Source organism: Akkermansia muciniphila (genome assembly GCF_040616545.1).
Lineage (GTDB): Bacteria > Verrucomicrobiota > Verrucomicrobiia > Verrucomicrobiales > Akkermansiaceae > Akkermansia > Akkermansia muciniphila_E.
Genome location: NZ_CP156688.1, coordinates 173,015 through 230,544, shown reverse-complemented (window position 1 = coordinate 230,544; position 57,530 = coordinate 173,015). Strand labels below are relative to the sequence as shown.

46 protein-coding genes, 1 tRNA gene and 1 CRISPR repeat array (2 of these 48 running past the window's edge) are annotated in these 57,530 nt (G+C 59.9%); of the genes, 21 read left to right on the top strand and 26 right to left on the bottom strand.

What is annotated here, in order from left to right:
• The 9 genes from ABGM91_RS00915 to ABGM91_RS00875 all read right to left on the bottom strand — a co-directional run.
• Positions 1-204 carry the beginning of a type IV pilus twitching motility protein PilT gene (locus tag ABGM91_RS00915; protein WP_215429014.1) on the bottom strand. It extends 891 nt beyond the left edge of the window, so only the first 204 of its 1,095 coding nucleotides appear in the window; the start codon lies at positions 202-204; its stop codon lies off the left edge, out of view.
• A 26-nt stretch (positions 205-230) separates the two neighbouring features.
• Entirely contained in the window at positions 231-1,313 is a 1,083-nt protein-coding gene (locus tag ABGM91_RS00910) for a type IV pilus twitching motility protein PilT (RefSeq protein WP_215429015.1), read from the bottom strand.
• A 349-nt stretch (positions 1,314-1,662) separates the two neighbouring features.
• The gene (locus ABGM91_RS00905) at positions 1,663-2,007 is read right to left on the bottom strand and encodes a hypothetical protein (protein ID WP_354832994.1); all 345 of its coding nucleotides are present in this window, start codon (positions 2,005-2,007) and stop codon (positions 1,663-1,665) included.
• A complete protein-coding gene (locus tag ABGM91_RS00900) occupies positions 2,007-2,453 on the bottom strand; it encodes a phage holin family protein (RefSeq protein WP_354832992.1) in 447 nt (148 codons plus the stop codon). The genes ABGM91_RS00905 and ABGM91_RS00900 overlap by 1 nt, the downstream gene beginning before the upstream one ends.
• Before the next feature lie 60 nt (positions 2,454-2,513).
• Positions 2,514-2,840, bottom strand: a complete 327-nt coding sequence (locus tag ABGM91_RS00895; RefSeq protein WP_290566111.1) for a hypothetical protein — start codon at positions 2,838-2,840, stop codon at positions 2,514-2,516.
• 144 nt (positions 2,841-2,984) lie between these two features.
• A complete protein-coding gene (locus tag ABGM91_RS00890; RefSeq protein WP_354832990.1) occupies positions 2,985-3,968 on the bottom strand; it encodes an MlaD family protein in 984 nt (327 codons plus the stop codon).
• An 18-nt stretch (positions 3,969-3,986) separates the two neighbouring features.
• Positions 3,987-4,805 (bottom strand): ATP-binding cassette domain-containing protein, encoded by an 819-nt coding sequence (locus ABGM91_RS00885; protein ID WP_215429020.1) that lies wholly within the window; start codon positions 4,803-4,805, stop codon positions 3,987-3,989.
• Between the two features lie 15 nt (positions 4,806-4,820).
• The gene (locus tag ABGM91_RS00880; RefSeq protein ID WP_290566108.1) at positions 4,821-5,621 is read right to left on the bottom strand and encodes an ABC transporter permease; all 801 of its coding nucleotides are present in this window, start codon (positions 5,619-5,621) and stop codon (positions 4,821-4,823) included.
• A 75-nt stretch (positions 5,622-5,696) separates the two neighbouring features.
• The gene (locus ABGM91_RS00875) at positions 5,697-7,097 is read right to left on the bottom strand and encodes a hypothetical protein (RefSeq protein ID WP_354832987.1); all 1,401 of its coding nucleotides are present in this window, start codon (positions 7,095-7,097) and stop codon (positions 5,697-5,699) included.
• 165 nt (positions 7,098-7,262) lie between these two features.
• Between ABGM91_RS00875 and ABGM91_RS00870 the strand changes: the two genes are divergently transcribed.
• The 7 genes from ABGM91_RS00870 to ABGM91_RS00840 all read left to right on the top strand — a co-directional run bounded on the left by ABGM91_RS00870 (position 7,263) and on the right by ABGM91_RS00840 (position 17,833).
• On the top strand, positions 7,263-9,113 hold the full coding sequence (locus ABGM91_RS00870; protein ID WP_215429023.1) for an ABC transporter ATP-binding protein: 1,851 nt from the start codon (positions 7,263-7,265) through the stop codon (positions 9,111-9,113).
• A complete protein-coding gene (locus tag ABGM91_RS00865) occupies positions 9,107-10,891 on the top strand; it encodes an ABC transporter ATP-binding protein (protein ID WP_354832985.1) in 1,785 nt (594 codons plus the stop codon). Before ABGM91_RS00870 ends, ABGM91_RS00865 begins: the two co-directional genes overlap by 7 nt.
• 108 nt (positions 10,892-10,999) lie before the next feature.
• Positions 11,000-12,961, top strand: coding sequence for a phospho-sugar mutase (locus ABGM91_RS00860; protein WP_354832983.1), 1,962 nt, complete (start codon positions 11,000-11,002; stop codon positions 12,959-12,961).
• 97 nt (positions 12,962-13,058) lie between these two features.
• Positions 13,059-13,604, top strand: coding sequence for a hypothetical protein (locus ABGM91_RS00855; RefSeq protein ID WP_102713949.1), 546 nt, complete (start codon positions 13,059-13,061; stop codon positions 13,602-13,604).
• 115 nt (positions 13,605-13,719) lie between these two features.
• On the top strand, positions 13,720-14,931 hold the full coding sequence (ftsA, locus tag ABGM91_RS00850) for a cell division protein FtsA (protein ID WP_102713795.1): 1,212 nt from the start codon (positions 13,720-13,722) through the stop codon (positions 14,929-14,931).
• A gap of 26 nt (positions 14,932-14,957) precedes the next feature.
• Entirely contained in the window at positions 14,958-16,418 is a 1,461-nt protein-coding gene (locus tag ABGM91_RS00845) for a hypothetical protein (RefSeq protein WP_354832981.1), read from the top strand.
• Positions 16,418-17,833, top strand: a complete 1,416-nt coding sequence (locus tag ABGM91_RS00840) for a DUF6056 family protein (RefSeq protein WP_354832979.1) — start codon at positions 16,418-16,420, stop codon at positions 17,831-17,833. The genes ABGM91_RS00845 and ABGM91_RS00840 overlap by 1 nt, the downstream gene beginning before the upstream one ends.
• Positions 17,834-17,849: 16 nt before the next feature.
• Positions 17,850-18,352: direct repeats of the CRISPR family, unit length 33 nt; unit sequence GTTTCAATCCACGCACCCCGTGTGGGATGCGAC.
• Positions 18,353-18,661: 309 nt separating this feature from the next.
• Here the strand turns inward: ABGM91_RS00840 and ABGM91_RS00835 are convergent.
• The gene (locus ABGM91_RS00835; protein WP_354832977.1) at positions 18,662-19,645 is read right to left on the bottom strand and encodes a metallophosphoesterase; all 984 of its coding nucleotides are present in this window, start codon (positions 19,643-19,645) and stop codon (positions 18,662-18,664) included.
• On the opposite strand from ABGM91_RS00835, the gene ABGM91_RS00830 reads away from it, so the two are divergent.
• On the top strand, positions 19,644-19,922 hold the full coding sequence (locus ABGM91_RS00830; protein ID WP_354832975.1) for a hypothetical protein: 279 nt from the start codon (positions 19,644-19,646) through the stop codon (positions 19,920-19,922). The genes ABGM91_RS00835 and ABGM91_RS00830 overlap by 2 nt on opposite strands.
• Positions 19,923-19,967: 45 nt before the next feature.
• Here ABGM91_RS00830 and ABGM91_RS00825 read toward each other — a convergent pair whose 3' ends face one another.
• Complete coding sequence (locus ABGM91_RS00825; RefSeq protein WP_354832973.1) at positions 19,968-21,191, bottom strand: saccharopine dehydrogenase family protein; 1,224 nt, start codon at positions 21,189-21,191, stop codon at positions 19,968-19,970.
• A 211-nt stretch (positions 21,192-21,402) separates the two neighbouring features.
• Here ABGM91_RS00825 and ABGM91_RS00820 point away from each other — a divergent pair, with 211 nt between their 5' ends.
• Positions 21,403-22,368: a thioredoxin fold domain-containing protein gene (locus tag ABGM91_RS00820; RefSeq protein ID WP_215429030.1), complete on the top strand. Its 966-nt coding sequence runs from the start codon at positions 21,403-21,405 to the stop codon at positions 22,366-22,368.
• A 423-nt stretch (positions 22,369-22,791) separates the two neighbouring features.
• On the opposite strand, the gene ABGM91_RS00815 is transcribed toward ABGM91_RS00820, so the two are convergent.
• Complete coding sequence (locus ABGM91_RS00815) at positions 22,792-24,930, bottom strand: alpha-L-fucosidase (protein ID WP_354832970.1); 2,139 nt, start codon at positions 24,928-24,930, stop codon at positions 22,792-22,794.
• 171 nt (positions 24,931-25,101) lie between these two features.
• Here ABGM91_RS00815 and ABGM91_RS00810 point away from each other — a divergent pair, with 171 nt between their 5' ends.
• The 6 genes from ABGM91_RS00810 to ABGM91_RS00785 all read left to right on the top strand — a co-directional run bounded on the left by ABGM91_RS00810 (position 25,102) and on the right by ABGM91_RS00785 (position 31,922).
• Positions 25,102-26,934, top strand: coding sequence for a peptide ABC transporter substrate-binding protein (locus ABGM91_RS00810; protein WP_354832968.1), 1,833 nt, complete (start codon positions 25,102-25,104; stop codon positions 26,932-26,934).
• Between the two features lie 5 nt (positions 26,935-26,939).
• A complete protein-coding gene (locus ABGM91_RS00805; protein WP_215429069.1) occupies positions 26,940-27,854 on the top strand; it encodes an ABC transporter permease in 915 nt (304 codons plus the stop codon).
• A complete protein-coding gene (locus ABGM91_RS00800; protein ID WP_354832966.1) occupies positions 27,851-28,807 on the top strand; it encodes an ABC transporter permease in 957 nt (318 codons plus the stop codon). Before ABGM91_RS00805 ends, ABGM91_RS00800 begins: the two co-directional genes overlap by 4 nt.
• A gap of 19 nt (positions 28,808-28,826) precedes the next feature.
• Positions 28,827-29,189, top strand: a complete 363-nt coding sequence (locus tag ABGM91_RS00795; protein ID WP_290566097.1) for a DMT family protein — start codon at positions 28,827-28,829, stop codon at positions 29,187-29,189.
• A 526-nt stretch (positions 29,190-29,715) separates the two neighbouring features.
• On the top strand, positions 29,716-30,897 hold the full coding sequence (gene tyrS / locus ABGM91_RS00790) for a tyrosine--tRNA ligase (RefSeq protein WP_354832963.1): 1,182 nt from the start codon (positions 29,716-29,718) through the stop codon (positions 30,895-30,897).
• Positions 30,898-30,935: 38 nt separating this feature from the next.
• The gene (locus ABGM91_RS00785) at positions 30,936-31,922 is read left to right on the top strand and encodes a bile acid:sodium symporter family protein (RefSeq protein WP_215429036.1); all 987 of its coding nucleotides are present in this window, start codon (positions 30,936-30,938) and stop codon (positions 31,920-31,922) included.
• Positions 31,923-32,115: 193 nt separating this feature from the next.
• On the opposite strand, the gene ABGM91_RS00780 is transcribed toward ABGM91_RS00785, so the two are convergent.
• Positions 32,116-32,472 (bottom strand): hypothetical protein, encoded by a 357-nt coding sequence (locus tag ABGM91_RS00780; protein ID WP_354832961.1) that lies wholly within the window; start codon positions 32,470-32,472, stop codon positions 32,116-32,118.
• Between the two features lie 188 nt (positions 32,473-32,660).
• On the opposite strand from ABGM91_RS00780, the gene ABGM91_RS00775 reads away from it, so the two are divergent.
• On the top strand, positions 32,661-33,869 hold the full coding sequence (locus ABGM91_RS00775; RefSeq protein WP_354832959.1) for a hypothetical protein: 1,209 nt from the start codon (positions 32,661-32,663) through the stop codon (positions 33,867-33,869).
• A 44-nt stretch (positions 33,870-33,913) separates the two neighbouring features.
• On the opposite strand, the gene ABGM91_RS00770 is transcribed toward ABGM91_RS00775, so the two are convergent.
• The 4 genes from ABGM91_RS00770 to ABGM91_RS00755 are packed head-to-tail and all read right to left on the bottom strand — an operon-like array spanning position 33,914 to position 39,983.
• Positions 33,914-36,112 carry a hypothetical protein gene (locus ABGM91_RS00770; protein WP_215429039.1) on the bottom strand — a complete coding sequence of 733 codons (2,199 nt, stop codon included), beginning with the start codon at positions 36,110-36,112 and terminating at the stop codon, positions 33,914-33,916.
• The gene (locus ABGM91_RS00765; protein ID WP_354832957.1) at positions 36,109-38,091 is read right to left on the bottom strand and encodes a BatA and WFA domain-containing protein; all 1,983 of its coding nucleotides are present in this window, start codon (positions 38,089-38,091) and stop codon (positions 36,109-36,111) included. The genes ABGM91_RS00770 and ABGM91_RS00765 overlap by 4 nt, the downstream gene beginning before the upstream one ends.
• Before the next feature lie 37 nt (positions 38,092-38,128).
• Positions 38,129-39,073, bottom strand: coding sequence for a M28 family peptidase (locus ABGM91_RS00760; protein ID WP_354832955.1), 945 nt, complete (start codon positions 39,071-39,073; stop codon positions 38,129-38,131).
• A 25-nt stretch (positions 39,074-39,098) separates the two neighbouring features.
• Positions 39,099-39,983, bottom strand: a complete 885-nt coding sequence (locus tag ABGM91_RS00755; RefSeq protein WP_215429042.1) for a ParB/RepB/Spo0J family partition protein — start codon at positions 39,981-39,983, stop codon at positions 39,099-39,101.
• Between the two features lie 380 nt (positions 39,984-40,363).
• Here ABGM91_RS00755 and ABGM91_RS00750 point away from each other — a divergent pair, with 380 nt between their 5' ends.
• Complete coding sequence (locus ABGM91_RS00750; protein ID WP_354832953.1) at positions 40,364-40,690, top strand: hypothetical protein; 327 nt, start codon at positions 40,364-40,366, stop codon at positions 40,688-40,690.
• Positions 40,691-40,718: 28 nt separating this feature from the next.
• Complete coding sequence (locus tag ABGM91_RS00745; protein ID WP_354832951.1) at positions 40,719-41,114, top strand: hypothetical protein; 396 nt, start codon at positions 40,719-40,721, stop codon at positions 41,112-41,114.
• 55 nt (positions 41,115-41,169) lie between these two features.
• On the opposite strand, the gene ABGM91_RS00740 is transcribed toward ABGM91_RS00745, so the two are convergent.
• Entirely contained in the window at positions 41,170-41,730 is a 561-nt protein-coding gene (locus tag ABGM91_RS00740) for a putative peptidoglycan-binding domain-containing protein (RefSeq protein WP_354832949.1), read from the bottom strand.
• Between the two features lie 704 nt (positions 41,731-42,434).
• Here ABGM91_RS00740 and ABGM91_RS00735 point away from each other — a divergent pair.
• On the top strand, positions 42,435-44,240 hold the full coding sequence (locus tag ABGM91_RS00735) for a hypothetical protein (RefSeq protein ID WP_354832947.1): 1,806 nt from the start codon (positions 42,435-42,437) through the stop codon (positions 44,238-44,240).
• A gap of 230 nt (positions 44,241-44,470) precedes the next feature.
• Here ABGM91_RS00735 and ABGM91_RS00730 read toward each other — a convergent pair.
• The 3 genes from ABGM91_RS00730 to ABGM91_RS00720 all read right to left on the bottom strand — a co-directional run bounded on the left by ABGM91_RS00730 (position 44,471) and on the right by ABGM91_RS00720 (position 47,271).
• Positions 44,471-44,545, bottom strand: a tRNA-Thr gene (locus tag ABGM91_RS00730).
• Between the two features lie 94 nt (positions 44,546-44,639).
• Positions 44,640-46,775 carry a DNA gyrase/topoisomerase IV subunit A gene (locus tag ABGM91_RS00725; protein ID WP_354832945.1) on the bottom strand — a complete coding sequence of 712 codons (2,136 nt, stop codon included), beginning with the start codon at positions 46,773-46,775 and terminating at the stop codon, positions 44,640-44,642.
• A 115-nt stretch (positions 46,776-46,890) separates the two neighbouring features.
• A complete protein-coding gene (locus tag ABGM91_RS00720) occupies positions 46,891-47,271 on the bottom strand; it encodes a hypothetical protein (protein ID WP_290566752.1) in 381 nt (126 codons plus the stop codon).
• Between the two features lie 372 nt (positions 47,272-47,643).
• Between ABGM91_RS00720 and ABGM91_RS00715 the strand changes: the two genes are divergently transcribed.
• Positions 47,644-49,965, top strand: a complete 2,322-nt coding sequence (locus tag ABGM91_RS00715; protein WP_354832943.1) for a hypothetical protein — start codon at positions 47,644-47,646, stop codon at positions 49,963-49,965.
• A gap of 576 nt (positions 49,966-50,541) precedes the next feature.
• On the opposite strand, the gene ABGM91_RS00710 is transcribed toward ABGM91_RS00715, so the two are convergent.
• From ABGM91_RS00710 to ABGM91_RS00690, 5 genes are all read right to left on the bottom strand, one after another.
• Positions 50,542-51,792: a ferrous iron transporter B gene (locus ABGM91_RS00710; protein WP_290566754.1), complete on the bottom strand. Its 1,251-nt coding sequence runs from the start codon at positions 51,790-51,792 to the stop codon at positions 50,542-50,544.
• Positions 51,793-51,952: 160 nt separating this feature from the next.
• Positions 51,953-52,441 carry a hypothetical protein gene (locus ABGM91_RS00705; protein WP_290566755.1) on the bottom strand — a complete coding sequence of 163 codons (489 nt, stop codon included), beginning with the start codon at positions 52,439-52,441 and terminating at the stop codon, positions 51,953-51,955.
• A 22-nt stretch (positions 52,442-52,463) separates the two neighbouring features.
• Complete coding sequence (locus ABGM91_RS00700; protein ID WP_354832940.1) at positions 52,464-54,044, bottom strand: arylsulfatase; 1,581 nt, start codon at positions 54,042-54,044, stop codon at positions 52,464-52,466.
• 58 nt (positions 54,045-54,102) lie between these two features.
• On the bottom strand, positions 54,103-55,416 hold the full coding sequence (locus tag ABGM91_RS00695; protein WP_354832938.1) for an AI-2E family transporter: 1,314 nt from the start codon (positions 55,414-55,416) through the stop codon (positions 54,103-54,105).
• A gap of 35 nt (positions 55,417-55,451) precedes the next feature.
• Positions 55,452-56,759, bottom strand: coding sequence for a PDZ domain-containing protein (locus ABGM91_RS00690; protein WP_354832936.1), 1,308 nt, complete (start codon positions 56,757-56,759; stop codon positions 55,452-55,454).
• A 123-nt stretch (positions 56,760-56,882) separates the two neighbouring features.
• On the opposite strand from ABGM91_RS00690, the gene ABGM91_RS00685 reads away from it, so the two are divergent.
• Positions 56,883-57,530, top strand: the 5' end (the start) of a protein-coding gene (locus ABGM91_RS00685; protein ID WP_354832934.1) for a serpin family protein. Its footprint extends 663 nt past the window's final position; only the first 648 of its 1,311 coding nucleotides appear in the window; the start codon lies at positions 56,883-56,885; the stop codon falls past the right edge of the window.

Below are 57,530 nucleotides of genomic sequence, written 5' to 3'. Positions count from 1 at the left end.
CCCTTCCTCCAGGTATTTCTGGAAGGCCTGGGGGTCACAGATTTCCGCGAGAAGGTTTTTGAACGACTGGCCTTCCAGATTCTCGTCGGAAATGGCGGAGATAGTCCCGTTGACGCGGATTTTCGGAGGCTGGCCTTCGCTGAGGTGAAGGTCGGAGCCGCCGGCTTCTACGAGATATTTAAAGTATTGGTCGATAACAGCCATAACAGGAGTGTGTCAAAGATTAAAGGTTACTTGATTCCCAGGAAGGATTTCATGATGGTCTTGTCTTCCGCGCGGAAGAGGCAGTCGTCCGTGGTGATGAGGCCTGCCTGGTGCAGGGCTCTCAGGGAGTCGTCCATCAGGATCATGCCCTGGGCCTTCCCGGTCTGGATGCAGCCGGGAATCATGAAGGTCTTGCCTTCGCGGATGCAGTTGGCAATGGCGGGCGTATTGACCAGCATTTCAATGGCCAGGGCGCGGCCGTTGCCGTCCGCCCTGGGAACCAGCTGCTGGGAGATGATGCCGCGCAGGGATTCACTGACCATGATGCGGATCTGGTCGCGCTGCTCCACCGGGAAGACGTCCAGCACGCGGTCCACCGTGCGGGCTGCGGAACCCGTATGCAGGGTGCCGAGCACCAGGTGGCCCGTTTCTGCCGCCGTAAGCGCCAGGGAGATGGTTTCCAGGTCGCGCATTTCACCCACCATGATGACGTCAGGGTCTTCACGGAGCGCGCCGCGGAGCGCGCGGGCGAAGGATTCCGTGTGCTTGTGCACTTCACGCTGGTTGACGTGGCAGTTTTTGGACGGGATCAGGTATTCAATGGGGTCTTCAAGCGTGATGATGTGGTCGTGGCGGTCCTGGTTGATGAAGTCCACGATGGAGGCCAGCGTAGTGGATTTACCGGAACCCACGGACCCCGTCACCAGAATGAGGCCGTTGGTGTAGCGGGTAAGGGGTATCACGTATTCCGTCGGCAGGCCGATTTCCTCCATGGTGCGCACCCGCGTGTTGATGATACGGAAGCAGATGTCATAACCCAGGCGCTGCTTGACTACGGAAGCCCGGTAGCGGCCGAAGTCGTTGGCGTAGGCAAAGTCCACGTCCCCCCTCTGCTGGAGGCGGTTCCATTCCGGGTCTTCCAGAAAGCCCCGCGCCAGAACTTCCGTGTCCTGGGGCGTGAGATTTGGCGCTTCCTCCCAGATGGGGAGAAGCTGGCCGAACCGGCGCCAGGTGGGGCGGCTGTTGACGGCAAGGTGGATATCGGAACAGTCAAAGTCCTGTCCAAGCTTAAGATATCCGTCGACGTGGGGCAAAATGTATTCGCTCATGTTGTGAATGCAGCAAACTGATAAAGCTACATACTAACGAAAACGGGGCTTTTATGACCAGCAAAAAATGATAGGGAAACGATTTCTGTGCGCCCGTTCTTCCAGGATCGCGGCAGGAAGCGCGGTTTTAAGGAAAAGGGAGGGGCGGAAGACTGTGGAGACCGGAAGAAAACGCGTTCCCGATCGCGCCTTTTCAGCCTGCTGTACTCTTCGGTTCCTGGGAGCTCCTCCCTTCACGGCCAAGGCAGTCCGGGCGGGAAAAATGCCCCGGTATGGCGGGGCGCCAGCAGAATGCTTTCTGAAATGGTCCAGCGGGAATTCCGGTATTTACGCAAGGAAGGGGAGCCTGTTATTTAAACAGGCTGAAAATTTTTTTACCGGCCATGTCAAAGCCCATTTTTTTCAGGGAAGGGAAAGCCAGGGTAATCAGGATTTCAATGATGAAGCGGAAGATGGGGGAGTTGATCCAGCTTCCGGAAGAATGCGCACGCGGCTGGGGAGCCGGACGGCTTTTTTTACCCGTGAACATCCGGATCAGGAGAATGCCGCCCACGGTGCCCACAATGGAACCGATCACGGGCAGGGACATGGCCCTTTTTTTCAGCCGCCGGAAGTGGTCCGCCTGCTGCTGCGTCTTTTCCGCCAGAAAATCCGCCTCATTGACGATATCCAGCCGGGAGGAAGCCACCCGCATCAGGAGTGCGAGCTTTTCTTGAGAGCCATTTGCAGACATGATAAATCCGTTTTAAGTTCTTCCGCCGTCGCCGGGGCGATGGGCGTAACATGGGTGCGGCTGAAGAGGATGAGCGCCACGGCAGCCGCCAGCAGGTGGAATCCGGTGGTTACGGCCAGTCCGGCGATGATTCCCCAGAAGTAAGCCATGACCATGGTCAGCAGGCACCACAGGAAAAGATAGCCGAAGACGGCCATGAAGGCGCCCAGCAGGAGCAGGGCCATTTTTTTGCCCAGCCTTTTGGACGCTTCCTCCAGTTCCAGCTTGAGCAGGGCGGCCAGTGCTTCCACATGGGCCAGCGCCGCCGCTCCGGTTTCACGGAGGGACCGCACCATGGCCGCTCCTTCTTCCTTTTCCTCCACAACGGGGGTGACGAAGGTGCGCTTGAGTTTGTCAATCAGTCCCATGGCTCGGCTTGAAAGGGGTGGGGGCGTCATGCGCCGGGGCGCATGACGCATCATGAGGGGTTAACGGCGGCGGATGAGCATGCCGATGAGAAGGCCCACGCCCATGGCGATCAGCACGGACTGGGTAGGTTTTTCCTTCACGTATTCTTCGCCTGCTTCATGGAAGTGCTTGGCCTTGTCACGGATGACTTCACCCTTTTCCTGGGCGTAGTCACGGATGGTAGATGCCTGTTCCGTAGCCGCTTTGCGGATGTGGTTCACTTTAGCCGCGGCGAAGGCTCTGGCCTGTTGAAATCTGGTAACGGCAAGCTCGCGTGCGGAAGGGCAGGTGCAGCTGGTTTCATTTGCTGCTGCGGTAGGTTCAAGTTCGGTTTGTTTGTCTTGCATGGTTGATTAGAGTATTAAGGGTTGGTTCCTGTTGAAAAACATGTCGGCTTACATGTTTTCGCCTCTCACATTAGGGATTATTTAGCACGCTCCACACTATTGGCAAGTGTGTAAAGCGGCTTCACCCGGAATTGTTCGCGTTCCTCAGCGGCGGCTTCCTGAAAAACCGCCGCGGGGGTCCGGCTTGACCTGGGGTTCGTTCGGGTTCCGGTAGCGCAGGATGCCGTAATCCCTCAGGTTGCGGATGAATTCCTGGGCATTGGAACGGAAACGGGCATCGTAGAGGAGTAGCCCCAGGAAGCCCTGGTTCCTGCGCGCGTCCGCCGTAACGGAGGCGATTTGTTCGGACGCCTTGCGCAAGGCGGTCAGCGTGGGCGGGATTTCCTTGATGGCGGGGTCCAGGCGGTTGAGCTTTTCTTCCGCCCCGGCAATGATCCTGCGCGCGTCCTGCACGGTGTCCTTCATGGCCGCCATCGTGTCGGGAAGCTGTTCGCCCGCTTTGTCCATTTGAGAGAGCACGTTGGCGAGGTGCCGGAGGTTTTCCTGGCTCAGGATGCCTTCATTGATCAGTTTGGTGGTCTGGGCAAGTCCTTTGGCCGCCTCCCCGATGTTGAGAATGGCATCGTCAATGTTGTCGGAATTCTTCTCAATCTGCTTGAGGATTTTCAGGATTTCCTCCGTAGCGCCCACGGCGTTGTTCTTAAGCTTGCTGAAGTCGCTTTCCGCTTGTCCAATGACCGTGGCGTGGGGTTCAATGTAGTTACGTGTGGGATGGGCGGGGGGAACGATGTCAATGTACTTGTCTCCCAGGATGTTCTGCATGTCCACGCGGAAGACGGAGCCTTCCTGGATTTTCACGTCGCTCTGGATATTGGCTTCCAGCATGACTTCATTGCCGGAGGGCAGCAGTTCCGGAGCCTTGGTGACCTTGCCCACCGTCACGCCGCCCAGGCGCAGCTGGGAATCCTTGATGAGGCCCGCCGCATCCTTGAAGATGATGTTGATGGGGTAGGTCTGTTCCTTGGAGGTCTTGATATTGCCGAACCCCAGGATGACGCCGATGATCATCAGGATTCCGGCAATCAGGAAGATGCCCACCCAGGTTTCCGGCTTAATTTTCTGCTTCATGGCGCTGTGGTAAAATGGTTATTGTTTCCGTTCACGTTCCGCCCGTTCCAGCAGAACCCGTTGAAAGTTTTCATGCCTGCCGGTCAGGGCAGTCCAGTCTTCCCCGGAATCCCCGTACAGGAACCGTTGCAGGACTTCATCCCTGGAATGCAGGAGTTCTTCCGGGGTTCCCGTCCAGTAGACCTCCCCGTCTCTGAGATAGACGATTTTGTCCGCAATGCGGATCACGCTGGGCATGTCATGGGAGACAATGACGGTGGTGATTCCCTGGTCCTTGCATATCTGCCGGATGAGGAAGCTGATGCTGTCCGTGACGATGGGGTCCAGGCCAGCGGTGGGCTCGTCATACAACAGGCATTCCGGAGTCATGACGATGGCCCTGGCTACGGCCACGCGCTTGATCATGCCGCCGGAAAGGCTGGCCGGCATTTTTTCCTGCTGGCCCAGCAGTCCCACGGAGTCCAGGGCGGCGGAAATGCGGGCGTCCAGCTCCGTTTCGTTACTGATTCCCTCCTCCCGCAGGGGGAAGGCCACGTTTTCCCCCACGGTGAGGGAGTCGAAGAGGGCCCCCTGCTGGAACATGAAGCCTATTTTGCCGCGGATTTCCTTCTTGATTTTTTCCGGCGCGCCGCTGATGCGTCTGCCGTCTATGTCCACATAGCCGCCCAACGGGTCCATCAGGCCGTCCAGATGTTTCAGGATGACGCTTTTTCCCGCGCCGGACCCGCCGATCAAAGCCATCAGCTCCCCTTTTTCCACGTCAAAGCTCACGCCCTTCAGCACCTCCTGGGTGCCGAAGCTTTGTCTGAGCTGATGAACGCGGATGAACGGCTGCATGGCGGCGCGGGCAGGTTATCTCATGAACCCCATGGGGAAGATGGAGTTGAGAATCATGGTCAGGATGAAGTTGGCGATGAGAAGGGCCACGGAGGCGTATACCATGGCCTGCATGGTGGATTTGCCCACGCCCACGGCACCGTTCGTGGTGCTCAGGCCCTCCCGGCAGGAAATGGTGGAGATGATGAGACCGAAGACCAGTGCCTTCACAAGCGCCACGATGATATCCCCCATGGTGACGAATTTGCTCATGAAGTGCATCCAGTAGGCCTGGTCCACGTTGAAGGACGTAATGCTGACGATGTAGGCGGACGCGATGCCCACCAGCACGGCTTCCATCATCAGGATAGGCATGGAAATGAGCATGGCCTGAATGCGGGGTTTCACCAGGTAGTCCACCGGGTCCACGTTCATGGAGTTGAGCGCGTCCACCTGTTCCGTGACTTTCATGGTGCCTATTTCCGCCGCCATGGCGGACCCCACGCGGCCCGCCAGCATCAGCCCGGTGATGACGGGCCCCAGTTCCCGGAACATGCCCACGGCGACGACGGCCCCGCCCATGGTCTCCATCCTCACCGTCTGGAGCTGAAAGAGCGTCTGGGCTTCCAGCACGGCTCCGGTGAAGGCTCCGGTGATGATGACCACCGGCTGGGACTGCACCCCGATTTTTGCAATTTGCTCCACAAGAACGCGCATCCGGAACTTGCCGGACCACATGCAGGCAGCCACTTGGTAAAGCAGCAATCCGATTGACCCCAGGCGGTCAACCAGCCTCAGGGCGGCGCGGCCGACCATGGTGGCTAAATAGAATTGCATGGCTCCTACTAATCACTTCTTCCGCTGCAAGAGCAAGCGCAATGTGCGCCACGGGGAGAAAAGGAAGGCGCCGCGTCAATCCATCAGGCGGTGGACGTAAGGCGTTTCCGGTTCGTCGGGAGCGGAGCGCAGCAGGAGGCGCGGAGGCAGTTTCCGCCGTATCCATTCGGAGGCCCGGGCCCGCCGCTGCAGGCGGCGGATTTCCTGCTCCCGTTCCGGGAGCCTGTCCGCCAGCGGCGTAGCGGATTCATGGTTCCGGTGCAGGCGTATCAGGAGGCCGTCCCGCATGGCTGCCTCCGGCGCGGGGGTGAGGAGGCCGGGGAACAGGTCCGCCAGTTCCGTCTCATATAAATCACCCAGCGGCATGAAGTCTGCGGCCAGGGCTCCCGGAAGAAGCGGGGAATCCGTCATGACGTCCGTTCCATTCAGGGCGGAAAGCAGCAGCGCCCCCTCCTCCTGCGCCCACTGGCGCATGCTCCACATGGCTGTGAAATGCCCCTCCGGTCCCTCGCCTGCCGTAGGTGACGGGAAAGTCCATTCCCTGGCATGGATGCCAAGCTTGTCCGCCAGGGCTCGCGCCCGCGCAAGGTCCCGTTCCGGAGCGCCGGGAAGGCGGGGAATAAGCCCCGTTATCTTCAGGGAGGGCAGCGCTTCTTTTGACAAATGGGCCAGCAGGGGGGAAGAGGGGCTTTCCAGCAGGTTCAGGCAGGCGGAGACGTGCCCGGTTTTCTGGATGAAATCCGCCATGCCTTTCCGGAGGGCGTGCCGCAGCTGTTCTTCCGGCGCGGGCAGGGAAAAGGCCTGATGCACGGGAGCTTCCGCAGAGATGACGGCGGAATCCCGCTCAAAGAGGCGCAGCCTGCCCAGGAAGCTTCCGTTCCCGGACCAGGCGGAAGACGCGCCGGGAAGCAGGAAAGAACCCTCCCCCCCGGCCAGGCGTGAGGTGAACACGGGAAGTCCCGTTGCCTGTGTCAGACGGCGTTCCTCCTCTTCCTCCTGTTCCAGCAGTCCTGCACGCCATGCGCCGGAAGGCGTGCGCAGCAGCAGGCAGGGGACGGGGGAGGAAGGCGCCCAGGGGAAGATGGAAAATCCGGCCTCCCCCGTGTTCCGGAAGATGCCGGAGACGGGGACGGAGCCCGTGCAGGATGCGGAATGGGGGATAACGGTCTCCTGCGGAAAGGAACGGCCGTTCCGGAGCAGGTGGAAGCGAAGGCCTTCCTCGTCCGCCGCTCCCAGCACCAGCGGAACATCCGCGATCTCCTTTGCCAGATAGGCCAGGGCCGCCCGGTGCTGGGACCGGAAGCCGTCGCGCAGGGCCAGTTTCCCGGTGTGCATGCCGCTGAGGGCCAGAGGCGGGCAGAGCACCAGCTCCGCCCCGCCGTCCAGGCAGGAACGGTACAGTTCCACGATGGTTCTGAGGTTCCGGGGAAAGTGGCCGGGAATGGTTTCCGGCTGGATCAGTCCTGTTTTCAGCATGCCCCGGCAGGTTAGACCATTCCGGGGAGCCGGGCAAGCCGGGATGCGCGGGACCGTTCCTGCGGAGTTTTTTATCGCAAGGAGCTTGTCATCCATGGTCTTCATGGTATGATCTGCCCCGATTGCGCGCCGTCCGTTCCCGGGCGCATCAATCCGGAATTACTTATGAGGAAACAGTCAACACAGGGGCAGGAATCCTCCATGCAGCGCGCCGTGGCTCTGTGGCGCGAATATCTTCTCCCTTATAAAGGCACGCTGGTGTGGGCTGTGATGGGCGGCATGGTGGCCGCTGTCGCCAGCGGCTTTGGCGTTCCGGTGATTTTGCAGGAAATGTTTCCCGTGATCTTTGACGGAAAGCCGCTCCCCCCGTGGGCGGAACGCGTCCTCCTGTGGTATGTGAAGCCGGAAAACCTGCCCTGGGTCACGGTGTGGGCCACGGCAGCCATGCTGCCGCTGGTGGTGGTGGTCAAGGGCGTGTCTTCCTTCATTAATGTCTACCTGCTCTCCAAGATAGGCCTGGGCGTTCTGGAAACGCTGCGGCTCAAGGTGTACCGTAAGTACCAGGATTTATCCCTGGCCTTTCATGACCGCCAGCAGAAGGGCGACCTGCTGAGCCGCCTGATGCAGGATACCCAGTTCCTCCAGGGGGGGCTGGTGCAGATTGCCAATGACCTGATTATCCAGCCCCTGACGCTTCTGGCCGCGCTGGGCTTCCTGATTTACCGGGCCTCCGTGAGCCAGCAATTCCTGATTCTGCTGGCGAACATGCTGCTGGTGGGCGTCTGCGTGATCCCCATCCGCTACATCGGCAAGAAAATGCTTGCCCGCGCGCGGGTGGTTCAGTCCAGCCAGGGGGACCTTTCCTCCACGCTTCAGGAAAACTTCTCCTCCCAGCGGGACATCCGCGCCTTTGAACTGGAACAGCAGCAGATCGGGCTATTCAGGAGCAGGATTCACCGCTACATCCAGGCTTCCATCAGTGCGGTCAGGTGGCAGAGCCTGCTGACTCCCCTCATTGAATTCGTCAGCGCCATCGCCATGGGCGCCACCCTGTTTGTCGGCAACATGAACGGCATGAATATGGGGGACTTCGCCGCGCTGGCTACGGCCATGTATCTTTGCTATGAACCGGTCAAAAAGCTGGGGGCCGTCCACAACAAGGCGGAAACCCTGAACGCCGGGCTGGAACGCATCAACCATGTGCTGGACGCGCCGGACGACGTTCCGGAACCGGAGAACCCGAAGAGCCCGGAGGAATGGAAGGGGGAAGTGGAGTTCAGCAACGTGTGCTTCGGCTACCAGGAGGATGCCCCCGTCATGAAGAACATTGACATCCGCATTCCGGCGGGGCAGGTGGTGGCGTTGGTCGGTCCCAGCGGCGCCGGGAAAACGACGTTCATCAATCTTCTGTGCCGCTTTTACGACGTGCTCTCCGGCAGCGTGAAGGTGGACGGCATTGACGTGCGGGAAATGGGAAAGAAGGACCTGCTTTCCCACATTGCGCTGGTTTCCCAGTTCCCCGTGCTGTTCCGCGGGTCCGTAGCGGACAACATCCGCATAGGCCGTCCGGAGGCTTCCGATGCGGAGGTGGAAGAAGCCGGGCGCATGTCCGCCGTGGACAGCTTCATCAATGAAACGGGGGAAGGGTATGCCCGCATGATCGGGGAAATGGGGGAAGGGCTCTCCGGCGGACAGCGGCAGCGCGTTTCCCTGGCGAGGGCCTTCCTGAAAAACGCGCCCATCCTGGTGCTGGATGAAGCCACGGCCTCCCTGGACATGAAGAGCGAAGAGCTTATCCAGAAGGAAATTGAAAAACTGGCTTCCGGCCGCACGGCCTTCATCATTGCCCACCGGTTCAGCACCATCCGCATGGCGGACCGCATTCTGGTGCTGGAGAAGGGAAGCATCGTTGCGGATGGAACGCATGAGGAACTCATGGGTTCCTCCCCCCTGTACCGGGAACTTTACAACAAGCAGCAGATGGTTGCGGAAGAGGAAGGAGGCGCTTCATGTTAAGACAGTTTTTGGAATACGCGCGGTATTTGAAGCCGGTGATGAAGCTCTTCATCGCCGCGCTGGCCGCCGGGGCCCTGGCCGCCGCGGCCAGCGGGTTCGGCTTTCCGCTGATGATCGCCAAGGTGTTCCCGGTGGTGTTTGACAATACCCAGATTCCGCCGCAGTTTCAGGACATTCTGGCCCGCATGGTGGACCCGGAGCACATGCACATTGCCATCCTCGTGGCCGTCTGCTCCCTGCTGCCCCTGGTCTTCGCCATCCGGGGCATAGGCACGTTTTTCAACGTTTACTGGATCAGCATCGTCAGCATGAAGGTGCTGGAGGAAATCCGGCTGGACGCCTTTTCCAAGCTGCAGGCGCTGCCCCTCTCCTTCATAGACCGCCAGAAGCGGGGGGACCTGATCAGCCGCCTCATCAATGACGCCGCCAATGTGCAGGGGGGCCTGGTCATAGCGGCCAATGACATCATCAAGCAGCCGCTTACCCTGCTGACCGCCCTGGCGTTCCTGGTGTACAAGGTTTTTGTGGACCCGAATACGGCGGTGGTCCTGATGAACCTGGGGCTCATTGTCCTGGCGGTGTGGCCCATCCGCTTCTTTGGCCGCCGCGTGATGAAGAAGGCCAAGCAGGCTCAGGATGAGCTGGGCAATATCACGGCCGCTGCGCAGGAAAACCTGGCGTCCCAGCGTGAAATCCGTTCCTACGGCATGCAGGAACAGCAGGTGGGCCTCTTCCTGGGACTCATCCAGCGGTTCTTCCGGATCAACCTCAGAACGGTGAAGTACAGGCACTTCCTGGTGCCGGTGCTGGAAATGGTGACGGCGCTCGGCCTGGGCATCCTGCTGGTGAGGGGCCATGAAATGGGCATCACCAAGGCTGACTTCACGGCTCTGGCGGCGGCCCTGTTCATGTGCTACGATCCCCTCAAGCGCCTGGGCGTGACGCTGACCAACCTGAAAAGCGCGCACGCCTCCCTGGAACGCATCAACTACCTGCTGAAGGAGCCGGACACCATGCCGGAGGCCGCAGACCCCGTTCCGCTGGGGCGCGCCACCGGGCGTCTGGACTATGACGGCGTTTCCTTCTCCTATGACGGCGCGCGCAAGGTGCTGGACGGCATTGACGTTCATATCCGCCCCGGAGAAGTGGTGGGCCTAGTAGGCCCCAGCGGGGCCGGAAAGACCACGTTTGCCAGTCTTCTGCCCAGGTTTTACGACGTAAGTTCCGGCGCCCTGCGCCTGGACGGGGTGGATGTAAGGGATGCTTCCCTGCATGACGTGCGCAAGAACATCGCCTTCGTTTCCCAGCATCCCGTGCTGTTCCACGGCACCATCATGGAAAATATCCGGATGGGGCGGCAGGACGCTACGGATGAGGAAGTGATGGAGGCGGCCCGCGCCGCCGCCGCGGACGGTTTCATCATGGGCATGCCGGACGGCTACCAGACCATGCTTGGCGACGGAGGCAGCGGCTTGTCCGGCGGCCAGCGCCAGCGCGTGGCGATTGCCCGCGCCTTTCTGAAAGACGCCCCCATCCTGATTCTGGATGAGGCCACCGCCTCCCTGGACGCGGAGAGCGAGGCCCAGATCCAGCATGAGCTGGACCGCCTGGTGGAAGGGCGGACGGCCCTCATTGTGGCCCACCGCTTCAGTTCCATCCGCGTGGCCACGCGCATCCTGGTGTTTGAGGGCGGCCGCATCGTCGGAGACGGCACCCATGCGGAGCTTTACGCCTCCTGCCCGCTGTACCGGGAATTGTATGACCGCCAATCCCTTTAAACAGGGGGGAGGCAGCGCGCGGAAGACTTTTTCCTGTATCCGGATTTGGGCTCCTATGGCGGTTTTTTCTCAGGCCATGATGGAAAGAGCTATTGTCAAACAAGAGCCATGATGTACTATTCCGCCAGCATGAATACACTGGATGAATCCCTGACGAATGCCGTTAAAGAGGGGAAGCTTTTGGAGTCTTCCCTGACCAATATCCGCCTTCTTCTGGCCGGAACCAAATCCCCCATTGCGCGGGAGGCCGTAGAAGAACTGGCTTCCGCCGGGGACTGGGAGGAACTGAATGACCGTTTTTACAAAACCCTGGCTTTCGGCACGGGAGGGCTGCGGGGCCGCACCATCGGCAATATCGTGACGAAGGCGGAGGAAGGGAACGGCGGCGTGAACGGCCGCCCGGAATACCCCTGCGTGGGCACCGCCTGCATGAACTATTTCAATGTGGGGCGCGCCATGCGCGGCCTGATCATTTACGTGAAAAAGCATGTGGAAGCCACGGACCCGGGCAGGAAGCCCCGTCTGGTCATCGGCCATGACACCCGCCACTTCTCCCGGGACTTTGCGGAATTCTGCGCCAAAATCGGCACGGACCTGGGCTGTGACATCTATCTGTTTGACAGTCCCCGGGCCACCCCGGAAGTTTCCTTTGCCATCCGTGAGCTGAACGCGGATTCCGGCGTGGTGCTTACCGCCAGCCACAACCCCTCCCATGACAACGGCTTCAAGGCCTATTTCAGCGACGGCGCCCAGCTTGTGCCTCCCCATGACAAGGCCGTGATTGCGGAAGTGAACTCCCTGACCTCTGAAGAATATGAACCGCTGCCGGAAAACCAGCGCGGCTCCCTCCATGTGCTGGGCGCCTCCTTTGACCGCGTGTACATGGACCGCCTGAAAAGCGTGCTGCTCCGTCCGGAACTCTTCAGCAAGGGCGGGGCCAAAATCGTTTACTCCAACCTGCACGGCACGGGTGGCCACATCATCGTGCCCCTGCTGAAGGAACTGGGCTGCAACGTGCAGACCGTGGCGGCGCAGGACGTGCAGGACGGCCGCTTCCCGACGGTGGCCTCCCCCAACCCGGAAAATCCGCCAGCCCTGGCGCTTGCCATTGAACAGGCGGACGCCTCCGGCGCGGACATCGTCATTGCCACGGACCCGGACGCGGACCGCATGGGCGTGGCCGTGCGCGGGGAAGACGGAAAAATGCACCTGCTGACCGGTAACCAGATCGGCTCCCTGCTGGCATGGTACCGCTGCATGAGCATGTCTGACCTGGGCATCATTAATGATTCCAACCGTTCCCGCGCCGTAATGGTGAAAACCTTTGTGACGACGGGCCTTCAGGACGCCATCGGCCACCACTTCGGCTATGAAGTGGTCAACGTGCTCACGGGCTTCAAGTACATCGCCCAGAAGCTGGGTAAATATGAAGAGGCCATTCCGGCGGAAAAACGGAAAGACTACCGGAAGATGAGTGAAGCGCAGACGCGCGCCCTGCGGCTGGAATACAGCCGTTACTTCGTCTTCGGCGGGGAGGAAAGCTACGGCTACCTGGCCCAGGACTTCGTGCGCGACAAGGATGCCAACTCCGCCGCCATCATCTTTGCGGAACTGGCGGCCTACGCGGAAAGCGTCGGCAAGAGCCTGCTGGAACTGCTGCATGAACTCTTTGAAAAGTTCGGCGTGTATCTGGAAATGGGCAAGTCCCTGGTCATGGAAGGCGCGGACGGCGCGGCAAAAATCGCCGCCCTGTCCGCCTCCTACTCCTCCAACCCTCCCACGGAAGTGGACGGCGTGGCCGTCAGCGGCATCCGGGACTTCTCCAGGGGAGACATGGTGGATGCGGAAGGCGACCCCATCCCCGCGGAAAAGATGATCTTTGTGGACCTGGCGGACGGGCGCAGCTTTGCGGTGCGCCCCTCCGGAACGGAACCCAAGATCAAATACTACCTCTTTGGCCACGGGAAACCGGGCGTTCCCGTGAAGGAAGCCCTGCCGTCCGTCCAGGCTTCCCTGGACTCCCTGTGGGCTGCTGTTGAGAAGGATGCCCGCGCCCGTTCCAACGGCTAAATGTTGTTGATTTCTTTCCCCCGTCTACCATGTAATGTGGACGGGGGAAATTTATTTTCTTGCCAAGGGGGCCGGAATTCCGCAGTTTATAATTCTTATGACATTTGCGGTCCACAAAACTCTCTCCGTGGCCGGTGCCCTTTTGGCCGGCCTTCTTCTCTCCTCCTGTTCCTCCACCTCCCAGCAAGTCGAAGCCCCGGCCCGGCTCCCCGCCTACCACTTTGTGCCGGGAAAAACGGCCGTGCTGCACAACGGGAAAGCCATTCCCCCCAGGAATGCCCCGGCACAGGTAAAGCGCGCCATTGCGGCCGCCAATTCCCTGGTCAACAAGCCCTACCGCCTGGGCGGCGGCCACAGGAAGCACTATGATTCCCACTATGACTGCTCCGGCAGCACCTCCTTTGTGTTGAAGGAAGCAGGGCTGCTCACCTCTACCCGCCACTCCAAGCTGTTCCTGAACTACGGGCAGAAAGGCGCCGGGGACTGGATCTCCGTCTATGCCAAGAACGGGCATGTCTTCATGGTCATCTGCGGCCTCCGGTTTGACACCACCGGAAGCGGCCGCCGCGGCGAAGGCCCCCGCTGGAGGGTGGACGGCCGCAATGCCCGGAACTTCCTGGTGCGCCACCCCACGGGTCTCTGATCCGGGCCTGCGCAACGGAAAACCGCGTTTTTTGCGTATGTTCGCGCAGGCTTTCTTGAACAATGGAAAGTAATGTGCTATCAGGTGCCAGGACGTTGATAGTTCCTTGACTTTCATGGCTAAGACAAAAATTCACGTAGGGCTTGAGATAGGGACAAGCAAGACTTGCATGGTCGTGGGCGAAGTAAAGCCTGATGCGACCGTGACGATCATCGGCGTGGGTGAAGTTCCTAGCGAGGGAGTGGTCCGCGGCGAGATTGAAGACACCTCCAAGGTCATCCAGTGCATTTATGATGCCTGGAACATGGCCCAGGACCATGCGGACGTGGACATCATGACCGTCTACCTGTCCGTGACCGGGGCCCACATTGTGGGGCAGAACAACCGCGGCACCTTCCGCCTGCCTCCGGATGAAAGCATCATCTCCCAGGAGCACATGGACGAGGTGACGGAAATCGCCCGTGACATCGCCCTGGGGCCGGAACAATTCGTCCTGCACCGCGTGCCGGGCCTCTTCTCCGTGGACGGGCAGGAAAACCTGACCAACCCCGCCGGGCTGACCGGCAGGACGCTGGACATAGACTGCCACATCATCCACGGCATCAAATCCCGCATCACCAACTCCTTCCGCTGCGTGCGGGAAGTGCCCCTGGATATTGCGGATGTGGTCTTCGCCCCCATCGCCACGGCCCAGTTCGTGCTCAACAGGCAGGTCAAGCAGGCGGGCGCCCTCCTCATTGACATGGGGGCAGGCACTACGGACTACGTCCTTTACCTGGACGGCCAGCTGGTGGCCTCCGGCTGCGTGCCCCTGGGCGGCGACCATATTTCCAATGACATCACGCTGATGACCGGCATACCGCTGGCGCAGGCGGAACTGCTCAAAAAGACGGAGGGGGACGCCAACAGCTTTTCCGGAAAGACCAATGAAATGGTGCGCGTGCGCGGGGAAGGGAACATGAAGGACGCCGCCATTGAGCGCAACGTGCTGAATGAAATCATCCGCTCCCGCCTGCTGGAAATCTTTAACCTGGTTAAATCCTCCCTGCCCAAGGACACTTTCAAGGGCAACCGCTGCCACGGCGTTTACCTGTGCGGGGGCGCCAGCCTGATGCGCGGCGTGGGGGAACTGGCCTCCCACGTATTCGGCGTGGCGATCAGCCGCCCCACGCTGGTCAAAAACGGCGCGCCTTCCTACCTGGATGACCCGCGCTACTGCACGGCCATAGGCCTGATACGGTATGCCCAGATTCTAGATGCCGAACTGCCGCAGCAGCGGAGCTGGCTGGGGCGCGTGCTGGGCCTCTTCGGCAGGAAGAATTCCTGATCAATCTCCATCCCAATCAAAAAACCATGCTGGACTTTTCTCCCCAGGCCCCGTCCGGACTATCCGGAAAAATCTGCCTGTGCGGCATCGGCTCCGCAGGAACCAAGGTGATGGAAGAAGCGCTGCTACTGGCCCCGCAGGAGGCTTCCGTGTGCGCCATGAACCTGGACGCCCGCCTGCTGAACGCCTCCTCCGTTCCGTGCAAGGTCCATCTGGGGGCCAGGCTGACCCGTGGGCTGGGTTCCGGCGGGGATGCCTCCGTGGGGGCGCAGGCTGCCTGTGAAAGTGAATCCTCCATCCTCCGCGCGCTGGAAGGCAGCGCGCTGACCGTCCTTGCCGCCGGGCTGGGAGGCGGAACGGGGTCCGGCGTGGCGCCGGAAGTGGCGCGGCTGGCCAAGGAGCAGGGCTCCTACGTCGTCAGCGTCGTCATCCGCCCCTTCCGGTTTGAAGGAGACAGGCGCGCCGCCCAGGCGGATGAAGCCCTGTCCCGGCTGGCTCTGTATTCCGACATGGTCCTGCGATTTGACAATGACGCCATGGAAAGCCTCATTGACCCTGACAAGGGAGTGCTGGAAGCCTTTTCCGTGGTCAATGCCCTCATAGCCCGCGCCGTGCTCATCGTGCCGTCCCTGCTGAACTCTTCCGGAAGCCTGCTCCGCGTGGGCCTGGATGACCTGCTCCGCGTAGCCGGAACGGGGAAGGGAATTTGCTCCTTCGGCGTAGGGGAAGCGTCCGCGGACGTTTCCACGGCGGACATGCTGGACCAGGTCCGGCACTCTCCCCTTTTCCTGGAAAAACGTCTGGGGGAAGTGGATGACGTTCTGGTGCTGGTGCGCGGCGGCAGTTCCCTGACCCTGCATCGCCTGGAAGCCCTGGCGGGCGGAGTGGCGGAAATCCTGGGGAATGGAGTGCGCCTCCATATCGGCGCCTCCGTGGCTGAACAGCCGGAAGACCGCCTGTCCCTGACCGTGCTGGGCGTGGTGCCCGCAGAGGAACCGGCGGCTTCTCCCGCGCCTGCTCCCGTTCCCCGTCAGGAACCAGTGGCTCCGGCGGTGCTTGTACCGGAAGAAGAACCTTTTATCGGAGCGGGGAAAACCCTCATTCAACCTGTTGCTCCTGCCGCCGCCCCTGAACCGGAATGGCGTCCGGAGCCGGAACCTCCCGTTTCCCCCGTCGTCAGGAGGGATGACCGTGAACTGGAAGAAGAGCTGGTGCCCGTCCGGCCTGTGCCGACCGTGCCGGACGCGGAGGAAACGCCCTCGGAATCTGCTCCTGTTGCAGGAGCATCCGGAGCGGATGAAGAGCCGGAAGAAGAACTGCTCCCTGTTCCGGACATCAAGGCGCTGGAAGAAGGCACTCCTCCGGACGAAGGAGAGGAAGAACGCGCGGGACACGGACTGTTTGCGCGGGTGCGCCCCCTCATTCTGGACGGGGAAGACCTGGACCTGCCTCCGGCGCTGCGGAAAAAGAAACCGGAGCCGAGCTAATGCCCTCCCCCCGTACGTCCACGGTGTGGTTTTGGGCGCTGGTTGCCGCCGCCCTTTCGTATGTGGCTTTGGTCAGTTGGTGGAGTCCCTTTACTTCTGACACGTACCATCATGCCCTGACGGGCATGGAGCACCGTTTCTCCTTCAGCCTGGTCTGGGAACGCTGTGCGGCGTCCTACATGACCTGGAACCCCAGAATTGGGGAATACCTGGCGTTTGCCGTGGCTACGGCGGGCAAATGGCTCTTCCTTCTGCTCAACCCCTTTGTGCAGGTCGGCCTTGCGCTGATGATGTTTTACCTGGCCGCCGGGCGCAGGGTGGACCCCCGTTCCTGGCCGGACGTGCGGCTCTTCGGATTGGCTCTGCTCCTGCTCTTCACCTGTACGGCCCGGCCCGGCGTCACCATTTACTGGCTCTCCGGGGCCACCAATTATTCCTGGGCTGCCGCTCTCTGGCTGGGCTTCTTGTGCCTGTACCGCGGCCTGCTGGAAAAAGGGGAAAACGGAATAAAAGGAGAACGCGGGGAAGACGGCTGGAAAAAGTGGTCCGCTGTGCTGGCGCTGGGCTTCCTGGCGGGCATGACCAATGAAAACAACATTCCGGGCACCTGGCTCCTGCTGGGGGCCTTGTTCGTCTTCGTCCGCCTGGTCCGGAAAAGAAAACTTCCGCTGTGGTCTTATGCGGGGTTGGCGGCGCAGGTGGCGGGTTCCCTGTGCATGCTGCTGGCTCCCGGCGTTTCCGCCCGGATGAACTCCGCCACGCCCGGCTGCGCGGAACCGCTCTCCGGCGTGTGGGATAGGCTGGAAGCCGTTCCCGCGCTTCTGCTCCGGATGCATGAATACCTGGCCCTCCCTCTGCTGCTGGGCGCGGTTGCCGCCTGGATACTCTGGAAATGCTTCCGCAGGGACCGGAACTCCATCCGTCCATGGAAAATTCAGATTGGAACGGCTGCGGCATACATCCTGACGGCATACGCCATGGCCCTCTCTTTTGCCGCTGCCGTTGTTCCGGCAGACCATGCCATGTTCTCCGCCACCCTGCTGTTCGGCATCGGGGTGCTGGCTCTCCTTCACGCCTGGTACGGCATCCCCTGCGCCGTGCCGCGGCCCCGTATCTTTACAGCCGTTTTTCTCGTCCTATCCGGACTGTGTGTTCTTTCCACCTTTCACGACCATCTGCTCCTGTTCCGCCAGCATGAAAAGCGCGTCCGCCTGATTCTGGAGCAGAAAAAGGCGGGCGTTCAGGAAGTCGTTGTTCCGTCCCTGGAGCCCCCCTCCTCCTGGTGCTCCTTCATCTTCTGGGTGGACCTGTCCCAAAACCCGGATGACTACGTCAACCGTGGCGCCGCCATGTATTATGGGATTAAGAATATCCGCGCATTTCATGCAGGATGTGACGGGAAATCTCTTCCATAAAATTGACGGACGGTTCATTCCAATCTATGCATCCCGTGTGGGATGCGACGCCCAAGAGGACCATGAGCGGCTCCTTGTCTTTTTGTTTCAATCCACGCATCCCGTGTGGGATGCGACGCGCGGCCCCTGGTGGGCTTCCACCGGGGAGGAGTTTCAATCCACGCACCCCGTGTGGGATGCGACCAGCCCCACAACGCGCCGTATGCGCAGGCTCCCAGTTTCAATCCACGCACCCCGTGTGGGATGCGACTCGCGCCAATGGAGGATGGCGAAAAAAAGTTGAAGTTTCAATCCACGCACCCCGTGTGGGATGCGACGGAACGTCTATAAGCTTGCCAAGCTCTACTGCCCGGTTTCAATCCACGCACCCCGTGTGGGATGCGACTGTCCCCGAATGGGCCCTATCTGAGATTTTTGGAGTTTCAATCCACGCACCCCGTGTGGGATGCGACTGTGGCATAACATTCATTATCAACATCTTAAATAGTTTCAATCCACGCACCCCGTGTGGGATGCGACGGCTTGGAAGTTAACAGTTGATGGTTAGCGGCACAGTTGCCGTTTTGCGCCAACCTGTTTGTCATGCTGTTATTTTCAAGTCCGTAGTTTTTATTCCAATGATGTCAATGTACGTTACCCAAGGCTTTATGCAGATCGCCGGTCTCCCGGGAATTTTCTGTGAGCTTGGGGTTGGCGCAAGCAGGGGGAAGGAGGCAGCATTCGCCCTCATCTGCCTGCTGGCCGCGTCAGGTTCAAGTTTATCCGGAATGGCTGAAGGAGTCCAGTTTCCTTTCCCGTCTGGAGTTGGTGCCGCGTAGATTCCGGTTTTCAATTCATCGGAATCCCGTAGGAGTGCAGTTTTTTGAATTCGCTGCTTTTGGGGCCTTCGTCGGTAACGCCGTTGTTGGGGGCGGCGTAGGTGTCCAGAGTCATGGAGTCCGGGTAGACGGTCAGGATGTAGTAGGCCGTGATGCCGGAGCGGTATTGCAGGGTTTTTACCCGTGATTTTGCGGGAAGAAGGAACGGGGCAGGGAGCACCTTGTTGCCCGCAGGCGCGCAGATGAGGGAGGTGAGGGTGTTTTTCCCGTCCGGGGATGTGATCATGTACAGGTCATGCGCATGCAGGTGCCCGGTGACGACGAAGCGGACGCCCGCTTCCCGCAGGTTGCGGTAAAAGGCGTTCTGGTGTTCCGCCGCGCTGTCATTGTAGCGGCCCCACAGGCATTCCCGGAATTGCATGGGCGTTTGCAGGGTGCGGTGGGTGAAGACCAGGCAATGGCGCGGCACGGTGTTGGCCTTGCTCCTGTTCTTTTTGACCCACGCGCTGAAGTCCACCATCTGGTCCGGGGTCAGGTCAACATCCATGAAGTACAGGGAGGCGTTTTTATGGCGGATGCCGTAGTTCAGCTTTCTGGTGGCCAGCCCCCTGGCTCCCTGTTTGCGGGTGGGCAGGAAGAGTTCCCTGAATTGTTTTGCGCGGAGGGGGATGGATTCATGATTGCCCCGCACGGCATAGAATGGGATGCCTTTTTCCTCCAGCATCTTGTTGAGTTCCTTGCGTTTGGCGAGTCCGTTGACGGGGGCGCTTCCTTCAATGTCCGCCATGTCTCCCACCTGGATGACCATGTCCACTTGGTGTTTCAGGATTTCCCCGTACAGGGTTTTGATGAAGTTGACGGCTACCCCTTCGCTTCCCGCCATGCGCTCGGGGGAGTCATGCGTGTCGCCGATGATGGCGATTCGCCATGGGGCCGGTTCCTTCCCCTGCACCGTTTGAAACAGAAAGATAAGAAATAGCGCAAGATATTTCATGGCACCCCGTTTTTACCGCCCGTTTGCTTTTCCTGCCAGCAAATTATGCCTGCGGCGTAAAAACACTGTGCGGAGCTTCTCTTTTTCTTTCCGGGGGATGGCAGTTTCCGGTCCGGCCCGGAAGAAGCCCGTGTTTGTTAAAGTAATTGGAGAAGTCCGCCGTTTACCGGAAGGAACACCATCCGCCCGTAAAAACTCGTTTGCGTTTCTTTTCCGTCAAAAAAAGAAACTTGGCGGCGCGGGAGAAGAAGGGAAAAGCCAGGCATTGAGTGTTTAATGCCTGGCTTTTGATGAAGTCTGCGGCTCCTGCCGGAGCCCGTTATCAGTGGACTTGCAGGGCTTTGGCCTGTTCTTCCGTAAGCTCCACGCACTGCCAGGGGAGGCCGCGCTTGTTGAGCTCGTCCATGAAGGGGTCCGGATCGTTCTGCTCCATGTTGAAGACGCCCGCGCCGGACCATTTGCCCGTGAGGATCATTTCCGCGCCAATCATGGCCGGAACCCCCGTGGTGTAGGAGATGGCCTGGGAGCCTACTTCTTCAAAGCATTTTTCGTGGTCGCAGATGTTGTAGATGTAGACGGCCTTGAATTTGCCGTCTTTTACGCCGGTGATGACGTTGCCGATGCAGGTTTTCCCCTTCGTCGTCTTGCCCAGGTCCCCGGGGTCCGGCAGAACGGCTTTCAGGAATTGCAGGGGGATGATTTCCACGCCGTTGTACATGACCGGGTCAATGCGGGTCATGCCCACGTTCTGGAGCACTTCCAGATGCTTGAGGTAGTTCGGGGAGAAGGACATCCAGAATTGCGCCCTGCGGATGGTGGGGATGTGCTTGACCAGGCTTTCCATTTCCTCATGGTACATGCGGTAGATTTCATAGGTGCCCACTTCCTGCGGGCACGTGAAGCTCTGGTGCATGCTCATGGGGGCGGTTTCCCGGAAGGCGCCGTTTTCCCAGTGGCGGCAGGGGGCCGTCACTTCCCGGATGTTGATTTCCGGGTTGAAGTTGGTGGCGAAGGCCTTGCCGTGGTTGCCGCCGTTCACGTCAATGATGTCCAGCGTATGGATTTCATCAAAGTGGTGCTTGAGCGCCCACGCCGTGAAGACGTTGGTGACGCCGGGGTCAAAGCCGGAGCCCAGCAGGGCGAAGAGCCCCGCCTTGCGGAATTTGTCCTGGTACGCCCACTGCCAGGAGTATTCGAATTTGGCTACGTCCCGGGGTTCATAGTTGGCGGTGTCCAGATAGTTGACGCCGGTTTCCAGGCAGGCGTCCATCAGGGTGAGGTCCTGGTAGGGAAGGGCCACATTGATCAGTAGTTGCGGCTTCACTTCCCGGATGAGGGCCACGGTGGAGGGCACGTCGTCCGCATCCACGGCGTGGGTGGTGATGCTGACGCCCGTTCTGGCGCGCACGTCTTCCGCAATGGCGTCACATTTGCTTTTTGTGCGGGAGGCCAGATGAATGTTCTGAAAGATTTTCGGCAGCTGGGCGCATTTGTTGGCTACCACATGTCCTACGCCGCCTGCTCCAATGATTAAAACCGTGTTCATGATATGCCCAGTACATAAGTGAAAACACGCTGAAAGGCAATCACGGATTTGGTACGGTAATGACACTGGCCGCCCAAGGTGCAGAGGATTTTTTCCTGGGGAGGCGCGCGCCGTTTTCCCTGTGAAGACGCGTCCTTTTGGAAATTTTCCAAAAATGATTGAACAGGAGATTGACGCGGGGTGTCCGACTCTTCAATATTAAATAGTAGATATGATTAGACAAATTCTGCCAATAGTTGTTGCCGCCTGCGTTGCTCCTTGTTTTGCCGCGGAAGGCTGGGTTACCGATATGGATGCCGCCAAGAAGCAGGCCGCCGAACAGAAGAAGGACCTCATGATCGAGTTCACCGGTTCGGACTGGTGCCCGCCCTGCATGCAGCTCCGCGCCAATGTGTTCAGCAAGCCTGATTTCCAGAAGGAAGCTTCCAAGGATTTCGTTCTGGTGGAACTGGATTATCCGCGTAACAAGGAACAGTCCAAGGAAATGAAAGCCGCCAATGACAAGCTGGCCCAGCAGTACGGCGTGCAGGGGTTCCCGACGATCGTGTATGCGGATGCCTCCGGCAAGCCGTTCGGCGGGTTTGTAGGCGGCCGTTCCAAGGAAGACGTGATGAAGTCCATGCAGGAGGCCTTGAAGAACAAGGAAGCCCTGCAGGCCGCCGAGGCAAATGTTGCCAAGGCCACCACGGATGAAGCCAAGGTTGCCGCCCTGATGGAAGTCCTCAAGCTGGCTCCCCAGGATTATGTGGATACTTTTTACGGCGATGTGAAGGCTGAAATCAAGAAGCTGGACAAGGATGACAAGTCCGGACTGAAAGCCGCGGACGCCCACGCCGACCAGCTCAAGAAGGAACAGAAGGATGTGCAGGATTATCTTGCCGGCAAGCTGACGGACAAGACCACGCCTGCGGAAGCCCTCCAGGTGGTGAAGGCCTACCCGGACCGCGACAAGCTTCTTCCGGAAACCCAGCAGGATTTGCTGATGATGGAGTTTGGTACCTACCTGAATTCCACCGGTGACGTGGACGGCGCCGTGCTGATTCTGGACAAGGTTGCCGAATTGAAGCCGGGTACGGAAGCCGGACAGCGGGCTCCCCGCATCAAGGCCGGCATCCTTGCCAACAAGGATCAGATCAAGGCCCAGATTGACGCCGCCAAGAAGGCGCAGAGCAAGTAATCATTACTTCCTTTCCCTTATTCCCTGATTAAGGAAAACGGCCCCGCTGCGGTTTCATGCCGCTGCGGGGTTTTAATTTGCCTGCGGCTCCGCTTGCAGGGAAGCATGCTTTCCAAGAGCCGGGAAACCGCGTTGCGGCTGGACGGAAAGGAGGGGCCATGCTTCGCATTCCGCCCAACCGGGCACGTCCGGTTTCCCGGCCTTCATGCTTTGCCCACCCTTTAACCTGGGGTATCCTTCACCTTTGAACCTGTTCCGGGGCGGGACGGGGACATTCTTTTACAAGGGCCGGATGCCCCGGTTTCCGGCAGTGCGGCTGTCAGGAGTTACGATGGTAGTGCTGTTTTCCGGAATAAAAAGCCGGGCCCGGCGTGATACCGGACCCGGCTTTCTGCATGCTCTCTCCAGACGGGAGAAAGAGGGTTACTGGAGTTTGATGACGGTGTCCAGGCTGTCCCAGGTTACGCCCGCGGGCAGCGTGATTTTATACTGGCCGTCTTCCTTTTCCAGCTTGGCGGCTTTCCCGTTGCCGTTTCCGTTCACGATGACGGCCGCTTTCGTGAATTTCTCCCCGAGGTCCTTGATGAACAGCGGTTCGGAGCCTTTCAGCGCTTTTCCGTTCTGGGCGATCAGCGGGCTGACGTGGAGATAGACGGTTTTTTTTCCATTGGCGTTTGTCTTGTAGCAGCTTCCGCCCCAGGGCTGTTCAACGTAGGGGCCGCCGCGGGTGTTGTAGATGGCTTCCCGGTAGGGGGCTATCCATTTACCCATGGACAGGAAGATGTTGGCCTGTTCCGGGTCAAAGGCGCCCAGCGGCGTAGGCCCGATGTTGTAAAGCAGGTTGCCGTCCTTGACCGTGTTGTTGATCAGGAATTTGATGGATTTTTCCAGGGGAACGGTTTTTGCCTTGGAGGTGTAGGACCAGTTTCCCGTCCAGTGGGTGCCGGGAATATTGGCCACCGTCATGCAGCTTTCCCACGGGGTTTTGCTGTTGAACGGCCCCAGCTTGCATTCGGGCGTCAGGAAGTCTCCCTTGAGTTCCTCCAGCAGGTCGCCTTTGTTGCCGCCGCCGCGCGTTCCGTTCATGCGGTTGTTGATCAGGATGTCCGGCTGGTACTGCTTGATGCGCCTCACCATGGTGCGCGGGTCCCACTGGTTGAGGGAGCTGTTGCCCAGGCTGTCAAACCAGATGACGTCCACCTGGCCGTAACGGGTGAGCAGTTCGCTGAGCTGGCCGAAGTAGTATTCCAGATAACGGTAGTGCTGGTTGGTCAGGTAATAGGGATTGAACCAGTCGCGCCCGGAATAGTAGAAGCCCACCTTGAGCCCGGCGGCACGGGCCGCCGCCGCAAACTGCCCCACGATGTCCTTTTTGTAAGGAGTGGCGGCAATCGTGTAAGTATCGTAGCCGGACGGGAAGTTGCTGAATCCGTCGTGGTGCTTGGTGGTCAGCACGGCATATTTCATGCCGCTTTTTTTGGCAATGGACATCCACTTGCGGGGATCGTACTGCCTGGGATTGAAGTTCCGGTAGGCGGAGTCATATTCAAAGTCCACGATGTTTTTGTGCCCACTGGCGCTGTCCCTGGGCCGGACCGCATTGCGTTCCCAGCTTATTTCCCGTTCCAGCAGGGAGGAGGGGTTCCAGTGCAGGAACATGCCGAATTTGGCGTTGCGGAACCACTGGAGCTGTTCCTCTCCGGCCTTGAAGTCAAAGAGCTGGTTCACCGCTTCATTGATCAGGTCGCGGTCCTTCACCGGGGAGAACACGTTTTTTTCCGGCGTGAGGATCACTAGGCCTTCCGCCATGGGCTGCATGCGGAAGTTGTCCACCGGGGCGCGGTTTTCGTCGCCCAGCCAGAGGTTGAGCTTGAGCGCCCTGGCTGCGTTGCCCAGTTCGTAGGCTTTCTGGCCTCCGGCTTCCTCCATGATTTCATCCGGCAGTTCCTTCTTGAAGACGGCCTGGATGAAGGGCTGGTTCAGGTAGATTTTTCCGTTTTCACGGAACGGGCGCAGGTTTTCCGGAATGGCTGTCCGTTCGTTGCGCACCATGGCGTAGGGGGAGGCGTGCAGATTCCCTGTTTCCACGGTGAAATAGACGGCGTCCTTGAGCTTTTCCTTCAGTTCGTTTTGAAGGTCCGCCACGTTTTCGTGATAGGGTTTGCCGGAGTCAAAGCGGTTGGTGATGCCTTCCGCCTGTTCTTCCGTCATGACGGGGCCTATCCAGGCGCTTTCAATGGCATCTTTCGTTCCCGCTCCCACAATGATGCGGAAGTATTTTCCGGCGTCCTTGTCCGTCAGGGTGTAGGATTCCGCGTCCGCCCCCTGCTGGACGAGCACGGGTTTCCCGTTTCTGGAATCGCTCTTTTCCCAGCGGATGATGGGGGACGGGGATTCATCTTCCGGGGCGGTGTAGCGGCTTTCCAGCGTGGAGCCTGTGATTTCCTCCCCCTCAATGTAAGCTCTGACCCAAGGCGCCGTGTTTCCTGCCAGGGATGGCGCTGCAAAGACGGCTGCCGCCAGCGTCAGAAGACAAAACAAGTGCTGCTTGAATTTAAACATGGCAGAGATATTATTTTTTCGTATCCCGAAAACCAGTTTCAAGTTCAGCGGCATGGCAAAAGACCAGAAGCCCGGCGTTTGCGCACTTCCATTTCTTTAAGGTGAAGCCTTGCACGGAGAACGGAAACCTGACAGAATCCGCCCATGCGCCTGTTCATGATGTTCTGTGTGATGCTTCTGCTCGCCGGATGCGACACGCGTACCAGCGTGGAACGGGCCCGGGAAGAAGGCGTTCTGATCGTGGGTAATAATACGGAGCCCCAGAGTTTCGACCCCCACATCGCCACCTCCGTTTCCGATTTCAAGATCATCAATTCCGTGATGGAAGGGCTGTTGCGGGGGGATTCCCGGGATGACGCCGTGTTCCATCCCGCCGTAGCGGAGTCCTGGACGCATAATCCGGAAGCGGACAAATGGCGGTTTTTCCTGAGGAAGGATGCCGTGTGGAGCGATGGCGCGCCGCTGACGGCTCATGATTTCGTTTATGCCTACCACCGCCTGCTGCATCCGGAGTTTGGCGGACGGTATGCGGACATGCTTTATCCGCTGAAGAATGCGGAGGCTTATAACAGGAACCGCCGCAGCCTGGTTTTATGCGGCCCGGGTTCCCGGTTTGCTGCGGAAAACGGGCTGGATGCCGCTCTGCTGGACCGGGTGGACTGGCGGAAGCTGGATGCCTTGGGAACTGCGGAGTGGGAGGAGTTGCAGCGCAACCCGTCCCGCATGGTCTGGCCGGAGGGCATGCCGGAAGCGGCCGTGCGGAAGATGGCTATCCTCATGCTGGAGGATGCCCGGTCCGGGCGCCCGGATTTATGGGATGCCGCGGGGGTGGGGGTACGCGCCGCGGACGACCATACGCTGGAGCTGACGATGCGCTCCCCCATGCCCCAGCTTCCCCTGCTGCTGCTTCACTGCACCTGGTTCCCGGTTCCCCGGCACGCGGTGGAAGCCCGCGGCGGGATGATGGACAGGACGGGCGCGTGGACGCGGCCCGGCGCCGCGGTGGGGAACGGCCCTTTTCTGATGGCGGAGCACCGTTTCAATGATTATGTGGAGGTGCGGCGCAATCCCCGCTACCGGAATGCCGGGGCCGTGCGCCTGAACGGCGTGCGTTTTCTTCCCACCGTGAACGGCTTCACGGAAACCCGCATGTTCTTCAACGGCAAGCTCCATGTGACCAATAACGTGCCTCCCGAGATGACGGCGTACGCTCAGGAGCGGGGAAAAGGCCAGTTCTGCCAGGATGATTATTACGTGACTATTTTTTACCGGCTGAATACCGGACGCGTGCCGCTGAATGACGCCCGCGTGCGGCAGGCTCTTTCCCTAGCGGTGGACCGGGAGGCCCTGGTGCGTGACGTGGTGTGCGGGGGCGGCCAGCCGTGCTTCGGATTTACGCCGGACGGCGCGGGCTACAAGACTCCGCACGGGGTGGAGTTTAATCCGGAGAAGGCGCGCGCCCTGATGGCCCAGGCCGGCTTTCCCGGCGGCAAGGGGTTTCCCCGGCTGGAGCTGATGACCACGTCCCGCGAGGTGCAGAAGACCATGGCGGAGGCCATCCAGGGCATGTGGAAGAGGCATCTGGGCATTCACGTGGACATCCGTTCCTGCGAGTGGACGGCCTACAAGTTTGCGCAGAACTCCATGCAGTATGATTTCAGCTCCTCCTCCTGGTCCGGGGATTATCTGGACCCGTCCAGTTTTCTGGATTTGTGGAGCGCCGCTTCCGGAAACAATAATACGGGCTGGTCCCATCCGGAGTATGAACGGCTGCTGGCGGAGAGCCGCGCCACGGGAGACCAGGGGAAGCGCATGGCCCTTCTGGCCCGCGCGGAAGCGCTGATGCTGGAGGAATCCCCGGTGATCCCCCTGTACTGGGCCAGGCGGTCCTACCTGAAGAGGCCGGAGGTGCAGGAGTGGCACCCCCTGCTGCTGGACAACCATTTGTTTGAAGACATGAGCCTGGGGGCGCCTCCGGCGCATGGGAAGGAGGCCGCGCCGTGACCAGGATGATTCTGAAGCGCCTGGGGCAGGGGCTCCTGGTTCTGCTGGTGCTGGAGACGGTGACGTTTTTCCTGATACGCCTGCTGCCGGGCCACCCCTTCATGGGGGAGAAGAAGCTGCCGGACCACGTCCTCCAGCAGCTTCAGGCCAGTTACGGGCTGGACCAGAGTTCCCTGGTGCAGTACGGGCGCTACTGGTGGAACATGCTGGTTCATGGCGACCTGGGACCGTCCCTGGTGAAGGAGGGCATCAGCGTGGCGGACATGATCGGGCAGTCGTTCCCGGTTTCCCTCCAGCTGGGCGTGATCGGCATGGTGATTTCCATTCTGGTGGGCATTCCCGCCGGAATCGTGGCCGCCCTGTACAAGAACCGGTGGATGGACTGGTGGGTGATGCTGGTTTCCATGGCGGGCATTTGCATTCCCGCCTTTGTAGTGGCTCCGCTGCTGGGCGTGGGCCTGGGCATGAATGTGCCCGGCCTGAGCGTGGCGGGGTGGGATTCCCCGGGCTGCGTGGTTCTGCCTGCGCTGACGCTGGGGCTGGTGAATGCCGCGTATCTGGCACGCCTGACGCGCGGCGGCATGCTTGAGGTGTTGGGGCAGGATTTTATCCGGACGGCCCGCGCCAAGGGGGCGGGGCCCTTCCGCATGGTCTGGAAGCACGCCCTGCGCGGGGGGCTGATTCCGGCCCTTTCCTACCTGGGGCCGGCTTTTGCGGCCATGATTACCGGCTCCTTTGTGGTGGAAACCTGTTTCCAGGTTCCGGGCATGGGCCAGCACTTCGTGAACGCCACCACGGACCGGGATTATTTCCTGATCCAGGGGCTTGTCCTGTTTTACGGCATCCTGATTGTCGCGGCCAATCTGGCCGTGGACCTGGTGCAGATGGCCGTCAACCCCAGATTGAGAACGGAGTCATGAAGAGCGGAAAATGGAACAGCGCGGAGGAGCAGGGCTCTTCCTTGTGGAAGGACGCCTTTCTGCGGCTTTCCCGGAACCGCGCGGCCATGTTCTCCCTGCTGGCGCTGGCGCTGATTGTGGCGGCCTGTTTCCTGGGCCCCCTCCTGCCGTGGCTGCCGCACCCGAATGTGCAGGATCTGGCGCGCATTGCGGAAAGCCCCTCCCGGGAGCACTGGTTCGGCACGGACCAGCTGGGGCGGGACCTGCTGGCCCGCGTGCTGTACGGAGGCCGCATTTCCCTGCTGGTGGGCGTGGTGGCCACGGGCGTTTCCCTGGTGATCGGCGTGACGTACGGGCTGGTTTCCGGCTATGCCGGGGGGCGGCTGGATTCCCTGATGATGCGCCTGGTGGATGTGCTTTTTGCCCTGCCTTTTATTGTTCTGGTCATTATTTTTTCCCTGTCCGTGGAGGAACCCGCCCAGCGGCTGACGCAGTGGGTTTCCGGCGTCACGGGCTGGTCCGTGGAAATGGTGAGTCCCATGACCGGGCTGATTCCCCTGTTCATCGCCATCGGCGCGTTGGGCTGGCTGACGCTGGCGCGCATCGTGCGCACGCAGACGCTGGAGCTGAAGGGGCAGGAGTTCGTGGAAGCGGCCCGCTCCCTGGGCATCGGCCACATGAAGATTTTATTCCGCCACATTGCGCCCAATCTCTTCGGCTCCGTGATCGTGTACACCACGCTGGCCGTTCCCGGCATCATGCTGCTGGAGGCCGTCCTGTCCTTCCTGGGGCTGGGGGTGAAGGCCCCCAATTCCTCCTGGGGCACGCTAATCAAGGAAGGGGCGGACCGCATGGAGGTTAGCCCGGAACTGCTCCTGTTCCCGGCGCTGCTGTTTTCCGCCACGCTGCTGGCGCTGAATTTCCTGGGGGACGGCCTGCGGGACGCCCTGGACCCCAAGTCCTCCAGGGATTGACGTTGTTGAATTAAGAAGAATGAAAGTAACTTTAGCCATTTTCATGCTGGTGGTCTCCAACGTCTTCATGACGTGGGCGTGGTACGGCCATTTGAAGAAAGGTTCCGCGGCGGATGACAAGCCGCTGCTGCTGATTATCCTGATGAGCTGGGGCGTGGCGTTTTTTGAATACTGCTTCATGATTCCCGCCAACCGCCTGGGCAACGCGGGCGGCCTGAACGTAGCCCAGCTCAAGATCATGCAGGAGGTCATCACCCTGTGCGTGTTCATCCCGTTTGCCCTGTTCTACATCGGGGAAAAATGGAAGTGGGACTACCTGTGGGCCTTCCTGTGCGTGCTGGGCGCCGTGTTCTTTGTCAACAGGGAGCGCATGCTGGGGTGACATGCGTGACAGACTTTTTTTGTTCGCATTCCTCTTTCCGGATGGTCTCATCATTCAGAAAGATGAATATGAAAATAATACCCATTCTTGCAGCAGCAACCGTCGCCGTCCTGGCCGCGGGGTGCCATCACCACGACAATGACTATTACCGGCCCGGTCCGTCAAACCATTACAACCATAATCATCATAATGGCTGGCATGGCAACCAGAATCGGCCCCAGCATCGCCCTCATTACGTCACCGCGAACGAAGCTTCCTATCCCCGGCTGTACCAGCTCATGTAGGTGAGCCTCCGCCGGGGGAAGGTTCCTTATGGACCCAGAGTTGGCGGAAAAAGGGCGTGAAGAAGGGCTGTGCTGGAATGCAGTTTCCCGGGCCTTCCTGATTCCATCCCCGGTGGCGCGCCGCCCGGTTTCAGGAACAGGGGGGGCGGGTTCTGCGGGACCCTTGCGCGGGCCTGGCTCTTCGCGCACAGGATATAAGCTTGAAAAGGCGCGGCGCCCCCGGCACTCTATGCGCCAGATCAATGACTATAGATGAGCAACTGGATATATTGATGGGCGGTACTGCCGTCGTGATCAGCCGTGAAGAGTTGAAGGAGCGTCTCAAGCTGGGGCGTCCCCTGCGCGTGAAGCTGGGCGTGGACCCCACCGCACCGGATATTCACCTGGGCCATACGGTGGCTATTGAAAAACTGCGCCAGTTCCAGGAACTGGGTCACCAGGCCATTTTGCTCATCGGGGATTTCACGGCCACCATCGGGGACCCCTCCGGCCGTTCCGTCACCCGTCCCCCGCTTTCCCGCGAACAGGTGCTGGCGAATGCGGAGACATACACCAAGCAGGCGTTCAAGATTCTGGACCGTGACAAGACGGAGATCGTCTATAACGGGGACTGGTTCCGCAAGATGACGTATGAGGAAGTGCTGAAGCTCAATTCCCGCGTCACCATGCAGCAGATGCTGGCCCGGGAGGATTTCAAGGCCCGCGTAGAGGGCGGCAAGGAAGTGCGCCTGCACGAGATGCAGTACCCGATCATGCAGGGCTGGGATTCCGTGGAGATCCGTGCGGACGTGGAGCTGGGCGGCACGGACCAGCTTTTCAACATCCTGGTGGGGCGCGACCTCCAGAAGGAGGAAGGCATGCCGCCCCAGATCGCCATGACCATGCCCCTGCTGGAAGGCCTGGACGGCGTGCGCAAGATGTCCAAATCCTACGGAAACTACGTGGGCGTGGATGAAGCGGCGGAAATGATGTTCGGCAAGATGATGAGCGCCAGCGACGAGCTGATGGACCGCTATTACCTGGTCCTGCTGGGTGAAAAGCGGGATATGGACCTGCACCCCATGGAAGCCAAGAAGCTGCTGGCCTGGAAGATTACGGCCCGTTACCACGATCCCGCCGCAGCGGATGCTGCCCGGGCGGACTGGGAGACCCGTTTTTCCAAGAGGGACCTGGCCGCCGCAGACCTGCCGGAAGTGGAGATTGCCTCCCTGCCTGCCGGCACGAACGCGCTGGCCCTGGCGGCCTTCCTGTTTGAGAACGTTTTCCAGGTGAAGAAGTCCAACGGCGTGCTGCGCAAGGAACATTTTACGCCCGGCGCCATTCAGTTGAATGACGTGAAGGTGACGGACCCCGCCGCCGTGCTGGAACTGGCTCCCGGCAGCGTTCTGCGCCTGAGCAAGAAACACGCCGTGCGCTTCAAGTAGGGAGCCGGAAACGGCGGTCACCTTCCTTCAATGCCTCCATGCCGGGATTCCTTTCCAAATTGGACCGTTTCACCGTCGGCCTCATCGTCAGCGTGAGCGCGGGGATTCTGCTCCCCTGTTCCGGCGTGTGGGATACGGTGTTCAGCCGCCTGAGTGATGCGGCCATCATCCTGCTCTTTTTCCTGTACGGGGCCAAGCTTTCCCGCCGCTCCGTGTGGGAGGGGTTGATGCACTGGCGGCTCCAAGGGCTGGTGGCCGCCAGCACCTTCGTGATTTTCCCCCTGCTGGGGATTTTAAGCATCCCCGTATGGAACAGCGTGCTGGGGCCGGACCTGTGCATGGGCATGCTGTACGTGTGCATGCTGCCCTCCACGGTGCAGTCCAGCATAGCCTTCACCTCCATGGCCGGGGGGAATGTGGCGGCGGCCATTTGTTCCGCTTCCGTCTCCAGCCTGCTGGGGGTGTTCCTCACGCCCCTGCTGGTGGGGTTGGTGTGGTCCCGCGGCGGAGAAGGGGGCGTGGATTTCTCCACCTTCCTGAACATCTGCTATATCATTCTGGTTCCCTTTGTTGCGGGACAGCTCGCCCAGCGCTGGATAGGCAAATGGGTGGTCACGCACCGGAACATCACTTCCTGGACGGACCACAGCACCATCTGGCTGGTGATTTACACGGCGTTCAGCCACGCCATGATCAACGGCGTGTGGAAAAACCTCCCCTGGCTTTCCCTGGTGGAGGTTCTGGCGTTCTGCGGCATTCTGCTGGCCGCGGTCCTGTGGCTGACGGCGTTCCTTTCCCGCAGGCTCCGTTTTTCCCGTGAGGACCGCATCGCGATCATTTTCTGCGGCTCCAAGAAGAGCCTGGCAACCGGAATCCCGATGATGAACGTGATCTTTGCCGGAGCGCCCATCGGCCTGCTGGTCATTCCCATCATGGTATTCCACCAGCTCCAGTTGATGGTGTGCTCCTTTCTGGCCCGGAAATGGGGGAAGGATGTGGGAAGGACGGAAGGGGACCGTTTGTAAATTGATTTTCCCTGCGCGCTGCGCCGGAGCAGGGTTCACATGAAGGCCGGAGGCCTCCATTCCCGGGTGGCCGCCTTCCGTTCAAGCCTTGGGAACAGCCCTTCGCCGTGCCTTTTGACAGCCGCACTAATAGGAATTCCTCCCTGCCTCCCCGGCTGAAATCATGCCCTGTCCGGGTCTGCCTCCCGGAACATCAGTTTTCCGTCAGCTTCAGGACGCCGTCACACTGCATGTCCCTGCCCGGCACAACGACGTAGTTTCCGTAGGAGGGGATTTTGGCCGTTACGGGCTTGTTGCGGAATTTGGACATGAACCGCTGGAAAGGTTCCATGTCTTCCGGAACGATTTTCACTTCCGTATAGGCGGGATTGGACTGCACATCCGTGATTTCCACCCGGAAGGAGCCCACGCCGTTGCCGTCCGGCGTATAGAATTCCAGGGATTCTTCCGGGGAGGAGGGGTGCATGAAGAACAGGAAAAGCATGACGCCCAGAGCCGCCAGGGTGACGACGGTCAGCGGAATGTTTTTTCTGAGTGGTCTGATGTGCATGCCTGCTTTTCCTTTCTTTCATAAGATTATGGGTTTTACTGGGACGTGTCAACACCTCCGGAAGGAAGCCATGACGCGGATGTTATCCATCTTCTTTTGGTGGAACGGCTTCCGGAGCGGATTGCGTGCAGGGAAAAGGGTTGCGTCCGGGGGGCAATGTGGTAGTTTGTGCGGACAAAGGGAGCCCTATGACCGTGCCCGTAAAGATACTGTCCGCGTTGGCCGGACTGAGCCTGGCCGGAAGCGTTCACGCGCGCATCTGGACCAATGACCGGGGCGCAACCGTGGTAGCCGTGCTGGTGGCCGTACGGGATGCGGAGGTGGACCTGAAGCTTCAGGACGGGCGCGTGGTGGCCGTTCCCAAGAACGTTTTTTCCGGCGCGGACCAGGCGTATATTCTGGAATGGGCGAAGTCCGGTGGCACGCTTCCGGATACGGATGTGGGGGCGGAGAATCCCCCCGCGCAGGGAAGCCCCGGCGCCCGTTACGTCCCTCTGGAACCGAACTGGGACACTCCCTGGCCCGCTGCGGCGTCGGCTCCCTCCTTCCTGCTGGTGAAGGCCGTGCAGGAGACGGATGAGCTGAGCGTGTATGAAACGGACCATTTCATGATTGAGTCTCCCGGAAAATTGTCGGAAGCGGAACGCATGGCCCTGGCGCGGAGGTTTGAGACCGTTTTGTCCGTTCTGGCGGGCCTACCCATGAATCTGACGGTGGCGCGCCGCCCCTCCCGCAAGTATCTGGTGCGGGTGTGCTTCCAGGAAGAGGATTTTAACCAGGCGCCGGGCCTCATGCATGGCAGGCTCAAGTTTTCCCCCACCAGTTTCACGGTTCTGCTGCTGCGGAACAAGAAAGGGAAACCGCTGAAGCTGGATGCCGTGGATCCGCGCTTTGCCGTCACGCACTGGGTGGCGCAGTCCATGGACCTGGAGCACTGGCTGGTGGACGGCTTTTCCGCGTACATGGCTTTCCTCCCCATGGTGAAGGAGGCCGCGGTGTTCCGGAAGCTTCCCGAAAGGCTGGCCTCCATGCTGCCGCGCGCCGTACGCATCGGAAAGGAGCCGCTGCCTGCGCTGGCGGACATGCTGGCGCGGGATTCCTCCCATTCCGCCTCAGGCCATGACAGCCCCTTGAAGGGAGACACGGCAGGGTACTGGGCCGGCCTGTTGTGGACGGTGTACTGGTTCCATCTGGAAGGGGAGGGAAAGGCGGCCCGCCTCCGGAGCTACCTGAAGGCCCGGGATGCGGAGGATGAGAGCAAGGCGCGGGGCATCCTGCTGAACGGGAAGCGTCCGGAAGAAGTGCAGCAGGAAATGGCGGCAGCCTGGAAAAAGCTGGGCGTGACGCTGAAGTTTGCGCCGCCGTCCCCTCCCGCTGCGGACAAGGCGGCGGAGTAGCGGAAGGGTATGTTCTTTCCCTGAGGAAAAGGGGGAACGCCGGGTCAGATGGTGCCGTTGAGCTTTCTGCCAACCCAGAAGAGGGTAAGGAGGAGAAGAAGGAGGCCGAGCGTGTACGGGCTGCACCAGAGCAGAATGCGCGTTTCCATGGGCGGCGGCACGGGGAGGTCCTTGATTTCCTTGATGAGCTGCTGGATTTCCTCCGCCTTTACCATGCGTCCGCGCGTGATGGACGTCATTTCCTCCATCAGGGCAGTATTGACGGGCTGGCCGATTTTTTCCAGCGTTTCATTCATGGTGATGACCGGAAGCGTGACGGATTTGTCCGGTTCCGCGGAGGAGGAGGCCGTGAGCTTCCACGTGCCGGGACGGTTGATTTTAACGGATGCGGTGAAGGAACCCCAGGTGTGGTCCATGTTGTCCATCTGCACGCGGCTGACGGTGCCTTCCGGAGCAGTGACGTCCAGGAAGACCTCCCCGTCCTGGAGGGGGGCTCCCAGCTTGTCGGAGACCATGGCGGTGACCGTCAGCGTATCCCCCAGGCGCGGGCGTTCCGGGTTGGGAATCAGGCGGATTCTTTCCCCGGCGGCCATGTTGCGCTGGTAGCTCATCCAGCGGGCCACCTGGCTCCAGAAGCGGTAATGGTACTTGTCCTCCACGCCGCGCCGCCAGCGCCAGGCGGAGTCCGTCCCCATGAAGAGGACTTTGCCGTTGCCGTAGGACTGGGTGACGATGAGGGGAATGCGTCCGTAGGCATTCTTGTCCGCCGCGTGTACGGCCAGCACGGTGGTGCCTGCCTTGGGCCGTTCCACGGGGGCGTACCAGTTGAAGCCCGGCAGGTTGCGCCACACCTCCTCGTTTTCACTTTCCGTGTCCGCCAGCATAGTGAGAAGGGAGCCGCGGCCCTCCGGCGTCAGGATGAGGGGGGAGGGGGCGGGCTGGGTAGTGCCTTCCGGCTTGGCGGTGAGGAAGGTGACGGGCATCAGGTCCCCCAGCTCGGATTTCAGGAGCTCCATCTGCCTGCCCTGGTAGCCGGGGAGGAAGACGATGCCGCTGGCCTGGTTTTTCACCATGCCCTTGAGCAGGGCGGCCTGTTCACTGGTCAGCCCCTTGGGCCCCAGTCCCACGTCTCCAATGAAGATGACGTCATACTGGGCCAGGTCTTCCATCCTGTCCGGGAATTTGAGCAGGTAGCCGGGGCCTTCCCCCATCTCCGCGATGTCCGGATGAATGAGCAGGGTGTGCACGTCCACGCCCGGGTCACGGTACAGGGCGTTCCGGATGAAGCGGTATTCCCAGCGCGGCAGCGTATCCACCACCAGCACCTTGATGGATTCCCGCCTGCCGGCGATGCTGAAGGAGGATGCGTTGTTGTTCTGCATCCGTTCCTGGGGCTGCACGGGTAGTTTGAGTTCCAGCGTTTCCGCCCCTTCCTTTTCTATTTTCCACAGGACGGCGCTGGACACTTCCCCCTGGGCCGGGATGGTGACGGTGCGCGTGACGGTTTTTCCCGTATCCCTGGAGGTCAGGGTGAGCGTGGTCCGGGTTTCCTTGCCCAGCGTGCTTTTAATGGTGAAGGGTATCTGCACCGTCTCCCCGATGATGCCGTAAGTGGGGGCTTTCACGTCCTGAAGGGCCAGGTCCGGCAGGGGGTAGGGACTGCCGGCGGGAATGATGAAGAGGGGGATGCCCCGCGTGCGCATGCGCTGGGCCTGCGTGAGCACGGAGGCGGGGGTGTTGTGGCCTCCGTCCGTGAACATGATGACGGCCCGGAGGTTGTCCGAGGAGTGCATGGCGTCTTCCAGCGGCTGGGCCAGGTCCGTGCCGGCCATGGCGTAGTCAGCGGAATCCGGGGGGGGAGGCGCGCCGAAGGCTGCGTTTTCCACCACATGCGTGTCTTTCAGTGATTCCGTGCTGTTGCCCTTGATAAGTTCCTGCACGTAGGCCGTGCGGGTGACGACGTGCAGGGGCGTCAGCTCCACGTCCTGCGTTTCCATGGAGCCGGAGCGGTCCTCCAGGATGGAGACCTTGGGTTTTTCCTGCGGGGCGGAGGTGATGACCCATTCCGGCTGGAAGAGCAGGAAGCAGATGCCCGCCAGAATCAGCAGGCGCAGCAGTTCCAGCTTAAAGGTGAGCGGACGGCGGTTGCGCTTGCAGGCGGTGCGGCTCATCCACACGCCGGCGCCCATGACCAGGACGGCCAGGATGATGCTTAACGCGGTAGGTTGAAGGCTCAGGCTCATGGGCGGGTGGCGGGGTTGGGACGTTTGGCCGTGTGCCGGGGCAGGCACAGGAAGGCTTCCAGAAGCAGGCAGGCAAGGGAGATGATGAGGAAGAGCTTCCAGGCCTCCTGCACCAGGGAGGGCGTTTCCGCCGTGCTCTGCATGGAGCTGATGGAGGCGCCCGGCAGAAGGAGGCGGACCTTCTCATCCGTAATCTGGTCCGGATTGTCTTCAGACCAGGGGCGGTTGACGGCGTAGGTCTGCGCCCCCAGGCGGTACACGCCCGCCGTATCCGCCGGAGAGCCGGAGGGGTGGGTGCCCTGGGCATTGTCCATGCGCACGGGGGCATCCGTGGCGGATTGCGGCAGGGCCGGGTCATTCACCCGGAGGGAGATGGCGGTGGAGAAGCGTTCCGCCCCCCGGTCTGCCATGCGGTGGAGCAGGGGGAGCAGCAGGTGGCCGTCCGCCAGGTTGGACCAGGAGTATCTGGGGAGGGTTCCCAGGAACAGGGCGGAGCCCGTTCCGTGCCGGACCTGGGCAACGGCGCAGGTGCCGTCGTCCCAAGAGGCCAGGGTGCGGTATTTGCCCAGCAGGGGCTTCCTCCGCACGGCGCGGAGCCTGTTGGCGGGGATGGCCGCCTGGCCGGAGCCGTCCCGCAGGAAGCCGCGTTCGCGGTCCCACGTTTCCAGACGGTAATATTCCTCCGGAGGTGCCGTTTCCATCGCGCCCCAGGAAACGCCCAGGAACGGATGGCGCGTGCCGTGGGCCGTGTCATCCGGAAGGAAGAGGACGAGGCCTCCTTCTTCAATGAAGGCCCGGAGCTTTTCTTCCATTTCCGCGCGCGGCGGCGGTCCGTACCAGACGACCATGGATTGGGAGGCCAGCTTGGTCTGCGCCGCCCGCGTGCTGCCGGGCGTGGTGGCTTTCCTGTTGGGCAGGCCGGGAGGGGCGGACATCAGGGAGAGGGTTTTCCCCACTTCCCCGGCGGGGCCGCAGACCAGGATGTTGGCCAGGGGCCTGGGGGCGAAGGTGAAGAAGGAGAGGTCATCCCGGGTGAAATCGTCATGGGGCAGGGAGACGAAGCCGAAACCGGATTCCTTGCCCTGCGGCAGCGGTATTTCCTTTCTGATGGTGGTGGTTTCCCCAGCCAGCTGGAGCGTGGCGGAGGCGGCGGCATTGTCCACGGAAAGGTGCACCGGAACGTTCTCCGGCTGGTTGGGGTTGAACCCCTGGCGCAGGACTTCCAGGTCCAGCACCAGCCTGCCGTTGTTCACCTGGGCCTGCCGCACCCGGATGCCCCGGTTGCTTTCCGGCCTGTCCCGGAGGGCCATGATGCGGATGGCCGGAGGAATGGCCAGGGCGTCCAGACGCTGGCGCACGCTGGACCAGAGGGGGGAGTCAGGCTTCCAGGAGGAGGCCTGCATGTCTGAGGCGATCCAGATTTCCGTCTTTCCGGAACCGGATTCCTCCAGGTAGGGGATGGCTTTTTGAAGCAGGGCCGGGATGTCCGCGCCGCCGTCCGTGGCCTTGCTCACGGTCAGGTCCGCCAGGGCTTCCGGAGCCGGTATCTGGGTAACGGCTGCGGTGGTGGAGTCAAGCAGGGAGAGGCGGCAGCTGCCCAGCTGCGCAAAGGTGGATTCCACCAGGGGCGGGATGGCGTCCCGCAGGGAATTGGTCTTGTCCGGACGGGCATCCATGGAGGCGGAGCGGTCCAGAACCAGGAGGACTTCATTCAGCCCGGAGCTTCCCCAGCCGAAGAAGCTGCTGAGCAGGGGCCGCGCGAAGGCCGTCACCAGGGCCGCCACGGCCAGGACGCGCAGAGCCAGAATCAGGTAATGCAGCAGTTTCTTCGTTCCGCGGGTTTCCCTGGCCGCGCGGAGCAGGAATTCCATGGCCGCCCAATGGACGGACCGGTGCCGCCACCGGTTGACCAGATGGATGATGATGGGAATGGAGGCTGCGAAGAGAGCCCAGAGCAGCCAGGGAGAGGTGAAGGACATGGGAGGGTAGGGGTAGTTGGGTATTCAGGCCTGCTGGTCAGGTGGAAGGCGGGCCGGGCAGCAGCTGGCGGAGGATATGCAGGGTCATTTCTCCTGTGTTTCTGAAAGATTTTTCTCCCAGAATGCCCATGTTATCCTTGGACGTGTGCCACCAGTTGCCGTCCTCAAAATCGTCAATGAGGTTCAGGGTGTCCATGCCGCGCTCCATGAAGGGGACGTGGTCATCCAGAATGGCGTAGCCGGATACCCCCCATTCCTCCGGTGAATAGCCCAGTTCACGGATGGCGCGGGAATAAACCTGGTACATGGATTGGGGCGTCATGGCCGGAATGCGTATCTTTTTCCCCTGGCGCCCCACCATGTCCAGGTTGAGCTGCCACCGGGGCAGCGGCGGCTGAAGGGCGGCGGCGTAATGCTTGGAGCCGTACAGGCCGTCCTCATTGTCCATGTGCTTGGCAAAGCTTTCTTCTCCGTCAAAAAACACCAGTTCCATTTCCCTGGCGCGGGCGGGCTCCCCGGACAGGATGCGGGCCGTCTCCAGGATGGCTGCGGCACCGGAAGCTCCGTCATTGGCTCCCGTGAACCCGGGGATGTCCGGCTTGGTATCAATATGGCAGGTCAGCAAACCCTGCACGGGGGCCCGGAAATCCGGTTCCGCGCCAAAGCGCGCCCGCAAGTTAGTGAACCGGATGCGGCCCTTGGGCGTTTCCTCCTCAAAGGATTGTTCCCGGCACGTCCAGCCGTGTCTGGCCAATTCCCCTTTCAGGTACTCCAATTGGCTACGGTAGCCGGGGGAGCCGGCGCTCCTGTCTCCCATCTCCGTTATCCGGGCGGCATGGAACATGGCGTTCCCGCCGTTGAAATGGTCCGTTTCCTGAAGCTGGGCGGGAATGGTTTCCGCATCCGCAGGGGGCGTTTCCACGGGTTTTCCGCACTGCGTCAGCAGGGCCGTGAGCAGAATAAGTCCGAGGCGGAGCGTCATGGAAGAGAAACGGGGTGGAAGGTTTTTACTTGGAATCAGACCATTCATCCTGTCCCAGGAGTTCAAGGATGCGGATAAAATCCGCCTTGCTGGAAAAGGTAATCTCAATGGAGCCCTTGGACCCCTGTCCGGAGATGTTGACGGGCGTGCCGAACTGTTTGGCGAGCACGCTGGAAATCTTCTTGTACTGCGGGGAGGAAGGCTTTCTGGCCGGGGCAGGTTCCGGAGGGTTGAGAATCTTCTGGATGGCCTTTTCCGTCTGGCGGACGGTGTACCCCTTGTTGACGATGTCGCGCCCGAGCTGGATCTGCTGGTCCCCGTTCCTGAGGGAAAGCAGGACTTTGGCGTGTCCCACGCTGATGAAGGCGTTCCCCAGCATGTCCTGAACCGCCTGGGGCAGGTCAAGCAGGCGCATGCTGTTGGCTACGGAGGCGCGGGATTTGCCCACGCGCTTGGCAATGTCCCCCTGCTTCATGCGGAATTCCGTTTTCAGGCGCATGTAGCCGGAGGCCTCTTCCAGCGGGCTGAGGTTTTCACGCTGGAGGTTTTCAATCAGCGCCAGTTCCAGTACATCCTTGTCGGAAGCTTCCCGGATGATGGCGGGCACGGTGGAAAGGCCCAGGATGCCGGACGCGCGCCAGCGCCTTTCCCCGGCGATCAGTTCATACTTGCCGCTCTCCGTTTTCCGGACGATCAGCGGCTGGATGATGCCGTGTTCCTTGATGGAATCCACCAGTTCCGCCAGTTGTTCCGGAGTAAAGATGGCGCGGGGCTGGAGGGAACTGGGGATGATGGAAGCGTGGGATAATTGATGCACAACGTCTCCCGCCTGGGGAGCCGCCAAGGATTCACGAGACAGATTTTGATTGATAAGGGCGTCAAAGCCTTTCCCCAGAGCCGGTTTTGCCATAGCAGAGAAGAAACTAGCATGAACCTGCTCCGTTTTCAACAGGGTATTTGTTATCTGAAGCGGAAATTCCCGCCCTCCCGCCCGGTTGGCGGTGCGGTGCGTGCGGCGGTGTTCCGTGTCCGGAAGACGGTTCTCAAAACGTGCCTCTTGAGCTTCCTTTCCGGTGGTTCAGGGGCGGCCGGCTTCGTTTTCCTTTCCCATGGACGCGTCAGGCGTGTTGCCGCGCCCCCTGCGGGCGGTTCAAAGATGGGCTTGCCCTGAAAGGTTCTGTGCGCAGGCCCTCCCAGGACAATGAACCAACAAATGAACAAGATGAACAGTAATTACCAGTTTAACGGCGTGGGGGGCTTTCCCCACCAACCCTCCACCCCTGTTGTCCGATGAAACTCAACCTGACGGAAGAACAGAAGAAGGCCGCCCTGGAGGCGGGGAAGCAGGGCATGAAGGATGCCTATGAGAAAAGCAAAACCAGAACCGGCCTGAAATGGTGGGAACGCCTCCTGTGGGTGGTCCTGGCGGGAGCGGTTTATGCGGCGGCCTCCCTGCTGGGCGGCTGCGGGCATACCGTTGACGTGACGGCGCAGCGGACGGAAATCTGCAAGGATGGTTCCTGCCTGGTGCTGGAGCCGGGCCGCCTCTCCTACTCCCAGGTTCAGCCGGAAGCGGACATGCCGCCCGTTATTCAGAGAATCCGGAAGAACAAGTGATTCCGGTTCCGTAGGAAAGGAGCATGGAATGAACGCTTTATCAGCCGCCGCCCGCTACTACCTGGCCGCGGGCAGGAGGGCGGAGGAGATGGAAGAAGACGGACGCCATCAGGACATATGCGTCCTTACTCCGGAACTTGTCCTGATGGCGCGCCGGGTGGACTCCCTCGCCCCCTTTCCCCGGATTGTTGACGTCCGCTGCCGGTTCAGGCCGGAACGGTGTGACGCCTGGCACCTCCATTTTCTGGCCGGGGAGGTGCGGAATCTGCTCTCCTATGAACGGGAGATTCTCTCCCTGCCGTGGATTCTGACCCAGCATGGCAAGCGCGGGGACGGCCGCCTGGCGAAGCTGTCTTCCGCCCGGTTCTGCCGCCTGCTGGCGGCGTCTGCGGAGGGGAAGACGGTTTCCCCGCCATGTGGATAAAACAAAAGCGTCCATGCGTATTCCCCGCATGGACGCTTTTTCTTGGGAAGTTCTCCTAGACCAGGGAGCGGGCGAACTGGTAGGCGGCTTCACTGCGGTTCAGCCATCCCTTTCCGAAGACGGGGAACTGCTTGCAGGAACGGTAAAACGCCTTGCGCTGCTCGTTGAGGCTGGCGATGAATTCCGCCTCTCCGGACCGGGCAAGAACGGCCTGCAATGTCTGCCGGGTCTGTTTTCCGGGAATGCCGTCTACCGTGAGGGAGGCCCCGTAGTCGTTAAGGGCGCGTTGAAGGATTTTTCCGGTATTCCTGCTGCCGGAATTGAAGTAATGGTCCCGCAGGATGAATTCCGTGGCTGGATGGGCGTCAGAGCCCATCCAGGAGCGTACGGCGGAGGTGTTGTCCAGCACGTATTGCAGGCATCCTTCCCAGGCTTCTTCCCGGTCCCCGGCGTCAAGCAGGTCTTTCAGGCGGCTGAATACGGCGGGTTCAATGCCGTCGCAAATGCCGCAAATCTCCCATTTGCCGCCCTTGTCGGCGGCAGGGAGGGGGGAAACGCGCAGGGAGTCCGATCCGGTTACGCGGGCATCTTCAAAGCGAAGAATAGTCTTAGCCATGCTTTGTTCTATAGCATTCATTGATCCAATGGTGGATGGTATCTCTTGGAACTGCAACCAGTGCATGTTCAAGAGGGGAAACGGCTTTCTGGCGGGTCCGTTGCTGTCCCCGGCGTCCGGGCGCGGACAAGTCGGCTTCGCCGGAAGCAGGGGGCATGCGTCTGTTCCGGACCGTATCCGGTGCTTTCCCTTGCGGTTCTCATTCCGTTCCCCTCGGCAGGAGATTGGAATCATGGGCGGTAAAAATCACCACGCCGGAAATTTGCAGGAACCCGTGAATGGCGTGGATTGATTCCGTTTTCCGGCGAAGGGGAGGAGGTTTGAAAACAGGGAGAGGGGGAGTACATGGAATGATGCGCTGCATCCGTTCCCGGACATCCCGCCTGTCTGTTTTTCCATGGAAAGGATGCGGGAAATTTCTCACGGATTTTCACGGTGTGAGAGTCCAGGGCATTAAGTGATTTTTTCCGTGCGGGGGAATTATTTGACCCGGGGAGGAAGATTAAGCCTTGCGTCCTGCCGGAAATGATGTAACTGTTAATGAACTTTACGTTAGGATACTTCGCCTCTCGGCCTTCGGGCCGGGGGGCTTTTTTAGCGCCTGGTTCCCCGGGCATGGGGGTATTCCGCCGGGAGTCCGGGGATGAAGGAAAAAGATTCCTGCATCCCTCGTCCCGCGCAGCCGACAATTCATGCTCCTATTCGTGGATAAGAACGGCTTCATTAAGTCCCGACGTTTCACACAGGATGATATTTACCAGGAAAATGAAGAAACTTTCAATGAAGTGGCATCATGCATTGCCGTTTTATCCGACGAATGGAAAGCGCTTCAAGTCTGGGCGCGGCTGAAACAAGTCATCGTCAACCCACACCCGGAGGAAGGGGAAGTATTCCCGGAATCCAGGGATGCGGTTGCGTTGACCGTAGAAGCAGTCAATGCCGGGGAGGGCGCAGGTTTTTCATCAGTCAGGATGATTCGGAGTTCACGATGGTGGACGGGGCGGCAGCGGCGTTGTTCAGCCACTTCGCGACAAATAATAACAATCATGAATAAAATTACTTCTATCAACGGCACTTTCATACCCTCTCTGAATGAATTGAAGGAGCATACGGAAAATGGAACTGTACATGTGACGGAGGATGAGCGCACCGCGTGGAACGCTAAAGCCGATGCTTCCGCTCTTTCTACAAAAGCCGACACATCTGTGTTTGACGCACACACGAATGATGCCGTGGCCCACATAACAGAGAAAGAGCGTGAAACATGGAACGGCAAGCAGGACAAGCTGACGGATGAAGAGGGCAATATGACTCTGACCGGCGGTTTGGCGGCACCTACCGCCACGATCAATGGGATATTCAATGTCCATAATTATTCCACTGATCCCCTTGACACAAATTATATCCATGGACGCACATGGTGCTATGGACAGGTGGAGTTAAGGGGAGGGGCTGTGCTCCGTAATGACTTGTGGGTAGAGGACGGAGTAATCAGGATTAACGGCGGAGGTAGAGCGTCGTTGCTTGCAAATGGAGCGGTGCATCTCAGGGGTGCAGTCGACGCCACAACCTGCATCAATGCTAACGGCGGGGTCAATATCCCGCTGTCTGCTCTCACATCCTTGTCCAACACTACCGCCCTCAATACTTACTGGGCGGCGGGATTAATGGGGTTGAGCGATATTTGGCAGCATGACGTGTTGGTTAACCGTTCAGGTAATGCCGTTTACGGAGATGGGGAACTGATAGATTGGCCTACCGAGGGACAGGGTGTTGCTGTGAAGGTGCCCAAGGGAGGATATTGCACTGCCGATATTGGATTTTCAACCTATCTTTCGGGCTCATCTTGGGGTAATTATAATGATTGTTCCGGGTTTTACTTACCTTTGGGAACATTGTTGCTAACCAATGCGTCTACGGGGATTTATGGAAAGGTTAAGTTTACATGGTCTACGCATGGAGAGAACCTCAATAGATTTGCTTATTGCCGGGACGCGTCCAACATGGATGAGTTTACGATTGCTCCGACAGGGTATGGCGGTGTTAACGCATCTGTGGTGGATGTGACAATCGAAGCAGTAGTATCCGGTAATGCGTCCGTAAGGGTGCGGGTGATTTATTACGACAAGGTTGTCGCGGCTTACCGTTTGATGACGGTGATGGCGAGTGTCCCCGGCCTTACCGGGTATGCTGAAAAGTGTCGTGGACTGGTGTATTGCCAAGATGAGAGCCAAGGTGGAGTCTGGCTGGTGGTAGGTAGCCGTGTGTGCAAGCTGGCAGAAGTCCCTAAATTGGATTTTTACGAGGTATCGGGACTGAATATCTTGCATGTTGATGTGTTTGGCGGGGACCTGGGATGGACGGATTTCAGTAAGATATGCTTTACACGGGCTAGGAATTTCAACCGGGTGGTCTTTGGAGGGGGACCTTGTTACGAAGTCATAGAGGCCATGGGTACTGATTGTCAGGTAAGTACGGAGACAGAGCCATGGAGCTCTGCAATTAGCTGATAGATAGACAATAATATGAACAACGCACAATTACAGATACAGTTTCCCATAACCTGCGTATAGGACAAATTCGTGTTGCCCCCTGGACGCAAGCTCGAGATACTGGCGCATGTCCATCTCATGCCATTCCTGGGGCCTCAACACAACATTTTCCACATTGACGTATGGCTGTATGTTGCCATGCAAGAAAAAGCAAGCCCCTCAAGCGTTAAACTTGAGGGGCTTATTGATGGAGCCGCTTGTCAGATTTGAACTGACGACCGTCCGCTTACAAGGCGGGTGCTCTACCACTGAGCTAAAGCGGCGTGGTAAATGAGGTGGCCCATATCTATCGGAGATGGGCCGTTGTGGCAAGCCGAAAATGGGGTGGCACGTTGAGCGCGCCCCATTTTAAATGCTTCAGGATTCAAACAGGGAGCCCTGTTCCAGCGTGGGGCCGGAGGGGGGCTCTTCCTGGTCCGGAGCCGGGGAGGCCTGCGGCGTTTCCGTGTCCGGCGCGGGCGTGCTTTCCGCCTGTGCTGCTCCGGGGGCGGGGGATTCTTCATCCGCTTCCTCATCCCCGGATTTGGCCGGAGGCATGATGCGGGAGACGCGTTCCACCGGATGCTTGGTGATGATGTTGCCCTGCGCGCCACGGTTTTTGATCCTTAGTTCCGAGAAGTGGAACGGTCTGACCAGGTTACGGAGTTTCAGTACGGCCTTCAGGTACACGTTCACGCTGATCTGGGCGCTGTTTTCCTCCGTTTCATGCACGGAGAAGTGGAAGATGCGCGTTCCCTTGGTTCCCAGCGTAAGAGGGTATTCCTTGTCCCGGGTGAAGCCGCCTATGTGGAAGCGTTTGGCGTACACCGGGCCGTCCCTGCCGTCCCGGTAGATCAGATTGAAGACGGGATCGTCATCCTTCTTGATTACGGAAATATAAAGGGGGTTTTTACCGGCAAAGAATTTGTCCTGGATGCGCACGATCTTGAGTATCCCCGTGCTGTCGATGACCAGCACGTCGTCCAGCGTGGAGCACTTGCAGACGGGGTTCCCCTTCTTGACGCCATAGCCGGCGAAGCCTTCTTCATCAATGTACAGCGTTTCATTGGCCACGGCCACCTGGGCCCGGTCCACGGAGCCGAAGGAGGAGATTTCCGTTTTCCGGGGATAGGCCGCGCCGTATTTCTTGCGCAGGGACTCAAACCAGCGGATGGTGAACTTGGTAAGCTGGCTGAGGTTCTTCTGCGTCTGTTCAATGTCCGCCTCAAGCTGCCGGATGTGCTGGTCCGCCTTGAACGCGTCAAACTTGGAGATGCGCTTGATCTTGATTTCCGTGAGCCGCACCAGGTCGTCCCTGGTGATGGGGCCGCGCAGTGAGGCGGCAAAGGGCTGCAATTCCCGGTCAATGGTGCCCAGCACTTCCTCCCATGTCTCGGAGTCTTCAATGGAAAGGTAGATGCGGTTTTCAATGAAGATCTTTTCCAGGCTTGCCTGGTGCCAGGCCTCGTTGAGTTCCTTGAGGCGCATTTCCTGCTCCTGGCGCAGGATTTCCCGGGTGGAGTCCGTGTTGTAGCGCAGGATGTCGCTCACGCACATGAACCTGGGCTTTTCCTCCACAATGACGCAGGCGTTCGGGGAGATGCTGACCTCGCAGGCGGAGAAGGCGAACAGCGCCTTCCTGGTCTGCTCCGGGTCCGCTCCGGCGGGCAGGTGCACCAGGATGTCCGCGTGCTGGGCCGTATTGTCCTCAATGCGGGCAATTTTAATTTTTCCCTTCTCCGCGGCGGAGACGATGGAGTCAATCAGTATTTCCGTAGTGACCCCGAACGGTATTTCCGTGATGCGGAGGAGCTTTTTGGATTCCGTGATGATGCGCGCCCGGATGCGCACGCGGCCCGTGCCGCGTTCCCCGTCCCGGTAATTGGTGGCGTCCATGACGCCTCCGGTGGGGAAGTCCGGCAGAAGCTGGAAGGGCTGCCCGCGCAGATGGGCGATGGAAGCGTCAATCAGCTCATTGAAATTGTGGGGAAGAATTTTGCTGGAAAGACCCACCGCAATACCTTCCGCCCCCTGGGCGAGAAGGAGGGGGAATTTGACGGGAAGGCTAACCGGTTCCTTGTTCCTGCCGTCATAGGAAAGCTGCCATTCCGTGACCTTGGGGCTGAAAACCACATCGTGGGCAAAGGGGGTGAAGCGCGCTTCAATGTACCGGGAGGCGGCCGCGGGGTCTCCCGTCAGGATGTTGCCCCAGTTCCCCTGCGTGTCGATAAGCAGTCCTTTCTGTCCCAGCCCCACCAGCGCGTCCGCAATGGAGCGGTCGCCGTGCGGGTGGAACTTCATCGTGTCGCCCACGATATTCGCCACTTTATTATAGCGCCCGTCATCCAGCCGGTCCATGGCGTGCAGGATGCGGCGCTGCACAGGTTTGAACCCGTCATTGATCTTTGGCACGGCCCGTTCCAGGATGACGTACGAGGCGTAATCCAGAAAGTAGTCGGCATACATGCCTTCCACGGACTGGCTCGCGGGAGCAATGTGGGCGGGTTGAGTCACGGGCGCAAATATTAAAGGAATTATTCCGGAGGGGCAAGTGTGATCTCCGGAAAGAGAATAACCGGCTTCCCGTTAAGAAAAGCCGGTTATCGGGAAAAGGAATGGAGACCTATAATCAGGCTTGCTTGGCCGTCAGCCTGTTTTTGAGTTCCTCTGCTTCGGCGCGGAGGGTGTCAAGCTTGGCTGTCTGGGCTTCAAGGTCAGCTATTTCTTCCAGCACGGCGGCCAGGCGGCGCAGGTCCGCGGGCTGGGCCGCAGCAAGGGGCTGCGCTTTGGGGGCGGCTGTGTTTTTGGTGCCGGGCTTGCGGCCGCGCTTGGCCTTGGTGGCCTTCATCCAGCTGGAGATGGTCACCGTGCTGATGCCGTAGCGTTCTGCGGCTTCTTTCTGGGCGCCCCTTTTGTTCTGGGTTTTTCGTTCAGCAATGAAATCAAGAACGGATTGTTTTTCTTCAGGCGTATAACGCCTCTTGTTTTTGGTGCTGTCGTTGGAATTCATGATAATTGACGAGTGGTTCTTTGTTTAATAAAAGACCTGGGGGGTAGCAAGAAAAAAGAGCGTGTATTTTGACATGATTTAAAAGACCGTTTAAATAACGGTCACATGTTCTTGATGTTCAGTTATGGTTTCATCTTTTATTCACGTTTTTTATCATTAAAAAATTGCATTGTTTAATAATTTGTGCAAGGCCCTTTACCGGATGTTTAAGCGCCTTTTCATTTCCCGCTCTGCATGAAGACTTTTTCCGGAATACCTTTGTTAAATCAGGGCTTCCGGGCGTTCCTCATCCCTTCGTCAGCCGGGATTTTGAGATTGCAGGGCCGCGGAGATCATGTAAAATCACCCCAATCTTCCAGCCATTTTATCATCATGACAGATCAGCCAGAAACCCCGTCTTCTCCAGAGGCTCCCAAATTACGCAGGCGTCTTGTAACGGCTGCCCCTCCCGCAGCGTCCAAGGTAAAGTTTGCTTCCCCTGCCGCAGAGGGCGTGGAAGTTGCCAAACCGCGTTTCCTCACTCCTGAATTGCAGGCCAAGCTGGTTCAGGAACAGGAAGAAGCCGCGCGCCGCGCCGCGGAGCAGGCGGAAGCGGACAGGATTGCCGCGGAAAAGGCCGCCGCCGAACAGGAGGCCGCCCGCATTGCCGCGGAAAAAGAGGCTGCCAGAATAGCTGCGGAGGAGGAAGCCGCCAGAATCAAAGCGGAGCAGGAGGCGGCGGAAGCCGCGCGGATCGCCGCGGAAAAGGAAGCGGCGCGCATGGCCGCGGAGGAGGAAAGGGCCCGTCTTGCCGCGGAACAGGAACAGAAGGAAGCTGCTTCCAAGCCCATGGCGGACCCCGCCGTGGATGCCCAGATCCAGGATGCCCTGGCTAAAATAGCGGAGGCTCAGAAAGCCCTGGCGGACGCTCAGGCCGCCGCTCTGGCGCAGGCCGCCGGCGTGGCGCCCGCGGCCGCCCAGGAACCGGCCCCCGCTGCTCCGGAACCAGCCCCGGCGCCCGCCGCTGGCACCGTTCCCAAATTGAAAGTTTTCAAGACGGCTTCCGCTCCCGCCCAGGCGGAGGAAGCACCTGCCGCTGCCCCGGATGAAAGCTCCGTGCCCCGGCTGAAGGTGCTGAAATCCCCCCTTGGCGCAGTTCCTGCGCCTTCTGTAGCGTCTGCCGCCTCTTCCCAGCCCGTTCCTGCCGCGGCTGCTTCCCCCACCGGCAGCATTCCCCTGCCGGGCACCGGCGGAATCCAGCCGCCTGCCGGAACGGAAACCGCCCGGGAAATGGTCGCCTCCGTGGATAAGTCCAAATCCCTGCTGAGGGGCGTGATTTACGGGGTATGCGTTCTGGTGCTTGCCGCCGGCGGCGTGGGGATTTACGCATGGCATACCAACAGCAAGAAAGACCAGGTGGAAGGGGAAAACGCGCGCTTGAACGCGCTGGTGGTGGAAGGCGGAAAGCTGGGCCGCAGCCGCCTGTTTGATTCCAAAAACCTTGGCCGTGTTCCGGACGTGAAAGTCGTGCCCAATGCGGAGGATGCCGCCCTGCTGCTCTCCAATATAAGGGGCGTCAAGGGGAACCGGGAAAACTGGCCCGGAGCCGCCCACCTGGTTTCCATCATGGCCCAGATGGATGACAACATTGCCCGCCAGGTAGTGGAAGACATGAAGAAAAACGTCGGCAAGTACAGCAAGGAAAAATACTCCATGATGGTGACGCTGCTGGCCAAATCCTCCAGCCCCGCCATGCGTGACCTGCTGAAGGACCTGTACGCTTCCATCAGCGAGAGCAAGAACAAGAAAATTCAGGACAAGCAGGCCGTGGTGCTCAAGTACATGCGCTTTGCGATGAAGCTGGACGACCTGGACGACATCATGAAGATTCTCCAGCAGAAGGATGCCTCTCCGGACCTCATTTCTTCTGCCTTCCGCACGGCCCGCTACCTGATTGACGAGGCTCCTCCTGCCAAGCGCACGGCCCTGTCTTCTAAGCTGTTGCAGTACCAGAAGAACATGCCGGAGGAAAACGTCAAGATTCTCTACAAGCTGCTGGCCCGCACCGGGGACCCCAAGGTGCTGGACATGATGGAAAAGAGCTACAAGGAAGACCCCAAGAAGGCCCTGGCCATCGTCACCGCCTGGGGGGACTGGAACACGGATGACGCCGTTCCGTACCTCTTCAAGGCCTGGAAGGATGAATCCCTGCATGAACGCGTGCGCTCCCAGGCCCATGATTCCATTCTCCGTGTGCTTTCCGTGGACCGTGACCGGGATGACAACGCCACCCTCAAGCTGTTTGAACCCCTCATTGCGGACGCCAAGACGAGCGAACGCCGCCAGTTCCTGGTGTCCGCCTTCAAGAGGCTGAGCAACCGCCCCTATGTGATCCGCCTGCTGGGCCGCATCAAGCAGACGGCGGAAGACCACAGGAATGAAGTGGAACCCAAGTTCCAGGCCGCGGAGGAAGCCCTGTTCAAGGCGGAAGACAAATTCAAGGCCAACCCGAACGATGCTGCCGCCAAGGCTGATTATGAAGCCAAGGAAAAGGTTTACAATGAACTTGCCAGTGAAAAGACTGGGGAAGACAAGGTAATTGCGGCGGTGGAAAAAGCCCTGGAAAAGGTTAAAAAGACGCCCGTTCCCACCAAAAAAGCCGCCTCCGGCGACGACAGGGAGGACGACGAGTCTTCCGTCATCAAGACCATTTAACCGGTTTTACCAACCGTATCCGGAAACCGGAGGGGGGCATCCCTCCGGTTTTTTGTGGGGAAGAACCGTATGGACCGCCGCAAGCCGTTGCGGCAGGTGAGAGGAAACCGGGAGTCAGAGAGGGAAGAATCCGGAAAGGGAGAAATCCGGTGGTTAAAAAAGAGCGGCTCCGTCCGTGTTTTTGTTCCGGAGCCGCAGAAGCCTGCGGCGCTCCATGAAGGACGGGAGGCCTTCATTCCCCGCTGGATGTGTTCCATTCAAACTGTGGGAAAACAGTCCTTTCACTGTGTCCCTTGATGGCCGTACTGCCGGGAGCGGGGGCTTCCCAGCCCTTGTAGAATCCCTCCGCAGGAAAAGGGTTGGATTCATTCGCCTTTCAGGCTCATTCACTCTGCGGGCTCCAAGCCTCCCTTTCCGTCCAGCCGCAACACGGTTTCCCGGTCCTTGCAGGAGAATTCCTTCTCTGCGCCTGGGCGGGTACTTCATACCGGAACATCAGATAGGTTCCGGTATCTTCCATGGCCGCATGCGTGCCGGGAAAGGGGCAACTTTCCTTTCTCCGGAAGCAATCCTCCCCTACAACAGCAATCCCGCCTGGTACACCAGCGTAGCCGTCAGAAAGCCCAGCAGCGTCAGACCTGCAAATTGGGCCAGCGCGAACCACCAGGTGCCTGCCTCCCGCTTGGCGACGGTGACGGTGCCGATGCAGGGCAGGGCGATGAGGCAGAACATCATGATGCTGATGCCTTGCAGCGGGGTGTAGCTGGCCTTGAGCCGGGCGTTCAGCGTCTGCTGGGCCGCGGGGCCGGAGTCCCCGTCCTGCACGGCAAAGAGGATGCCCATCTGGGTGACGAAGATTTCCTTGGCGGCAAAGGCGCCCAGCAGCGCGGAATTGATTTTCCAGTCAAATCCGGCCACTTGCGTGACGGGTTCCATCCAGTGGCCTATCTGCCCGGCGTAGGATTGCTCCATGGCCGCGGCGGCAGTCGGCGCGGCGCCTTCCTCCGGCCTGGGATAGGTATTCAGGAACCACAGGATAATGGAGGCCCCCAGGATGAAGGTTCCCGCCTTCCGGACGTACATAAAAGCCCGGGACCACATCAGATAGCCCACCTTCCGGAGGGAGGGGAGGCGCAGGCGTTTCATGTGGTGGGGGGAGTCCCGCTGCACGGTTTTGAAAAACGTATTTTTCAGGAGCCGGGCGCAGCAGAGGGCCAGCAGAACGCCGCTGGCGTAAATGCCAAACAGCACGGTAGCCTGCAACCGGGAGGGAAACAGGGCGGAGACGAACATCATGTAGATGGGCAGGCGCCCTGCGCAGCTCATCATGGGCAGTACGGCGATGGTGACCAGCCGGTCATTGCGCGCGCCAATCCTCCTGGTGGACAGGATGGCGGGAACCGAACAGCCGAAGCCCAGCAGGAGCGGGGCAAAGCTGCTGCCGTTCAGCCCCATGATTTTCATGATGCGGCCCATGAGGCGGGAGACGCGCATCATGTATCCGCTGTTTTCCAGCACGGTGATGGCCCCGAAGAGGAGAACCACATTCGGCAGGAAGGCCAGCACGCCTCCTACGCCGCCCACCACGCCTTCACCCAGCAGGGATTGCAGGCGCGGCCACGGTTCCAGCATGCGGCTGGCCCAGATGCTGAACATCTGCGTGCCCGTCTGGATCAGTTTGACCAGGGGGTCCCCGATGGCAAAGCTCAGGAAGAAGATGACGTAAACAATGCACAGGAAGATAAGAGTCCCCCATATCCTGTGCATCAGGACGGCGTCCAGCCTGGTTCTCCACCTGTTTTCCTGCGCCTCTGCCTCCCGTTCCATAAGTTACGGAGCATAAATTAGACCCTGCTAATTTGACAGGCAAGCTTAAAAATCACGGCTTTGCGGGAAGGCGTTTACGGATGCCGGCGGTCTGTTTTACGGGCTTGCGCCCGGTCCCTTTCCGTAGTTGCGCCCATAGTCTCCGGAAGTCCGGCTCCCGTTAGCGGCGCATGGCCGCAAGTCCCTGGATGAAAAGGATGGCCGCCGCGCAGCCGAAGATCATGGAGGGGAGCCACTGGAGCATGTACAGCGGGTCCGTGGAGTCGTTCCCGTAAGAGGGGAAGATAAAGGCCAGGATTAACGCGACCAGGGCCAGCCCCCACGCCAGCCAGGATACGGCGGGAACGGGGCTGCCGGTTGCCGTGTTCATGGGCTGCCTGAGGATTTCTTCCCTGGCTCCGCGGGCATCTGCGTCCCGCCCGGGGGAGGACGGCTGTTTTCTTTTAACGGGAGGGAGGGAAGGAGTTTTCTTCATGGCGTTTTCCTCCTCCTGCCCGGAGGGGGAAGAGGGGGCTTCCCCGAAGGGAAGCCCCGTTTTAACGTGAATCAGAACGCCGCACGACGCACAGCGCATGCCGGTTTTTGCATCCAGTTCAGCCGGGTAGGTGTACCCGTGCCCGCACTGGGAGCATGTGGCGGATTCTCTCATGATTCAGGTTGAATGGCTGTTGTTAGTCGTCCAGGGGAAGCAGGTCCACCAGGTCAGCCTTGGTTTCCGGCCTTTGGCGGATTTCCTGGAGCTTGGCCTTCATCTGTTCGCAAATGTCCGGATGCTGGGCGGCCACGTTGTTGAGTTCCTTGGGGTCCTTTTCCAGGTCAAACAGGCTGCCGCCTTCCGGGGACTTGCTCATCTTTGCTCCCAGTCCGCTAATCCCGTCGCGGATGGCTACGCCGGCGGGAATGAACTTCCACTTGCCGTGGCGGATGGCCAGCGCCTTGCCGGTGCTGTTGATGACGTGGTAGTCGCGGCCCTTGGCGGATTTGCCCAGCAGGGCGGGCATCACGTTTTCAGAGTCGCGGAAGGAGTTGGCCTTGCCGGGTTCCAGCAGTTGTTCCAGGGAGGCAGCCAGGTCCATCTGGTTGAACAGGGCCTTGCTGGTGGTTCCGGGCTTGACCACTCCGGGCCATTTGACGATGAACGGGATGCGGGAACCGCCTTCCAGAATGCTGTACTTGCCGGCGCGGAAGGGTCCGGCGGGGGAGTGGGTGGCATTGTCCCGCACGGCAAAATCCTTGTAGCCGTCGTCAAGCACGGGGCCGTTGTCGCTGGAGAAGATCACCAGGGTGTCCTTTTCCAGGCCGGCTTTTTGCAGGGCTTCCGTGATGCGCTGGACGCAGTCGTCCAGTTCCACGGTCACGTCGCCGCGCACGCCGTGCTGGCTCTTGCCCACAAAGCGTTTTTCCGGGCAGCGGGGCACGTGGATGTCATGCGTGGCGAACATCAGGAAGAACGGTTCCTTGGCCTTGGCGCTCTTCTGGATGTATTCAATGGCCTTTTTCGTGATCACGTCCGCGTTTTCCTCGTCCTTCCACAGGGCGCTCTTGCCGCCCTTCATGAAGCCGATGCGTCCGATGCCGTTGATGACGGCCTGGTTGTGGCCGTGGCTCCACATGAGCTTGAGCAGGTCCTTGTTATCCTTGCCGTTGGGCAGTCCCGGGAAGTTGCGCTGGTAGGACACTTCAATGGGGTCGTTCGGGTCCAGGTTGCGGACGTTGCCGTTTTCCAGAATCACGCAGGGAACGCGGTCGCCCGTGGCGGCAAAGATGAAACTTTCGTCAAAGCCTATTTCGTTCGGGCTGGGGGCGATGTGCTTGTTCCAGTCAATCTTCTTTCCCTTTTCCCCCAGGCCCAGGTGCCACTTGCCTACCATGTAGGTCTTGTAGCCGTGGGACTGGAGCATCTTGGGCAGTGTGGGCTTCTTGGTGTCAATAATCAGGGCGGCGTCCCCCGGCAGAATGCCCGTGCCTTCCTTGCGCCACGGATATTCCCCGGTAAACAGGGCATAGCGGGAGGGGGTGCAGACGGAGGTGGTGGAATAGGCATCCGTGAAGCGGACGCCCTGCTTGGCGAGCTTGTCAATGGAAGGGGTGGGAATCCCCTTGGCTCCATAACAGCCTACGTCCCCGTAGCCGAGGTCGTCAGCGTAAATCATGACGATGGCTTTGGGCGGCTTGACCTTGGGCGTGGTGGCGGCCGGGCAGGCCGCTGCCGCCGCCAGGGCCAGCATCAGGTGTAATGCGGTTTTGTTCATGTTGTCAGGTGTGTGTGGATGGTATTTGCTTGAGAAATGGAGGGCGGGATGCCGCGGTTTAACCGGGAGTGGGTTCTCCCGAACCTGGCGGGGGTGCTTCATGGGGCTCGTCCGGGGGAGGCAGGGGGTCCGTCATGGGGCGCATGCTGGCGTTCTGCCAGATGTACCGCTTGTAGAGAACCTTGATGGCGGCCGTCAGGGGGACGGCCAGCAGGGCGCCGATCAGGCCGCCCAGAATGAGCGTCCAGATCAGCACGGAAAACATGACCGTAAGCGGGTGGAGCTCCACAGAATCCCCCACGATCTTCGGCTGGATGATCCATCCGTCAAACTGGTTGACGGCCAGGAAAATGCCGGAAACGATCAGCACGTGCTGGAAGTCCCCCCACGTGAACCAGGCCAGCAGCACTGCGGGAATGAAGGCGGTGATGATGCCCAGGTACGGCACGATGCCCAGCACGCAGACCGCCGCGCCTATGGTGACGGCGTACGGAAGCCCAAGCAGTTTCAGGCAGATGGCGATCAGGATACCCTCAATGATGCTCACCAGCATCTGGCCGCGGAAGAAGGAAATCAGGTATCCGTTGATTTCCTCCATGGTGTCCACCACGTCCTTTCTGAATTTGGAGGCCTTCAGGGGCAGGATGCTGGGCCATTTCTCCCTGATCTTGTCTGCCTCCAGCAGGAAGTAGAAGGCAAAGATGGGGGTGATCAGGATGCTCACCATGATGCCTATGGTGCTGTACAGGGCCCTCCCGCCGGAAGTAAGCCAGCTCATGAGCTTGTCCTGGTAAAAGGAAGAATTGATGGTCATGTACGCCCCCAGTTTTTCCCGGGCGGTTTTGGCGTTTCTCAGGTCATGGAGTTCCGCCATGGAATAATGGCCCGCGTCCAGCTCCCGCAGGCTGGTGCTGTAAACGCTGTCGATGGTGCGGGAGATAAAGGGAATTTCAATGGTGGAGTCAATCAGCTCAGAGGTCTTGTCCCAGAGCTCCATCCGGTTGTCGATCAATTCATCCGTCTGCCGGATCAGCGGGGGCAGGATAGTGGCGCCGAAGCCCACCATGACGGCCAGCGCCGCGAACATGACCGTGACCACGGCCCAGGGGCGGGAAAATTTAAGGTGAACCAGCCAGGAGACGATCGGTTCCAGCAGGTAGGAGATGACGGCGGCAATCAGGATGGGCAGGAGGACCGGTTCCAGAAAGCCCAGGAGCTCCACTACTTCAAAAATGACGAAGGCCGCAATGCACAGCATCGCCAGGAAAGCGACTCCCGTCAGGGCGCACCAGCAGGTTTTTCTCTGGAAGAGTGAGGGAACGCCGCAGGCGTCAGGGCCGCCATGCGTATTCTGCTGCTGTGCGTTGTTCATACCGGTTGTAGAGAGATGGCTGAATGGGCGCGGATTCAGGCGGCTGAGCCTTTTTCCGGTTGATCTTCAGGGCCGGGGGAGGATTCTTCCGCCGGGCCCGCAGGCTGCTGTTCCCCGGCGCCGTCCCGGGCCTGGTCCTTTTCCTCCTGCTGCTTGACGTGGTTCTCAAACTCCTTCTCCGTAATGGCCTGGGGCGTGGGGTAATAATCCCCGGCGGGGGGCGCGGCCGGAACTTCCCATTGAATACGCACCAGTTTATTCCTGCGCTGGACCACAACGCTGGCCTGGGCCCCCCGCTGGGTGGTTACATATTCTACGAGATCCGGGTACGGATTCTTTCTCCCGTTGATGGAGACGAGCACGTCCCCCGTCCGGAGTCCGGCGTCCCAGGCGGGCGACCATTCGGCCACGTAGGCCTTCATGGGGCCGTTTCCGTTGCGGTCCTGGATGAAGGTCCCGCCCATCAGGTTGAAGGAGGCGGGGGCGGGCATGCGGTGGGTGGTGGAGCTGAAATAAAGGGCGTTCCCCGGTCCGTCCAGCCAGAACTGGCGGGCGGAAAGCGCGCCGTACCCCAGGATGATGTCAATGTCATTAGGAATGCCCATCACGTCCGGATTGGCGAAGCTCTCACAGAGCAGGATGTTTTTCAATTCCAGGGGGCCCAGCTGGAAGGAGCTCACGTGCATGCATTCATGCGCGTAAAACCCTCCCGCGGCGGGGCTGTAGCCGGAATAGACGCTGACAAACGCGTCCGGATAGGCCTGCTTGATGGCGCTCCAGCGCTTCTTGGAGATATAGACGGCATGGGGGGCCCCCGTATCCAGAATGATGCGGCGCCCGTGCTTGTCCGCAATCTGCGGGTAGTCGGAACCGGGGATCAGGGTCAGCTTGTGCCAGCTCTTGATTTTGGCGGGAAGCTTGTTGAAAAAACGGTGGGAGCGTTTGGGATAGTTGATGTTCCACACGTACTTGCGGATGCACTCCCAGCCCAGCAGGCCGTCATAGGGGGCCTGGTCCACCATCACCACGTCCTGCTTCCGGGAGATGGGCTCCCCGTCCTCCTTCAGGGAAATGGGTACATTGGCCGTGCGCATGACGCCCCTGCCGCGCAGGCGCGCGCCTATGGATTCCACCGCCGGGGAGAAAAGCAGGGAGGTTTGCACGGCGCCCGTATCCACGCCCATCATCAACTGCGTTCCGGAGCTCCAGGCCAGGGCCACGGGAGTGCCGTCCAGCGGGTTGGCCGCGTCAATGGGCGGCGAACTGCTGTCCTGGATGGGCCGGTGCGATACGCAGGAAGCGCACAGCACGGTTGCCAGAAGCAAAATGGAGAAACGGAACATAAAGCGTTCTATTCATAACAAACAGACCAGACGCTGGCAAGGTTTCCTTGCTGCCTGGGGGGCATTTTGACGGCATCTGATGGTAAAACTTGCCACGGCGGAAGGATCTGATAATGTAGGAGTATGATATTCAGGATATTGGCGTGTATTGTTTTTCTGGGGTCCGTGTCATGGGCAGGCATCCCTGCGCCTCCGGTTCCGGGCGTTTCCGCCCCTCCGGAACTGCGTCTGCTCCGGGCGGGCGCGGAAAAAAGCGGCGGCAATATCATGATTTCCCCCTTTTCCCTGTATGAAGTTCTCCGTTACCTGTTGCCGGGGGCGGCAGGGGAGACGAAAAACCAGATGGAGGCCGTTTTACCGGGGGACGGCGCCATCAGGAAGGAGTGGTCTTTTTTGTCACAGGATTTTTCCCGGTCATGGCGCTGTTATTCCGCCAGCCGCATTTTTGCGGACCGGTCCGTGAAATTGAAAGAAGACTATGAAAAGGCCGTGGGGGCGGACCGCGTGGTTCCGGCTCCGTTCCGGGAGAACAAGGCGGAAGCTGTCCGCCAGGTCAACGCCTGGGCGGCCAAAAACACGGGCGACCGGATCAGGAACCTTCTGAACCAGCAGGAAATAAGTGGCCGGACGGCGCTTGTGCTGGTCAATGCCGTGTATATGAGGGCATTCTGGGAGAGCAGGTTTGAAGGGAAGACGGAGGCGCAGGCGTTCTTCCGGGAGGACGGCTCTTCCTGCATCATGCCCATGATGAAGCAGCAGGTCTTCACGGAA

Excerpts from the sequence above, each read along its gene's own strand:
- ABGM91_RS00910 (WP_215429015.1), bottom strand. The coding sequence starts at position 1,313 with ATGAGCGAATACATTTTGCCCCACGTCGACGGATATCTTAAGCTTGGA.
- ABGM91_RS00905 (WP_354832994.1), bottom strand. The coding sequence starts at position 2,007 with ATGCGGGTGGCTTCCTCCCGGCTGGATATCGTCAATGAGGCGGATTTT.
- ABGM91_RS00900 (WP_354832992.1), bottom strand. The coding sequence starts at position 2,453 with ATGGGACTGATTGACAAACTCAAGCGCACCTTCGTCACCCCCGTTGTG.
- ABGM91_RS00895 (WP_290566111.1), bottom strand. The coding sequence starts at position 2,840 with ATGCAAGACAAACAAACCGAACTTGAACCTACCGCAGCAGCAAATGAA.
- ABGM91_RS00890 (WP_354832990.1), bottom strand. The coding sequence starts at position 3,968 with ATGAAGCAGAAAATTAAGCCGGAAACCTGGGTGGGCATCTTCCTGATT.
- ABGM91_RS00885 (WP_215429020.1), bottom strand. The coding sequence starts at position 4,805 with ATGCAGCCGTTCATCCGCGTTCATCAGCTCAGACAAAGCTTCGGCACC.
- ABGM91_RS00880 (WP_290566108.1), bottom strand. The coding sequence starts at position 5,621 with ATGCAATTCTATTTAGCCACCATGGTCGGCCGCGCCGCCCTGAGGCTG.
- ABGM91_RS00875 (WP_354832987.1), bottom strand. The coding sequence starts at position 7,097 with ATGCTGAAAACAGGACTGATCCAGCCGGAAACCATTCCCGGCCACTTT.
- ABGM91_RS00870 (WP_215429023.1), top strand. The coding sequence starts at position 7,263 with ATGAGGAAACAGTCAACACAGGGGCAGGAATCCTCCATGCAGCGCGCC.
- ABGM91_RS00865 (WP_354832985.1), top strand. The coding sequence starts at position 9,107 with ATGTTAAGACAGTTTTTGGAATACGCGCGGTATTTGAAGCCGGTGATG.
- ABGM91_RS00860 (WP_354832983.1), top strand. The coding sequence starts at position 11,000 with ATGATGTACTATTCCGCCAGCATGAATACACTGGATGAATCCCTGACG.
- ABGM91_RS00855 (WP_102713949.1), top strand. The coding sequence starts at position 13,059 with ATGACATTTGCGGTCCACAAAACTCTCTCCGTGGCCGGTGCCCTTTTG.
- ftsA (WP_102713795.1), top strand. The coding sequence starts at position 13,720 with ATGGCTAAGACAAAAATTCACGTAGGGCTTGAGATAGGGACAAGCAAG.
- ABGM91_RS00845 (WP_354832981.1), top strand. The coding sequence starts at position 14,958 with ATGCTGGACTTTTCTCCCCAGGCCCCGTCCGGACTATCCGGAAAAATC.
- ABGM91_RS00840 (WP_354832979.1), top strand. The coding sequence starts at position 16,418 with ATGCCCTCCCCCCGTACGTCCACGGTGTGGTTTTGGGCGCTGGTTGCC.
- ABGM91_RS00830 (WP_354832975.1), top strand. The coding sequence starts at position 19,644 with ATGGCACCCCGTTTTTACCGCCCGTTTGCTTTTCCTGCCAGCAAATTA.
- ABGM91_RS00835 (WP_354832977.1), bottom strand. The coding sequence starts at position 19,645 with ATGAAATATCTTGCGCTATTTCTTATCTTTCTGTTTCAAACGGTGCAG.
- ABGM91_RS00825 (WP_354832973.1), bottom strand. The coding sequence starts at position 21,191 with ATGAACACGGTTTTAATCATTGGAGCAGGCGGCGTAGGACATGTGGTA.
- ABGM91_RS00820 (WP_215429030.1), top strand. The coding sequence starts at position 21,403 with ATGATTAGACAAATTCTGCCAATAGTTGTTGCCGCCTGCGTTGCTCCT.
- ABGM91_RS00815 (WP_354832970.1), bottom strand. The coding sequence starts at position 24,930 with ATGTTTAAATTCAAGCAGCACTTGTTTTGTCTTCTGACGCTGGCGGCA.
- ABGM91_RS00810 (WP_354832968.1), top strand. The coding sequence starts at position 25,102 with ATGCTTCTGCTCGCCGGATGCGACACGCGTACCAGCGTGGAACGGGCC.
- ABGM91_RS00805 (WP_215429069.1), top strand. The coding sequence starts at position 26,940 with ATGATTCTGAAGCGCCTGGGGCAGGGGCTCCTGGTTCTGCTGGTGCTG.
- ABGM91_RS00800 (WP_354832966.1), top strand. The coding sequence starts at position 27,851 with ATGAAGAGCGGAAAATGGAACAGCGCGGAGGAGCAGGGCTCTTCCTTG.
- ABGM91_RS00795 (WP_290566097.1), top strand. The coding sequence starts at position 28,827 with ATGAAAGTAACTTTAGCCATTTTCATGCTGGTGGTCTCCAACGTCTTC.
- tyrS (WP_354832963.1), top strand. The coding sequence starts at position 29,716 with ATGACTATAGATGAGCAACTGGATATATTGATGGGCGGTACTGCCGTC.
- ABGM91_RS00785 (WP_215429036.1), top strand. The coding sequence starts at position 30,936 with ATGCCGGGATTCCTTTCCAAATTGGACCGTTTCACCGTCGGCCTCATC.
- ABGM91_RS00780 (WP_354832961.1), bottom strand. The coding sequence starts at position 32,472 with ATGCACATCAGACCACTCAGAAAAAACATTCCGCTGACCGTCGTCACC.
- ABGM91_RS00775 (WP_354832959.1), top strand. The coding sequence starts at position 32,661 with ATGACCGTGCCCGTAAAGATACTGTCCGCGTTGGCCGGACTGAGCCTG.
- ABGM91_RS00770 (WP_215429039.1), bottom strand. The coding sequence starts at position 36,112 with ATGAGCCTGAGCCTTCAACCTACCGCGTTAAGCATCATCCTGGCCGTC.
- ABGM91_RS00765 (WP_354832957.1), bottom strand. The coding sequence starts at position 38,091 with ATGTCCTTCACCTCTCCCTGGCTGCTCTGGGCTCTCTTCGCAGCCTCC.
- ABGM91_RS00760 (WP_354832955.1), bottom strand. The coding sequence starts at position 39,073 with ATGACGCTCCGCCTCGGACTTATTCTGCTCACGGCCCTGCTGACGCAG.
- ABGM91_RS00755 (WP_215429042.1), bottom strand. The coding sequence starts at position 39,983 with ATGGCAAAACCGGCTCTGGGGAAAGGCTTTGACGCCCTTATCAATCAA.
- ABGM91_RS00750 (WP_354832953.1), top strand. The coding sequence starts at position 40,364 with ATGAAACTCAACCTGACGGAAGAACAGAAGAAGGCCGCCCTGGAGGCG.
- ABGM91_RS00745 (WP_354832951.1), top strand. The coding sequence starts at position 40,719 with ATGAACGCTTTATCAGCCGCCGCCCGCTACTACCTGGCCGCGGGCAGG.
- ABGM91_RS00740 (WP_354832949.1), bottom strand. The coding sequence starts at position 41,730 with ATGGCTAAGACTATTCTTCGCTTTGAAGATGCCCGCGTAACCGGATCG.
- ABGM91_RS00720 (WP_290566752.1), bottom strand. The coding sequence starts at position 47,271 with ATGAATTCCAACGACAGCACCAAAAACAAGAGGCGTTATACGCCTGAA.
- ABGM91_RS00715 (WP_354832943.1), top strand. The coding sequence starts at position 47,644 with ATGACAGATCAGCCAGAAACCCCGTCTTCTCCAGAGGCTCCCAAATTA.
- ABGM91_RS00710 (WP_290566754.1), bottom strand. The coding sequence starts at position 51,792 with ATGGAACGGGAGGCAGAGGCGCAGGAAAACAGGTGGAGAACCAGGCTG.
- ABGM91_RS00705 (WP_290566755.1), bottom strand. The coding sequence starts at position 52,441 with ATGAGAGAATCCGCCACATGCTCCCAGTGCGGGCACGGGTACACCTAC.
- ABGM91_RS00700 (WP_354832940.1), bottom strand. The coding sequence starts at position 54,044 with ATGAACAAAACCGCATTACACCTGATGCTGGCCCTGGCGGCGGCAGCG.
- ABGM91_RS00695 (WP_354832938.1), bottom strand. The coding sequence starts at position 55,416 with ATGAACAACGCACAGCAGCAGAATACGCATGGCGGCCCTGACGCCTGC.
- ABGM91_RS00690 (WP_354832936.1), bottom strand. The coding sequence starts at position 56,759 with ATGTTCCGTTTCTCCATTTTGCTTCTGGCAACCGTGCTGTGCGCTTCC.